The sequence below is a fragment of the Rothia sp. HMSC072E10 genome, assembly GCF_001813965.1.
GTDB classification, from domain to species: domain Bacteria; phylum Actinomycetota; class Actinomycetes; order Actinomycetales; family Micrococcaceae; genus Rothia; species Rothia mucilaginosa_A.
Genome location: NZ_KV814491.1, coordinates 439,961 through 497,631, shown reverse-complemented (window position 1 = coordinate 497,631; position 57,671 = coordinate 439,961). Strand labels below are relative to the sequence as shown.

45 protein-coding genes (2 of these 45 running past the window's edge) are annotated in these 57,671 nt (G+C 63.7%); 42 read left to right on the top strand and 3 right to left on the bottom strand.

The window, feature by feature from the left end; genetic code table 11:
- From rpsD to nusB, 12 genes are all read left to right on the top strand, one after another.
- A protein-coding gene (rpsD, locus tag HMPREF2944_RS07355) for a 30S ribosomal protein S4 (protein WP_070682016.1) crosses the window boundary here: on the top strand, window positions 1-330 show its 3' portion. The gene continues 303 nt to the left of window position 1, outside the view; the window shows 330 of its 633 coding nt (coding positions 304-633); the start codon falls outside the window, past its left edge; its stop codon occupies window positions 328-330.
- A 297-nt stretch (window positions 331-627) separates the two neighbouring features.
- The gene (locus HMPREF2944_RS07350; protein ID WP_049334273.1) at window positions 628-1,017 is read left to right on the top strand and encodes a DUF948 domain-containing protein; all 390 of its coding nucleotides are present in this window, start codon (window positions 628-630) and stop codon (window positions 1,015-1,017) included.
- Window positions 1,017-1,502, top strand: a complete 486-nt coding sequence (locus tag HMPREF2944_RS07345; protein ID WP_070682013.1) for a peptide chain release factor 4 — start codon at window positions 1,017-1,019, stop codon at window positions 1,500-1,502. The genes HMPREF2944_RS07350 and HMPREF2944_RS07345 overlap by 1 nt, the downstream gene beginning before the upstream one ends.
- A gap of 165 nt (window positions 1,503-1,667) precedes the next feature.
- Complete coding sequence (alaS, locus tag HMPREF2944_RS07340) at window positions 1,668-4,355, top strand: alanine--tRNA ligase (RefSeq protein ID WP_049334271.1); 2,688 nt, start codon at window positions 1,668-1,670, stop codon at window positions 4,353-4,355.
- A 2-nt stretch (window positions 4,356-4,357) separates the two neighbouring features.
- On the top strand, window positions 4,358-4,921 hold the full coding sequence (gene ruvX / locus HMPREF2944_RS07335) for a Holliday junction resolvase RuvX (protein ID WP_049334270.1): 564 nt from the start codon (window positions 4,358-4,360) through the stop codon (window positions 4,919-4,921).
- Window positions 4,918-6,123: an endolytic transglycosylase MltG gene (gene mltG / locus HMPREF2944_RS07330; protein ID WP_070682010.1), complete on the top strand. Its 1,206-nt coding sequence runs from the start codon at window positions 4,918-4,920 to the stop codon at window positions 6,121-6,123. Before ruvX ends, mltG begins: the two co-directional genes overlap by 4 nt.
- 132 nt (window positions 6,124-6,255) lie before the next feature.
- Window positions 6,256-7,191, top strand: coding sequence for a shikimate dehydrogenase (locus HMPREF2944_RS07325; RefSeq protein ID WP_070682007.1), 936 nt, complete (start codon window positions 6,256-6,258; stop codon window positions 7,189-7,191).
- Between the two features lie 119 nt (window positions 7,192-7,310).
- Window positions 7,311-8,528 (top strand): chorismate synthase, encoded by a 1,218-nt coding sequence (gene aroC / locus HMPREF2944_RS07320; protein WP_070682004.1) that lies wholly within the window; start codon window positions 7,311-7,313, stop codon window positions 8,526-8,528.
- The gene (locus HMPREF2944_RS07315) at window positions 8,528-9,982 is read left to right on the top strand and encodes a shikimate kinase (RefSeq protein WP_070682001.1); all 1,455 of its coding nucleotides are present in this window, start codon (window positions 8,528-8,530) and stop codon (window positions 9,980-9,982) included. Before aroC ends, HMPREF2944_RS07315 begins: the two co-directional genes overlap by 1 nt.
- A 38-nt stretch (window positions 9,983-10,020) precedes the next feature.
- The gene (aroB, locus tag HMPREF2944_RS07310) at window positions 10,021-11,145 is read left to right on the top strand and encodes a 3-dehydroquinate synthase (RefSeq protein WP_070681998.1); all 1,125 of its coding nucleotides are present in this window, start codon (window positions 10,021-10,023) and stop codon (window positions 11,143-11,145) included.
- A 243-nt stretch (window positions 11,146-11,388) separates the two neighbouring features.
- Window positions 11,389-11,952 carry an elongation factor P gene (gene efp, locus HMPREF2944_RS07305; protein ID WP_005505932.1) on the top strand — a complete coding sequence of 188 codons (564 nt, stop codon included), beginning with the start codon at window positions 11,389-11,391 and terminating at the stop codon, window positions 11,950-11,952.
- Window positions 11,952-12,362: a transcription antitermination factor NusB gene (gene nusB, locus HMPREF2944_RS07300; RefSeq protein ID WP_005505934.1), complete on the top strand. Its 411-nt coding sequence runs from the start codon at window positions 11,952-11,954 to the stop codon at window positions 12,360-12,362. Before efp ends, nusB begins: the two co-directional genes overlap by 1 nt.
- Window positions 12,363-12,701: 339 nt before the next feature.
- Here the strand turns inward: nusB and HMPREF2944_RS07295 are convergent, their stop codons facing one another.
- On the bottom strand, window positions 12,702-17,648 hold the full coding sequence (locus HMPREF2944_RS07295) for a DEAD/DEAH box helicase (protein ID WP_083313101.1): 4,947 nt from the start codon (window positions 17,646-17,648) through the stop codon (window positions 12,702-12,704).
- A gap of 275 nt (window positions 17,649-17,923) precedes the next feature.
- Here HMPREF2944_RS07295 and pyrR point away from each other — a divergent pair, with 275 nt between their 5' ends.
- The 22 genes from pyrR to hemW all read left to right on the top strand — a co-directional run bounded on the left by pyrR (window position 17,924) and on the right by hemW (window position 45,473).
- Entirely contained in the window at window positions 17,924-18,592 is a 669-nt protein-coding gene (gene pyrR, locus HMPREF2944_RS07290; RefSeq protein WP_070681995.1) for a bifunctional pyr operon transcriptional regulator/uracil phosphoribosyltransferase PyrR, read from the top strand.
- Window positions 18,589-19,590 carry an aspartate carbamoyltransferase catalytic subunit gene (locus tag HMPREF2944_RS07285; protein ID WP_070681992.1) on the top strand — a complete coding sequence of 334 codons (1,002 nt, stop codon included), beginning with the start codon at window positions 18,589-18,591 and terminating at the stop codon, window positions 19,588-19,590. Before pyrR ends, HMPREF2944_RS07285 begins: the two co-directional genes overlap by 4 nt.
- A 30-nt stretch (window positions 19,591-19,620) precedes the next feature.
- The gene (locus HMPREF2944_RS07280; protein WP_070681989.1) at window positions 19,621-20,922 is read left to right on the top strand and encodes a dihydroorotase; all 1,302 of its coding nucleotides are present in this window, start codon (window positions 19,621-19,623) and stop codon (window positions 20,920-20,922) included.
- Between the two features lie 161 nt (window positions 20,923-21,083).
- Window positions 21,084-21,641: a PH-like domain-containing protein gene (locus HMPREF2944_RS07275; RefSeq protein WP_070681986.1), complete on the top strand. Its 558-nt coding sequence runs from the start codon at window positions 21,084-21,086 to the stop codon at window positions 21,639-21,641.
- A gap of 195 nt (window positions 21,642-21,836) precedes the next feature.
- Window positions 21,837-23,024 carry a glutamine-hydrolyzing carbamoyl-phosphate synthase small subunit gene (carA, locus tag HMPREF2944_RS07270; protein ID WP_049346700.1) on the top strand — a complete coding sequence of 396 codons (1,188 nt, stop codon included), beginning with the start codon at window positions 21,837-21,839 and terminating at the stop codon, window positions 23,022-23,024.
- The gene (gene carB / locus HMPREF2944_RS07265) at window positions 23,025-26,351 is read left to right on the top strand and encodes a carbamoyl-phosphate synthase large subunit (protein ID WP_070681983.1); all 3,327 of its coding nucleotides are present in this window, start codon (window positions 23,025-23,027) and stop codon (window positions 26,349-26,351) included.
- Entirely contained in the window at window positions 26,351-27,208 is an 858-nt protein-coding gene (pyrF, locus tag HMPREF2944_RS07260; protein WP_070681980.1) for an orotidine-5'-phosphate decarboxylase, read from the top strand. The genes carB and pyrF overlap by 1 nt, the downstream gene beginning before the upstream one ends.
- Before the next feature lie 345 nt (window positions 27,209-27,553).
- Complete coding sequence (gene mihF / locus HMPREF2944_RS07255; protein WP_049334257.1) at window positions 27,554-27,934, top strand: integration host factor, actinobacterial type; 381 nt, start codon at window positions 27,554-27,556, stop codon at window positions 27,932-27,934.
- Between the two features lie 45 nt (window positions 27,935-27,979).
- A complete protein-coding gene (gene gmk, locus HMPREF2944_RS07250; RefSeq protein ID WP_049334256.1) occupies window positions 27,980-28,537 on the top strand; it encodes a guanylate kinase in 558 nt (185 codons plus the stop codon).
- A gap of 212 nt (window positions 28,538-28,749) precedes the next feature.
- Window positions 28,750-29,208: a DNA-directed RNA polymerase subunit omega gene (rpoZ, locus tag HMPREF2944_RS07245; protein WP_049343732.1), complete on the top strand. Its 459-nt coding sequence runs from the start codon at window positions 28,750-28,752 to the stop codon at window positions 29,206-29,208.
- Window positions 29,209-29,246: 38 nt separating this feature from the next.
- Complete coding sequence (locus HMPREF2944_RS07240; protein ID WP_070681977.1) at window positions 29,247-30,668, top strand: bifunctional phosphopantothenoylcysteine decarboxylase/phosphopantothenate synthase; 1,422 nt, start codon at window positions 29,247-29,249, stop codon at window positions 30,666-30,668.
- A gap of 286 nt (window positions 30,669-30,954) precedes the next feature.
- Entirely contained in the window at window positions 30,955-31,866 is a 912-nt protein-coding gene (gene rapZ / locus HMPREF2944_RS07235) for an RNase adapter RapZ (protein ID WP_049334253.1), read from the top strand.
- A 97-nt stretch (window positions 31,867-31,963) separates the two neighbouring features.
- Window positions 31,964-33,016: a gluconeogenesis factor YvcK family protein gene (gene yvcK, locus HMPREF2944_RS07230; RefSeq protein WP_049343726.1), complete on the top strand. Its 1,053-nt coding sequence runs from the start codon at window positions 31,964-31,966 to the stop codon at window positions 33,014-33,016.
- A 112-nt stretch (window positions 33,017-33,128) separates the two neighbouring features.
- Window positions 33,129-34,094: a DNA-binding protein WhiA gene (gene whiA, locus HMPREF2944_RS07225; protein ID WP_049334251.1), complete on the top strand. Its 966-nt coding sequence runs from the start codon at window positions 33,129-33,131 to the stop codon at window positions 34,092-34,094.
- A 416-nt stretch (window positions 34,095-34,510) separates the two neighbouring features.
- Entirely contained in the window at window positions 34,511-35,689 is a 1,179-nt protein-coding gene (locus tag HMPREF2944_RS07220; RefSeq protein ID WP_070681975.1) for a ComEA family DNA-binding protein, read from the top strand.
- A gap of 365 nt (window positions 35,690-36,054) precedes the next feature.
- Window positions 36,055-37,713, top strand: coding sequence for a ComEC/Rec2 family competence protein (locus HMPREF2944_RS07215; protein ID WP_246826284.1), 1,659 nt, complete (start codon window positions 36,055-36,057; stop codon window positions 37,711-37,713).
- A gap of 54 nt (window positions 37,714-37,767) precedes the next feature.
- Complete coding sequence (gene holA / locus HMPREF2944_RS07210) at window positions 37,768-38,796, top strand: DNA polymerase III subunit delta (protein WP_371440412.1); 1,029 nt, start codon at window positions 37,768-37,770, stop codon at window positions 38,794-38,796.
- A 15-nt stretch (window positions 38,797-38,811) separates the two neighbouring features.
- Window positions 38,812-39,447 carry a type II toxin-antitoxin system PemK/MazF family toxin gene (locus tag HMPREF2944_RS07205; RefSeq protein ID WP_070681966.1) on the top strand — a complete coding sequence of 212 codons (636 nt, stop codon included), beginning with the start codon at window positions 38,812-38,814 and terminating at the stop codon, window positions 39,445-39,447.
- A gap of 260 nt (window positions 39,448-39,707) precedes the next feature.
- The gene (gene rpsT / locus HMPREF2944_RS07200) at window positions 39,708-39,971 is read left to right on the top strand and encodes a 30S ribosomal protein S20 (protein ID WP_070681963.1); all 264 of its coding nucleotides are present in this window, start codon (window positions 39,708-39,710) and stop codon (window positions 39,969-39,971) included.
- A gap of 1,079 nt (window positions 39,972-41,050) precedes the next feature.
- A complete protein-coding gene (locus HMPREF2944_RS07195) occupies window positions 41,051-42,073 on the top strand; it encodes a PAC2 family protein (RefSeq protein ID WP_070681960.1) in 1,023 nt (340 codons plus the stop codon).
- 96 nt (window positions 42,074-42,169) lie between these two features.
- A complete protein-coding gene (gene lepA, locus HMPREF2944_RS07190; protein WP_371440420.1) occupies window positions 42,170-44,011 on the top strand; it encodes a translation elongation factor 4 in 1,842 nt (613 codons plus the stop codon).
- Between the two features lie 178 nt (window positions 44,012-44,189).
- On the top strand, window positions 44,190-45,473 hold the full coding sequence (gene hemW, locus HMPREF2944_RS07185) for a radical SAM family heme chaperone HemW (protein ID WP_070681954.1): 1,284 nt from the start codon (window positions 44,190-44,192) through the stop codon (window positions 45,471-45,473).
- A 737-nt stretch (window positions 45,474-46,210) separates the two neighbouring features.
- Here hemW and HMPREF2944_RS07180 read toward each other — a convergent pair.
- A complete protein-coding gene (locus HMPREF2944_RS07180; RefSeq protein ID WP_070681951.1) occupies window positions 46,211-46,609 on the bottom strand; it encodes a DUF4870 domain-containing protein in 399 nt (132 codons plus the stop codon).
- Between the two features lie 233 nt (window positions 46,610-46,842).
- On the bottom strand, window positions 46,843-47,712 hold the full coding sequence (locus HMPREF2944_RS07175; RefSeq protein WP_070681948.1) for a DUF3097 domain-containing protein: 870 nt from the start codon (window positions 47,710-47,712) through the stop codon (window positions 46,843-46,845).
- Window positions 47,713-47,971: 259 nt separating this feature from the next.
- On the opposite strand from HMPREF2944_RS07175, the gene dnaJ reads away from it, so the two are divergent.
- The 8 genes from dnaJ to leuA all read left to right on the top strand — a co-directional run.
- Window positions 47,972-49,108, top strand: a complete 1,137-nt coding sequence (gene dnaJ / locus HMPREF2944_RS07170; protein WP_070681945.1) for a molecular chaperone DnaJ — start codon at window positions 47,972-47,974, stop codon at window positions 49,106-49,108.
- A gap of 158 nt (window positions 49,109-49,266) precedes the next feature.
- Window positions 49,267-50,034, top strand: a complete 768-nt coding sequence (locus tag HMPREF2944_RS07165; protein WP_070681942.1) for a 16S rRNA (uracil(1498)-N(3))-methyltransferase — start codon at window positions 49,267-49,269, stop codon at window positions 50,032-50,034.
- Window positions 50,035-50,116: 82 nt separating this feature from the next.
- A complete protein-coding gene (locus tag HMPREF2944_RS07160; RefSeq protein ID WP_070681939.1) occupies window positions 50,117-51,253 on the top strand; it encodes a PhoH family protein in 1,137 nt (378 codons plus the stop codon).
- Between the two features lie 3 nt (window positions 51,254-51,256).
- Window positions 51,257-51,778 carry an rRNA maturation RNase YbeY gene (gene ybeY, locus HMPREF2944_RS07155; RefSeq protein ID WP_070681936.1) on the top strand — a complete coding sequence of 174 codons (522 nt, stop codon included), beginning with the start codon at window positions 51,257-51,259 and terminating at the stop codon, window positions 51,776-51,778.
- Between the two features lie 9 nt (window positions 51,779-51,787).
- The gene (locus tag HMPREF2944_RS07150) at window positions 51,788-53,242 is read left to right on the top strand and encodes a hemolysin family protein (protein ID WP_070681932.1); all 1,455 of its coding nucleotides are present in this window, start codon (window positions 51,788-51,790) and stop codon (window positions 53,240-53,242) included.
- A 126-nt stretch (window positions 53,243-53,368) separates the two neighbouring features.
- A complete protein-coding gene (locus HMPREF2944_RS07145; RefSeq protein ID WP_210398461.1) occupies window positions 53,369-54,493 on the top strand; it encodes a GTPase Era in 1,125 nt (374 codons plus the stop codon).
- Between the two features lie 148 nt (window positions 54,494-54,641).
- Window positions 54,642-56,072, top strand: a complete 1,431-nt coding sequence (locus HMPREF2944_RS07140) for an LCP family protein (protein WP_070681928.1) — start codon at window positions 54,642-54,644, stop codon at window positions 56,070-56,072.
- Between the two features lie 455 nt (window positions 56,073-56,527).
- Window positions 56,528-57,671, top strand: partial view of a 2-isopropylmalate synthase gene (gene leuA, locus HMPREF2944_RS07135; protein WP_070681925.1) — the 5' portion only. The gene runs 596 nt beyond the window's last position; only the first 1,144 of its 1,740 coding nucleotides appear in the window; its start codon is at window positions 56,528-56,530; its stop codon lies beyond the right edge, outside the window.

Below are 57,671 nucleotides of genomic sequence, written 5' to 3'. Positions count from 1 at the left end.
CTGCGTGCAGGTTTCGCCCGCACCATTGCACAGGCACGTCAGATGGTTGTTCACCGTCACATTCTGGTTGACGGTGTTCGCGTGGACCGCCCCTCGTTCCTCGTCAAGCCCGGCCAGCTGATTCACGTTCACCCCAAGGCTGAGAAGACTGCCCCCTTCCAGGCTGCGGCTGCTGGTGAGCACCAGGCAGTTCTGCCCGAGGTTCCCGCATACCTGAACGTTGAGATCGAGAAGCTGCACGCAAAGCTTGAGCGCAAGCCCAAGCGCGAAGAGATCCCCGTGATCTGCGACGAGCAGCTGGTCGTTGAGTACTACTCGCGTCTGGCATAATCTCGATTTTTCGAGAAGCAACCCGTTCCGTACCGTTTCGGTGGGGGACGGGTTGTTCCCGTTTAAGGGCCCGGCTTGGGGTTCTGCCCCTCGGATGCGGGCTTCGCATCGGCTTATTCGGGAACCTGTGAATTGTTCAATCCTGGGAGTTTCATGAGAGTTTGAGGGGCGCGAGAAGGAATTTTCGACTAGAATAAGGGATTGAACTGTGTAGGCAGTCCGACCGATGCGCCACGGCGGCGCGCCGGTGAGTACGACTATTGACAAGCACCATGCGTTACGCGAAATGAGGTACAGATGACTGGCGGAGATATTGCAGGCCTGATTGCGGCGGGAGTTTTCGCGATTCTCGTGGCGCTGTTGGCCCTTCCCATTATTCGCCTGACCAAGGTGTTTGATGAGTTGATTGTGACGATTCGTTCGCTCAACCAGAGCACCGCGCCGCTCATTGAAGAGGTAACCCGCACCGTGGTGACCACCAACGAGCAGCTCGAGAAGGTTGACGACATCACCTCGAACGTTTCGGACGCCTCCGCGAACGTTTCGGCCCTGTCCTCGCTGGTGACCTCGACCGTGGGTCAGCCGCTGATTAAGGTGGCCTCCTTCTCCTATGGCGTGCGCCAGGCCTTCCGCGGCGGCAACAAGTCCGGCCAGCAGGGTGGCACCTCCGCGGGCGGTGAGAACTAATGGGTCTGCTCCGTTCCGTTCTTCTGCTCGGTGCCGGTGCCGCGGCGGGCTACCTTGCCTCCCGACGCGCTTCCTCTTCGGAGCCCGCACAGCGTACCCCCGGTAGCGCCCTGCTCAAGCGTGAGCACGGCGAGCTGGCCCTCAACCCGGAGTCTCAGATGGCAAAATTCTTCGATTCGCCCCTCGGCAAGCCCCTGCAGCCCTACGCGCTAAAGGCCGTCGAGTTCGCCGCTCGCGTGCGCGAGGGTATGCAGGAGAAGGAGATGGAGCTCAACGCCAAGGTGGAGCGCCAGAAGCAGGACCTGCGTCCCGGTTCCCTTGACACCTGGGAGAGGGGCATGAGCACGACCGAGATTGAGGCCGCAAACCGCCGCATTGCCGAGCGTGAGCTCATTGAGGTGGAGTCGCAGATCGCCTCGCTGGAGAAGGCGCGCGAGCAGCGCATCGCCCGCGATCGCGAGCTCGGGGATGACTTCTTCAACTAACTAGACTTTGGCCGAAAGGCCGCCGTCTACCGAACCGACTTGCCCGTCGCGTGAGGGTGTTGGAGGGGCCCATAATGGCCCCTCGATTAGCCATTTTGCTCTCGGACAGGCACCATAGGTCAGTAGACTATTTAGAATTTCGCACAGATTATTCAAAGGAACGAGATGCTCTCACAGGAGATTTCCAAGCGCTGGATCGATTTCTTCGCTTCCCGCGGCCACACCGTGGTGCCTTCGGCATCGCTGATTTCGAACGAACCCGGCGCCATGTTCACCATCGCCGGCATGGTTCCGTTCATTCCCTACTTCCTGGGCCGTGAGACCCCTCCGTTCTCCCGCGCGACCAGCGTGCAGAAGTGCATCCGCACCCTGGACATCGAAGAGGTCGGTAAGACCGCACGTCACGGTACCTTCTTCCAGATGGCTGGTAACTTCTCCTTCGGTGATTACTTCAAGGAGCAGGCGATTCCTTTCGCTTACGAGCTGCTGACCACCCCGCAGGATCAGGGCGGCTTCGGTCTGGATCCGGAGCGCCTGTGGGTCACCATTTATGAGGGTGACGACGAGGCGTTCGATATTTGGCACAACAAGGTGGGCTTCCCGGCTGAGCGTATTCAGCGCATGGGCATGAAGGAGAACTACTGGTCCACCGGCCAGCCCGGCCCCGCAGGCCCCGACTCCGAGATTTTCTACGACCGCGGCCCCGCCTACGGTAAGGAAGGCGGCCCGGCGGCTGACGACGACCGCTACATCGAGATCTGGAACCTCGTGTTCATGCAGTACCAGCGTGGCGAGGGCATCGGCAAGGACGACTTCGAGATTCTGGGCGACCTGCCGAAGAAGAACATCGATACCGGTCTGGGCGTTGAGCGTCTGGCCATGCTGCTGCAGGGTGTCGAGAACTTCTACGAGACCGACCAGGTGCGCCCCGTGCTGGATGCTGCTTCTAAGCTGTCCGGCAAGAAGTACCACGGCTCCGAGTCCGCCGAGGACGAGGGCTACGAGGATGACGTGCGCATGCGCGTGGTGGCCGACCACATCCGTTCTTCGCTCATGCTGATTGCTGACGGCGTGACCCCCTCGAACGAGGGTCGCGGCTACATTCTGCGCCGCCTGATGCGCCGCGCGATCCGCGCTATGCGCCTGCTGGGCGTGACCGAGCCCTGCCTGCCCGTGCTGTTCCCGGCTTCGCGTGATGCGATGAAGGGTGCTTTCCCGTATGTGGCTGACGACTTCGAGCGTATTTCCCGCATTGCCTACGCCGAGGAGAAGGCGTTCCTGCACACCATCGAGACCGGTACCGAGCGCCTGGAAGAGGCCGTGGCCGCCGCTAAGAAGGACGGCTCGAACTCCGTTTCCGGCGCCGAGGCCTTCGCGCTGCACGACACCTACGGCTTCCCGATTGACCTGACCCTCGAGATGGCCGCCGAGGCCGGCGTGAAGGTTGACGAGAAGGCCTTCCGCGAGCTGATGGCCGAGCAGCGCCACCGCGCACAGGCTGACGCCAAGGCTAAGAAGGGTGCCTTCGCCGACCTCTCCGAGCTGCGTAAGCTCGTGGACGAGCGCGGCTCCATCTTCACCGGTTACACCGAGCTGCGCACCGAGACCAAGCTGCGCGCCATCCTGGTGGACGGCGTGTCCGTGCCCGCCGCCAAGGCCGGCGACAAGATTGAGGTCGTCCTGGACGAAACCCCGTTCTACGCCGAGGCCGGTGGCCAGGCAGCCGACACCGGTGTGATTACCGGTAACGGCTTCATCATTGACGTTCAGGACGTTCAGCAGCCCGTCAAGGGCCTGAGCGTTCACCGCGCCATCGTGCGCGAGGGCGAGGCTCACGTCGGTGCCGATGTTGTGGCACAGGTTGACGTGCAGCGCCGCCGCGACGGTGAGAAGGCACACTCCGGTACCCACATCATCCACGCTGCCCTGCACCAGGTGCTCGGCAACGAGGCTACCCAGCGTGGCTCTTTCAACAAGGAAGGCTACCTGCGCTTCGACTTCGCGTGGGGCGAGGGCCTGTCCGAGTCCGCTAAGCGCGAGGTGGAAGAGGTTGCTAACCTCGCCATCCGCGACAACCACGAGGTGATTACCCGCGTGATGCCGCTGGCCGAGGCGAAGGCTCTGGGTGCCATGAGCCTCTTCGGCGAGAAGTACGGCGACGTGGTGCGCGTGGTTGAGATTGGCGGCGACTTCTCCCGCGAGCTGTGCGGTGGTACCCACGTGGGCACCTCTGCCGAGATTGGTTCGCTGTCGCTGCTGACCGAGAGCTCCGTGGGCTCCGGCAACCGCCGCGTCGAGGCCCTGGTGGGTCTGGACTCCTTCAACCACCTGGCAGCTGAGCGCACCCTGGTGAACCAGCTGACCGGCCTGATGAAGGTTCAGTCCTCCGCAGACCTGCCCGAGAAGATCAACCAGACCCTGGCTAAGCTGAAGGCAGCCGAGAAGGAGCTGGCTCAGCTGCGTCGCGAGAAGCTGCAGGCCGAGGCCGGCAAGCTTCTGGAGAACGCACAGACCATCGGCTCCGTGCGCGTTCTGGCCCACAACGCCGGCGAGCTGGACGCCAACGGCGTGCGCGAGCTGGCCCTGGACCTGCGTTCCCGCTTCGGTTCCGAGGCCGCCGTGGTGGCCGTGGCCGGCGTATCTAACGGCCGTCCCGTGATCCTCGTGGCAACCACCGAGGGCGCTCGCTCCGCCGGCGTGAAGGCTGGCGCACTGGTTCGCGTTGCTGCCGGTGTTCTCGGCGGTGGCGGCGGCGGTAAGGACGACGTCGCCCAGGGCGGTGGCCAGGATGCATCCAAGATTGGTGCCGCTCTGGACGCCGTTCGCGACGCTATCGCACAGGCTCAGGCCTAAACATGGCAGAATTCCAGCGCGGAGTGCGGATGGGTGTTGACGTGGGTAAGGCCCGCGTCGGCACCGCCCTCAGCGACCCCGACGGCATCCTCGCCACCCCGCTCAAGACGCTGCGTCGCGACGAGAAGAAGAACTCCGATCGTCGCGTGCTACGCAAGCTGATTGAGGTGAACGAGGTGGTCGAGGTGTTCGTCGGGCTTCCGAAGACCATGCGCGGCGGGGAGTCCTCCTCGACCGAGATGGCTCGGGAATACGCTCAGGCTCTGCGCTCCGAGCTGGACGCCGAAAATAAGACACACATTAACATTTGGCTGGTGGATGAGCGACTCACCACCGTGAGCGCTCACCGTGCACTGCACGAGGCTGGGGTATCCAGCCGAGACTTCAAGACTATGGTTGACCAGGTGGCGGCTGTGAACATTTTGCAGTACAGCCTGGACGCCCTCAAGGCAGGGCAGTCCGTAGCCGGGTACAAGGTGAGCGATCCGGCCCACGAAGAGAACCGACCGCACGAGTTAGAAGGGGCTGCGGTTGGTGCCGTCAATGAAACGGAGAACCTTCAGTGACCGAAAAGAATAAACATTCCGAGGAACACCCCGAAGAGAGCGGTCTGGACCTTTTTCGGCCGACGAAAGCCGATGAGGAAAAAGGCATTACCGGCATTACCTTGGAGCACGAGATTGTCTCTGTAGCGACTCTGCGTGCTCGCAAGCGCCGTCGCCGCGCCATCATGCTGAGCGCCATGTCGCTCTTCGTGGCGGCCCTGGTGATTATTTCTGCCGCTTTCATCACGCGGTACGACCCGTTCAAGACGCGCGACTACTCCGGCGGCGGTAACGGCACGACCGTGACCTTCACGATCCGCTCGGGCCAGTCCACCGCGCAGGTGGCGAACGAGCTGGAGGCGGCCGGCGTGATTGCCGACGCCGATAAGTTCGTCGAGGTGTACAGCAAGGAAAGCAACGGCAAGTACTTGCAGCCGGGCACCTACGAGCTTCAGCAGCACATGAGCAGCTCGAGCGCAATCAACACGATTATCGAGGCGAACAGTAACGTGCTGTACTTGGCGATTCCGCAGGGTAAGCGCGTGACCGAGACCATCGACCTGATCGTTTCCGGTTCTGACGGCGCGTTCACCCGCAAGCAGGTGGAAGAGGCCGTGCAGAACTACACGCAGTACGGCGTGCCGAGCAACTTCCCCTCGATTGAGGGTTGGCTGCACCCGGGCGAGTACCGATTCCCGAAGGACACCGACATCAAGAAGGTCATTCAGACCATGGTCGATAAGACCAAGGCCGACCTGAAGGAAGCCGGCGTGAGCGGCGATCAGAAGACCTTCGAGGTGCTGACCATCGCCTCCATCGTGGAGCTTGAGGCTCAGCCGAAGGACTACGTGGCGGTTGCGGGCATCATTGAGAACCGTCTGAACAACCCGGATGGTGAGACCTCCGGCCTGATTCAGTCGGACGCAACCGTGACCTACGGTCTGGGTGTCCGCTCCTACCACCTGACGGAGGAGCAGAAGGCAGACAAGAGCAACAAGTACAACACGTACGCGAACAAGGGTCTGCCGAAGGGTCCGATTGGTTCCCCGCAGCTGGCGTCCATCAAGGCCGCCGCCGCTCCGGAGAAGAACCCGTACTACTACTGGGTGACCGTCGACCTGGATTCCGGCGAGACCAAGTACTCCCGCACTTACGCTGAGCACCAGCGTTACGTGGAAGAGTACAACCAGTGGTGCTCGAAGCACCCGGGCCGCTGTAACTAAGCTGCAGCTGATGTAGAGGGCGGGCACCGTTCCCACGAGAGTGGGACGGTGCCCGCCTTTGCTGTACCCGCTAAAATGGGAGGTGGCCCCCGCGGCCGTCCGTGACCCGGCATTGAGAGCGAAAGAGTATCGATGAAGACTGAACCGTACCGCGAAGCCCCGTATCTTCGCCGCGCCTACGTGCTGGGCCACCCGATTGCCCATTCGCTCTCGCCCGCGCTGCATCGGGCCGCGTACGCGTACCTGGGCGAGGCGAACCTCGAGTACGATCGTCGCGATACTCTGCCTGATGATTTGCCGGCGATTATGCGCGGCGTGCGTAACCCGGCTGGCACCGAGGAAGCCCCGTATATTGCGGGCCTGTCGGTGACGATGCCGTTGAAGACCGCCGTCATTCAGTACTGCGATGAGCTGAGTGAGACTGCCCACGTGACCGGTGCGGTGAACACGGTGTACCCGCGCGGCGAGAGGGTGCTGGGCGATAACACCGACGTGATCGGCATCGTGAACGCGCTGCTGCACGCGGGTCTGAAGCCGAACCACGAGCGCGACGAGCCCGCCGTGATTGGCGGGGGAGCGACCGCGATTTCCGCCCTGACCGCCCTGCATAAGCTGGGTTACCGCCGCGCGAGCGTGTACGCCCGTTCCCTGCATAAGCTCGGTAGCGTGCAGGAGGCGGCGGACCGCTTGGGCGTTCAGCTGGAGCAGGTTTCCCTGGCTGATTTGCCGCAGAATCTTGCGGAGCGCGGTCATCACCCGGTGATTTCTACGCTACCGGCCCGCGCGGCGGACGAGTGGGCGAGCCAGCTGAGCGGGCTGAAGGGCACCTCCGCAACGCACCAGCCGGTACTGCTCGATGTTGCGTATAACCCGTGGCCTTCGGTGCTGGCGAGCGCCTGGGAGGCGAACGGCGGCACGGTGGTTTCTGGCCTGGAGATGCTGCTGTATCAGGCGGTGGAGCAGGTGCTGCTGTTTACCGACCGCACCCTGTCTGAGGGTGAGCTACTGGATTTGGTGAATGCGATGTGCGCGGCGGTTGATCTTGCGCCTCGTGCTTCCGTTTCGTGAAAAAAGCGTGCTTTCACTCGCTCAGTAAACGGGCATTTTATACACTATTTATACACGTGAAGAATTATTATTCCTTCCACCTGCGCGCCGGTGCGGGTGACACGAAAAGAGGTTAACCTATGGCTCTTCGTTGGCTCACTGCCGGAGAATCCCACGGCGAGGCGCTCGTCGGCATCATTGAGGGCGTTCCCGCCGGTGTGGAACTCACCAGCGACATGGTGCGTGACGCCCTGGCTCGCCGCCGCCTGGGCTACGGCCGCGGTGCCCGCATGAAGTTCGAGGAGGACCGCGTGCGCATCCTCGGCGGTGTGCGTCACGGCCTGACTCAGGGCGGCCCGGTCGCTATTGAGATTGCTAACACCGAGTGGCCCAAGTGGACCGACGTGATGAGCTCCGATCCGGTTGACCCCAAGCTGATTGAGCACCGCGCGCGTAACGCGGCGCTGACTCGCCCGCGCCCCGGTCACGCCGACTTTACCGGCATGCAGAAGTACAACTTCTCTGAGGCTCGCCCGGTGCTGGAGCGTGCCTCCGCACGTGAGACCGCGACCCGCGTGGCGCTCGGCGTGGTCGCCGCTCAGATTCTGAAGGCTCTGGGTGTTGAGCTGGTCTCTCACACCGTGGCTGTGGGTGGCGTGCACGCTCCCGAGGGTGCCCCCGTGCCTTCGCCCCGCAACGTTGAGCAGCTGGACGCTGACCCGCTGCGCTGCTTCGACAAGGCAACCTCCGACGCGATGGTTCAGCGCGTGGACGAGGCGCACAAGGACGGAGAGACTCTCGGCGGCATGGTTGAGGTGCTCGCGTACGGTATGCCTCCCGGACTGGGTTCGTACGTGCACTGGGACCGCCGCCTGGACGCGCGCCTGGCCGCCGCCCTGATGGGTATTCAGGCTATTAAGGGCGTTGAGGTGGGCGACGGTTTCGCGACCGCCGACCGCCCGGGCACTGCCGCTCACGACGAGATTTCCATTGGCGAGCACGGCGTGACCCGCGATACCAACCGTGCAGGTGGCATTGAGGGCGGCATGAGCATCGGCGACCTGCTGCGCGTGCGTGCGGCCATGAAGCCGATTGCGACCGTGCCGAAGGCCCTGAAGACCATTGACACCTCCACCGGTGAGGAGGCTCGCGCCCACCACCAGCGTTCGGACGTGTGCGCCGTTCCCGCCGCCGGTGTGGTGGCGGAGGCTATGGTCGCCCTGGTGCTGGCCGAGGCCGCGCTGGAGAAGTTTGGCGGCGACTCGATTGGTGAGACTCGCCGCAACATGGATTCCTACCTGGACGCTATTCCGGCGTCTCTGGCGTGGGAGTCTAACGTGGCTGGTTGGGACGCGTAGTGCCCCTTCCGGCGGAGTCTGAGGGCCGCGGCACGAAGGGTCGCGGTTCCGGGGAGGTTTCTGTGGAGCAGGGTGTTCGCCCGGTCGCTTCGAGCCCCCTTGCGCGTATTGCTGCGGCAACGCAGCGTGCGCGAGGGGGCGCTTCGCCGCGCCCGGAAACCGGCGCAGAATCCGGTGTATCTGAACCCGGTGTACCTGCTGCGGCTGAGCAGAGTGTTGAGGCTGCGGGCGCTGGGGTTCGTGAGACTGCCGCATCTGTTTCTTCTGTGCGCCCGGCTTCTCGCGTGCCCACCCCCGCTGACCTGATGCGTTCTGGCACCCGCCCCCTGCCCGCCGCCGCTACTACGGCGAGCACGCAGGGTGTACGCCTGTACGCCTCCTCGGTGTCTGAGGACGCCGACCCGGCGCTCGGTCTGGACGAGGACCTGCGCCTGAAGCTGCTCAGCGCCCTGCAGGGCATGGCCGAGGAGGAGCCTCGCGAGGAGTCGGCACAGGCCGAAACTTCCGCAACCCCCGTACCCCCCGCACCCAAGCCCGCCGCCCCGAAGCCGGTAGCTCCCAAGCCGACCGCACCGAAGCAGGCTCAGCCCGCGGCGGGGGAGAGCGCAACCTCTGCCCCCGCACCCAAGCCCGCTGCACCCAAGCCCGCTGTGGCTAAGCCGCTACGTCCGACCCCGGCGCTATTCGGCAAGGTGCAGGTTTCTGCGGCCGAGTCTGCGGCTGAGGAAATCGCGGCGGTGGACTCCGCCGAGGCCGCGGCCGAGATTGAGGCGCGCGCCGCATCCGAGGCGGAGCTGAACGCCGAGCTCGAGCCCGGTAAACTTGAGCCTCTTGAACTTGAGCCCGGCGAGATCGAGGAGTCCGCCCGCATCCACCCCCAGCAGGTGCGCGAGATGCACGAGAACTTTGCCGAGCAGTCGCGCCCTATCGTGCTCATTGGCCCCATGGCGGCGGGTAAGACCTACATTGGTACGCACCTGGCGCGTTTCTACGGCTACGAGTTCCTCGACGCCGACCAGCTGATTGTGGAACGCTACGGTGAGGTCTCCGAAATTTTCGAGATTTTTGGTGAGGCGCACTTCCGCGAGCTGGAACGTAAGACCATCGAAGAGGTGCTGACCTCCCCGGTGTACCGCAACACGGTGTTTTCGCTCGGTGGCGGCGCGCCCATGACCGATTCGGTTGCGGAGCTCCTCAGGGACGAGTGCGTGGTGTACATTCTGGTTGACGCCGAGACCGTCACCCCGCGCATTACCGGCAATAAGACCCGTCCGTTGCTGCAGCCGAACCCGGTCGAGCGCTGGACCGATATTTTTGAGCGTCGCCGCAGCCGCTATGAGGAGCTGGCGCACTTCACCCTGGACGCTCGCGGCGGCCGCCCCATTACCGAGATGACCGCAGAGATTCAGGCGTACGTCACCGCCAGCCGCAAGGCACGGGCGAACAACTCCTGACCCCCTCCTACCCCCACTCTCCTGTGAAAGGACACACGATGAGCACTCAGCCCACCTTCGGCGCTTCCGGCGAAGCGGACATCACCCGTATTCCGGTGACCGGTAGCTCCCCGCGCGAGAACTACGAGGTGCTGATTGGCCACAACCTGCTCGGTAAAATCCCCGAAATTCTGGGCAACCGCACCAAGAAGGTGCTCGTGATTCACCCGCGTGCCCTGCGTTCCACCGGTGAGCTGGTCATGGAGGACCTGCGCGCGATGGGTTACGAGTCGTTCAGCGCCGAGATTCCCGACGCTGAGGAGGCAAAGCACTACCAGGTGGCGGCGTTCTGCTGGCAGGTGCTCGGTCAGAACGACTTCACCCGCACTGACGCTATTATTTCCGTGGGTGGCGGCGCTATTACCGACGTTGCCGGCTTCGTGGCGGCAACCTGGCTGCGCGGCGTGCGCGTCATCCACATTCCGACCACCCTGCTCGGCATGGTGGATGCGGCTGTGGGTGGTAAGACCGGCATCAACACCGCCGAGGGTAAGAACCTGGTCGGCGCGTTCTGGCCGCCCGCCGCGGTGCTCTGCGAGATTGGCACCCTGCGCACCCTGCCCGAGCACGAACTGCTGACCGGTATGGGTGAGGTCGTCAAGTGCGGCTTCATCGCCGACCCCGAAATCCTCGACCTGATCGAGGCGAACCCGCAGGCTGTGCGCGACTCGCAGTCCGCCGTCATGCGTGAACTCATTGAACGCAGCGTGCGCGTGAAGGCTGAGGTTGTCTCCGAGGACCTGCGCGAGTCCGGCCGCCGCGAAATCCTGAACTACGGCCACACCCTCGCCCACGCTATCGAACGCAACGAGCGTTACCAGTGGCGCCACGGCGCGGCAGTGTCCGTCGGCATGGTGTACGCCGCCGAACTGGCGCTGGCAACCGGCCACGCCGACGAAGAACTCGTGGCACGCACCCGCCGCATCCTCGAATCGCTGGGCCTGCCCACCTCCTACAAGGCAGACGCATGGCCCCAGCTGCTCGAAGCAATGCGCCGCGACAAGAAGGCACGCGGCAACCTGCTACGCTTCATCATTCTTGACGGTTTGGCTCGCCCGCGCGTCTACGAGGTGCCGGACGACTCGATCCTGTACATGACCTACCAGGAGATTATCTCCGAGTAGTTGTGAGTCCCGTATAGTCGCCGGGCGCGCCCGGCCACGTGGTTGACTTCACTTGGTCGCCTTCGTGTGATTGCTTCCGCGCGGTGGCCGAGCGGGGGAGCCACAGAAAAACTGTGGCGCCCCTGCTAGGCAAACTCGTGCGCATCCTGTAGAATGTACGGGACATATTTTTGCTCATTGAAAACTTAGCGCCTCGCCGGGTACCACTACGGCGTGAGCGTCGATGACACGAAGGAGAGCCCCATGGCATCCACTACCGATATTAAGAACGGCGCCGTCCTGAAGATTGACGGCAACCTCTGGTCCGTCGTTGAGTTCCAGCACGTGAAGCCCGGTAAGGGTGGCGCGTTCGTCCGCACCAAGCTGCGCAACGTTACCTCCGGCAAGGTCGTCGACCGCACCTTCAACGCTGGCGCTAAGATCGAAACCGCAACCGTTGACCGCTCCGACTACCAGTACCTGTACCAGGACGGCGACGACTACGTCTTCATGGACATGAAGACCTACGACCAGATCAACGTTCCCGCAACCGTTGTCGGCGACGCAGCAAACTACATGCTCGAATCCCAGACCGCAACCATCGCAATGCACGAGGGTAGCCCCCTGTACATCGAGCTGCCCGCATCCGTGGTCCTCGAAATCACCTACACCGAGCCCGGCCTGCAGGGTGACCGCTCCACCGGCGGCACCAAGCCCGCAACCGTTGAGACCGGCTACGAGATCCAGGTTCCCCTGTTCCTGGAGACCGGCACCAAGGTCAAGGTTGATACCCGCACCGGTGAGTACCTCGGTCGCGTGAACGACTAATGAATTCGCGTACGAAAGCCCGATTGCGCGCCCTCGAAGTGCTCTTCGAGGCGGATCAGCGCAACGAAGATTATATTGAGGTACTCCGCCGCCGCCGACTGTACACGGTGGCGCAGATCTCTGCTTACTCTGAGGAAATCATTCGTGGCGTTCGCGACCACGACGAAGAGATCCGCGAGTTTGTGGAGACTTACGCCCGTGACTGGTCCTTCGAGCGTATGCCCGCCGTGGACCGTGCCGTGCTGCGTATTGGCACTTGGGAGCTTCTGTACAATGACGAAGTTCCGGATGCTGTCGCAATTTCTGAGGCTGTCGGTCTGGCGCGTGTGCTGTCCACGAATGAATCTCCGAAGTTCGTGAACGGTCTGCTGGATAAGCTCCGTCAGGTGAAGCCGACCCTGCTCGCGTAAGACGTCCTGCCGCGGCTTGCCCGCCAGCCCGTAGCTGGTTGGTTTGTTGCCGTTGAGGATGCGCCCGCAGGGGAGCGTACGTGAAACCCCCGCCGTGCTGTAGTTCGCTACAGGACGGCGGGGGTTTTCTGTGTCTAGGCTGCGCCTGTTGCAGTCGAGGCTTCACCGGACAACGCGGGCGGGGGAGTGCCCCCTCTGCGGCGCTGAGCGCCTTGAGGACGGAGCCCCCGCCCCGCGTGCCCGGTATGCGCCTCGTTCAGTATCAGCTACTCGCCTTGGGCAGCTGCGAAGGCCCCGTGTGCACGGTGGGGCTCTCTTGACGCTAGGAACCTTGCCAGGCTAGGCGTTGTCCTCCAGAACCTCGAAGCGGGGGAGCGTACCCACCAGCTTCTGAGTCTCCAGCGAGACAGTCACCAGACGCTTAATCAGATCCACGATATACCGCGGGTTATTGACGGCGCGGCAGTAATCGTTCGGGTCATTCGTGATGAGCGACTTCTTATCGGTCTTCACCTGGTAACGGTCGATGACCCACTCCAGCGCGGAACGGTTACCCATCAGGATGTAGCTGTAGACCTCTTCTGGGATGCCCTTGAGGGTCAGGTGACCGTTGTACTTGATAAGGGTCCTATCCTTCTTGGGGCCGAACTTCATCTTCTGCACCCGGTAGAACTCGAAGCGCTCCTCGAGGCTCTCGGGAGTGGGGGAGGAGGCCACCTCATCGAGGGGGTAGGGTTCCACGCTCTCGTAACCCAGGTGGAGCTCCGCCAGGGCCCGACCGACTCGCGAGTACTCCCAGAAGCCCTTTGCCAACGGGATGCGCGGGAGCATCTTCTTCAGGTCTGCCGCGTACTTCTCGCGGTACTCGGGGTGGTGCAGCAGCGCGTAGATGTAGTAGAAGATATCCTCCTTCGCGATGCTCTCGTCACCGTAGGTGCCGCGGTACGCGGCCAGGGTGGCGTCGGTAATGTTCTCCTTGCGGGTGTAGCCGTCCACGACCTCGCCGCCGCCCAGGTTGAGGTTGAATCCTCCGTCATCCTCAACGACCGGCTCATAGGTGTAGAGGCTGAACACCTGCAAGGAAGTTGCACCACCAAGCGCAGGAATCATATCGGTGGCCAGCGCGTAGAACTCACCGGCAGAGCCCGGGCCGGGGAGCGTAATCGCGATGTTCTCGTGCGCCGGGGTCGGGAAAATCTTTTTCAGCTGGGATGTACGATTATTAAACTGATTTGTGATATCAAAGTACACAGACTGCTTACAGAACGGGCGGTACGAAGACAAACGAATCTTTCCGGAGTCAAAAATGCCTTTTTTGCCACGGACAATATCGTTCATATTGATGGCGTCCCAGCTGAATTTTGTTGGGTCAAGGTTAACAAAATCTCCGGCTTTGGCCTTTTTCACTGTATCGTCGGCCTGCTGGTAGCGGTCGACCTCGGAGTTGTAGAACTCAATCATGCGGCGCACGTTGTTCTCGACGGCGCGTGCCGAGAAGTTGTACACCCACGGGTCACGGTTAGTTTTCAAGCCGTTCGAGTAGAGCTGGAAGATGCCCGGGGTATTCGGCTTGCCTTTGGTTGCCTTATCGCCGATGGGCTGGTAGGTGTCATAGTTCTCGTCGCGCTGGTTAATCCAGTCGGCGGCCTCATTGGGAATGATGACCTCCCACTCGGTGTGCGCGATGGAACCCTCCCGGGCGATGATGTCGAGCTTCTCCTCGCGGCTCAGGTAGTCGCCAATATCGCGGTAGTGCAGCACGGCCTCGCCCGTGTGCGAGGGGTCCTTCACGAGCACGCAGATGGTCACCGGGGTACGGGAACCAGAGCCAAAAATCTTGCCACCCTCGCGACGCGACTGTTCGCCCGAGGTGCGCTGGTTACCGCGCAGGTTGTACACGTACAGCTTCGAGAACTCATCCACCAGGCACTTGCGCAGACCGTCCGCCGCGTTGCCGTCGATGAAGGAGCCGTTCGAGACGAAGGCAATCACGCCGCTATCCTTCACGCGGTCGGATGCCCAGCGAATCGCGCGAATATACGAGTCGTACATGCTGTTCTTCAGCGTGGCCGTAGAACGCGCAACGTAGGTATTCTCGATGCGCTCATCCAGCTTGGGGTACTTCTCGTTCTGGTTATTATCGTTAGCGCTATTCTGGCCCGAGGAGTACGGCGGGTTCATCACAATCACCCGAATATCCCGCTCAAGCTCACGCTCCGCGCGCTCGCTATTGGCGCGGAACGCCGGCAGGTTCAGGTGGTGCGAAGACTCAGAGAGCTGGAAGGTATCGGTCAGCACCATGCCGTTAAACGGCACGTACTCCGTACCCAGGCCGTGCTCCTTCGCCACCTCGCCGTACACCGTCTCGATGTTAATCGCCGCGATGTAGTAGGAGAGCAGCACAATTTCATTCGCGAACAGCTCGCGGGTGTACTTGCGCTCTAGGTCCTCGGGGCGAATCAGGCCCAGCTGCAGCAGGCGGGTAATGAACGTACCCGTGCCCACGAAGGGCTCAATAATGCTCACGCCCTCATCCGAGAGCGACATACCGAAGGACTCCCGCAGAGCCACATCAGCCGAGCGGAGGATGTAGTCCACCACCGGAACCGGGGTAAAGACAATACCCAGACGCTCTGCAATACGCGGGAAGGCGTTCTGGAAGAACTTATCGTAGAGATCCTTAATCACGTGCTGCTTTGCGGCAGCGTTATCAAGGTCCTTCACGCGGCGCTGAACCGACTCGTAGAACGCCGACAGCGACTCGCGCTCCTTCTCAAAGGCCGCGTTCGCGTTCAGATGGTCCACCACGTTCTGCATGGCCAGCGAAATCGGGTTCAGCTCGGTAAAGCGGTGCCCGGCGAACATCGCGTCAAAGACAGGCTGGGTAATGAGGTGCTGGGCCAGCATCTCGATGGCCTGGTCCTCGTCAATCGCGGGGTTCAGGGTCTGCTGCAGACCCTCCACAAACTGAGCGAAGACGGTGCGCAGTTCGCTTTCGAGGCTCGCTTCATCCAGCAGGTGACGAATCATCGTGATGTGGCGACCCGCAATGGTCGCAATATCCTTTGACCAGTCATCCCAGTACTCGCGAGTACCCACCTTGTCCACAATCTTGGCGTACACGCCGTCCTTCCACTCCTGCGCGGGGAAAGTCAGGGTCGTCTGCTCACCCGGAGTGATGGAATCCTCCGGCGCCTCGGTGTCATTTGCGCCGATGCTGTCCTTCTCCTTCTTCGGGGCCAGGTCAACGGTCTGCACAATAATCGACTCGGGGTCAGAGGCGTTCAGCTCAATCTGGTGAATGGTCGCGTCCATACGCTCATCGTGCGCGCGAAGCGCCTGGAGCACCTGCCACACCACCTTGTAGCGCTTGTTGTCGCTCAGCGCCTGAGCGGTTGACATGCCGTCGGGAATAGCAATCGGCAGAATAATGTAGCCGTACTTCTTACCCTCGGCGCGGCGCATCACGCGGCCCACGGCCTGAATGACGTCCACCATCGAATTGCGAGGGTTCAGGAAAAGCACCGCGTCAAGGTTCGGAACATCCACACCCTCGGTCAGACAGCGAGCGTTCGTCAGGATACGACAAATCGGGCCCTCCTCATTCGGCTCCTGCTTGAGCCAGTTCAGGAGCTCGGCACGGCTCTGCGCGTTAAAGCCGCCGTCAATGTGGCGAACCTGCACGCCCAGGTCATCAGTCGGGTCGTCGTTCTCACGGTTACGCAGGTTAATGCGCACGAGGTCCTCGAACTCGCGCTCAATCTTCTGGGAATCCTTAATCGAACGGTTGAACGCCACGGCGCGCTTCATAGGTGCGAGGTCATCGCCGAAGGACGCCTCCAGCTCACCGCTGCGGCGCTTGGCGAGGCCGTTCCAACAGCCCACCAGCTTCGCCACGTCATCAATGGCGAGCTCGTTGGACTCATCGGCCAGAAGGTTCTGGAAGGAGGTCGCAATCTGCGATTCGGAAACGCCCAGCACCAGCACCTTGTAATCGGTCAGCAGGCCCTTCTCCACGGCCTCGCCGAAACCGATACGGTAGAAGGGAACACCAAAGGTGTCTACGTCATCCATGGAACAGAGCACGGCGGCCTTCTCGCTCGCCTGGAACTTCGTGTCCTCATTAAAAATCTTGGGGGTAGCCGTCATGTAGACGCGCTTGCGGCCTGCAACCCAGTTATCGTCGTGAATCTTCACGAAGTTCGACTCCGACTCGTCCGCCAGGGTCACGCCGGTCGTGCGGTGCGCCTCATCGCAGATAATCAGGTCAAACTCGCCAATGCCGGCGGCCTGAGCCTCGGACACCGCGTCAATGGAGTGGTAGGTGGAGAAGACCACCTCGAGGCCCTCATCCAGCGGGTTGGCGTTCATCGCGGCGGCCAGCTCGGCACCGTCCGTCGTCGCGGGCAGCTGCAGATCCTCAACGCGCAGGTCGGCCAGGTCGGCGTTAGCGCCACCGCGCTTCTTCTCGCGGCCCACCTTGGAATCGGAGCACACCGCGTAAGCGTGGAACGGGCCCTCAATCTCGTTCGAGAACTCCGAAATGGACTGCGACATGAGCGCCAGGGAAGGCACCATGAAGAGCACGCGGGCATGGCCGCCATTCTGCTCGGCAAACTTCTCGGCCAGGCGAATCGCGGTGAAGGTCTTGCCGGTACCGCAGGCCATAATCAGCTGACCGCGGTCGTCCTTCTGCAGACCGTTCAGGGTATTCGTAATGGCTCGGTCCTGGTGTGGGCGGAGCTCCTTATGCGGCTTGTAACTGACCTGCTGCTCGCCCGGGTCATCCAGGGAATAGGTCGACCAGTCGATATTGGAATCACGGAAAGTCTGCAGGCCCATGCGCTGCACGGGAAAGCGCTGTTCCTCCAGCATCTTCTCCGCGTTCTTCGACCACTTATCGGTCGTGGACACGATGATGCGGTGCGTAAACGGCTTACGACCAGAAGCCGAGATGAAGGAATCGATATGTTCCTTAGCAATCGTGCTGTGCTCATCGTAGAACTTGCACTGAATGGCGGTCACGCCGCCGTCAACGTTCTCGGCCACCAGGTCGATGCCAATATCGCCGAAGTTCTCGCGGCCATCCCACTCATTCCACAGATACACGTCCTTATACAGACGGCTCTGGATGCTGTCCTGAGTCAGGAACAGCTTAGTCAGGCGCTCCAAACGGTCGCCCTGTTCGCGGGTATTACGAGCAGTATCTCGAAGCTGATGAATCAAGCCATCAAAGTCCATCGACGTCTTCGTCGAAACGTCGGCAGGGGTGCCGGAGGCGGTCATGAACTCTCCTAAATGGTGTGAGTTGATAGAGATGTAACCTCTTCATCTTATATTGCGGCGGGTCAGATAGCCGTCTCCAATGGTCATTGGGGGCTCTCCCAGGGGTCATGTGCGCTGAACCTACTGAGGGTATGCGCCGGTCAGGAAGTCTTTCTATGCGCTGCATGCAAGTGAGCGGTCTCTCGCTGAACCTGAACGTAGCCTGTGAACTGTGGTACCCTACTAGAAGCACAAAACCTTTAAATCCGTCCCGTGAGGCGGGGAAGGAGACGGCTATGCCTGGGTCAACTGTACCCACATCCGGCGCGAATCAGGGGCGAAATCTAACCGCAGCCCCCCATTCGGCAACCCCTCAAAGCACCTCCGAGGACGCGACCACCGTCGGCCGCACCATCCTCAGCGAGGACGAAATCCGCCGCGCCCTCACCCGCATCGCCTACGAAATCATCGAAACCAACAAAGGCGTAGAAAACCTCGTACTCATCGGCATCCGCTCCCGCGGCGTGCCCCTCGCCGTACGACTCGCCGCCCGCATCCAAGCCATCGAGCCGAACTTCAACGCAGAAACACGAATCGGCGCCCTGGACATCACCGCCTACCGCGACGACCAGCGAACCGGCGGCATCACCTCCCCAGACACCGCAGGGGAAAGCATCATGCCCACCATCGGCATTGAAGGCAAAACTGTAGTCCTCGTTGACGACGTCCTCTACTCCGGCCGCACCGTACGCGCCGCCCTCGACGCACTCAACGCCCACGGGCGACCCGCCCTCGTACGCCTGGCAGTCCTCGTAGACCGCGGACACCGGCAACTACCCATCCGCGCCGACCACGTGGGCAAAAACCTGCCCACCAGCGCCAGCGAAACCGTGCGCGTCGTACTGACTGAAACCGACAACGCAACAGACCGAGTTGACATTATCCAGCTGGGAGGGCTCTCATGAAGCATCTGCTCGACACCCGCGAACTAACCCGCGAAGAAGCCATCGAAATCCTCGACGTCGCCGACTACATGGCGCAGGTCAAAGCCGAAAACCGCACCCTGAACGTGCTGAACGGCAAGACCGTCGTCAACCTCTTCTTCGAGGACTCCACCCGCACCCGCCTCTCCTTCGAATCCGCCGAAAAGCGCCTGGGCGCCGCCGTCACGAGCTTCTCCGCCTCGGGCTCCTCCCTGTCTAAGGGTGAGTCGCTCAAGGACACCGCGCAGACCCTCAAGGCCATCGGCGCGGACGCCTTCGTGATTCGCCACTCCGCCTCGGGCGCACCGCAGCGCCTCGCTGAGGCCGGCTGGACCGACATCCCCGTGCTGAACGCGGGCGACGGCACCCACGCGCACCCCACCCAGGCCCTGCTCGACGCCGTGTCCCTGCGCCAGTACAAGGCGGAACGCGACGGCCTCGACAGCCCCCGCGGCACTGACCTGTCCGGCATGCGCGTGCTCATCGTCGGCGACATCCTGCACTCGCGCGTGGCACGCTCCAACCTCTGGCTGCTGCACACCCTCGGCGCGCAGGTCGTCTTCGTCGCACCGCCGACCCTGCTGCCGCTGAACACCGCCTCCTGGGTTGAAGAGGCCGGCCTGGAAATCTTCCACGACTTCGACGAAGCCATCGCCACCAAGCCCGACGCCGTCATGCTGCTGCGCATCCAGAAGGAACGCATGCGCGCCGCGTACTTCCCCTCCGCCGAGGAGTACACCGAGCTGTGGGGCCTGACCGCCGAACGCTTCGCAACCCTGCAGGCACAGCCGCAGCCGGTCGCAATCCTGCACCCGGGCCCCATGAACCGCGGCCTGGAAATCTGCACCGAAGCCGCCGACGCCGCCAACTCCTGGGTTCTGCGCCAGGTCAGCAACGGCGTGGCGCTGCGCATGGCGGTGCTCTACCTGCTTCTGACCGACGGCTCCAGCGCCAAGCTCTACGCCGGCGACGAATCCTAAACGACCTTCCTAACGAGAGGAACCAACACCATGAGCAAGTACCTGATTAAGGGCGCAAGCCTCTACGGCGAAAAGGTCGCCGATATCCTCATCGAGGACGGCGTGATTAGCCGCATCGCAGAGAATATTGACGCCGCGGATGCACAGGTCGTCGAGGCGGCAGGCCAGGTGGCGCTGCCCGGCCTGGTCGACATCCACACCCACCTGCGTCAGCCCGGCTACGAGGCATCCGAAACCGTCGAGACCGGCACCCGCGCTGCGGCCCTGGGCGGCTACACCGCGGTGTTCGCCATGGCGAACTCCCTGCCCGTGGCAGACACCGCCGCCGTGGTTGAGCAGGTTGACCGCCTCGGCAAGGAATCCGCATGGTGCCGCGTGCAGCCCATCGGTGCAGTGACCGTGGGCCTGAAGGGCGAGCGCCTCTCCGACATCGGCGGCATGGCGAACTCCACCGCGAATGTGCGCGTGTTCTCCGACGACGGCATGTGCGTGTACGACCCGGCAGTGATGCGCCGCGCCCTCGAATACGTCAAGACCTTCGACGGCGTGATTGCGCAGCACGCGCAGGAGCCGCGCCTGACCGAGGGCGCCCAGATGAACGAGGGCAAGGTCTCCGCAGACCTGGGTCTGGCCGGCTGGCCCGCCGTCGCTGAAGAGGCAATCATTGCCCGCGACGTGCTGCTGGCCGAGCACCTGGACTCCAAGCTGCACATCTGCCACCTGTCCACCAAGGGCTCCATTGAGGTTGTGCGCTGGGCTAAGTCCCGCGGCGTGAAGGTGACCGCGGAGGCAACCCCGCACCACCTGCTGCTCACCGACGAGACCGCACGCACCTACGACCCGGTGTTCAAGGTGAACCCGCCGCTGCGCACCGAAGAGGACGTCATGGCGCTGCGTCAGGCGGTCGCCGACGGCATCATCGACGTGATTGGTACCGACCACGCACCGCACCCGGCAGAGACCAAGGAATGTGAGTGGGCGTGCGCCGCGAACGGTATGACCGGCCTGGAGCAGGCGCTGTCCATCATCCAGATGACCCTGGTTGACACCGGCATGATTACCTGGCGCGATGTGGCACGCATCCTCTCCGAGCAGCCCGCGAAGATTGGTCGCCTGGACCACGAGCAGGGCCGCCCGCTGGCCGAGGGCGAACCGGCGAACATTGTGCTGGTCGACCCGAAGGCAACCCGCGTAATCAAGCCGGAGGAACAGGCAACCAAGGGTAAGAACAACCCCTACCGCGGCATGGAGGTTCCCGGCTCGATTCGCGCAACCTTCTACGCCGGCCACCCGACCGTGCTGAACGGCGAGCTGGCCACTCCGCGTCGCTAACCCGCGAGGCGAACGTACGTGGTGACCGTGCCCGGCGGTGGCGAGTTCAGGCCCGCCACCGCCTCGCCGGGAGGTTCAACCGCGCCGGGAGCACCGCCCCCAACCCCACCAACCCAGGCCGAGACAATCGACCGCGACACCAACCGAAAGAGAGAACCCACGTGGGAAAGCTCATCACCGCCATCGTCTGCCTGGCCCTCGTGGCCCTGTGCATCTACGGCATGTGGCACGGATGGCGCTCGCGCCTGGCCCGCCAGTCCAACATGTTCGGTTCCCTCAAGGAAGTTCCTGAACGCTACGAGGGTCTGGCCGCTGACGCCGCCTTCGAGGGTGAGTACATCAGCACCACGATCTTCGGTAACTGGCTGGACCGCGTGGGATTCGATTCGCTCGGCTTCAAGAGCAAGTCCACCCTGCTGATCTACCCCGACAGCATCATCTTCACCCGCGACGGGGCGAAGGACCTATGGATTCCGGCGAAGAAGCTCTCGGTCATCACCACCGACCGCGGCATGGCCGGCAAGGTCGTGGAGAAGGACGGCCTGGTCGTCATCGGCTGGACCCTCGACGGTCACCGAGTGCAGACCGGCTTCCGCACCCGCTACGCTGAGGATAAGCAGGCGGCCCTGGAGGAGCTGCGCCGCATCGCCCCGAACGCGGTGGATGCGCCCGAAAAGTGGGCGGCAGATCCCGCCGAGGGCACCGAGCAGGCCAAGTAGGCGGCGCAACGCACCCCGGCACTTCCGGCAACATACCCCGGCCCCGAAGCCGAACACGACACAGCACGACACCCTAGATTTAGCCCGGGCGGGCAGAACAGCCCGCCCCGGCAGCAAGAGACTATCCCCAACGCACCGAGCGGCACTCACCGCAAGGCCCGCGGGGGAGAGCACCACAGAAAAGGAAAAGAGAGCATGACTGACATGACACGATCCGGTGCCCTGCGTACGGACCGCGCGCTACTCGTCCTCGAGGACGGCACCGTCTACCGCGGCTACGGCTACGGCGCAACCGGCGCATCCCTGGGCGAGGTAGTATTCTCCACCGGCATGACCGGCTACCAGGAGACCCTCACCGACCCCTCCTACGCGGGTCAGATTGTGGTTCAGACCGCTCCGCACATCGGCAACACCGGCGTGAACACCACCGACGCCGAGTCCCGCAAGATTTGGGTTGCCGGCTACGTGGTGCGTGACGCCGCCCGCGTCGCCTCCAACTGGCGTTCCGAGCGCACCCTCGACGAGGAGCTCATCGAGCAGGGCATCGTCGGTATTCAGGGCATCGACACCCGCGCCCTGACCCGCCGCCTGCGCTCGAGCGGCTCCATGCGTGCGGGCGTGTTCTCCGGCGAGCACGCCGAGCGCCCCGAGGCCGAGCTGCTGGAGGAGGTGCGCGCCTCCGAGCCCATGGCCGGCCGCAAGCTCGCCGACATCGTCTCGGTCGACACCGCCTACACCGTCGAGCCGCACCAGCACAACTGGTTCGCACCCCCGGTCGCGACCATCGTCGCCCTGGACCTGGGCATCAAGTCGATGACCCCGCAGCGTTTCGCTGAGCGCGGCGTGCGCGTGCACGTGCTGCCCGCCAACGCAACCCTCGAGGACATCTACTCCTACAACCCCGACGGCGTGTTCTTCTCCAACGGCCCCGGTGACCCCGCAACCGCCGACGAGCAGGTTGAGCTGCTGCAGGGCGTGCTGCGCAAGGGCACCCCGTTCTTCGGCATCTGCTTCGGTAACCAGCTGCTCGGCCGCGCCCTGGGCTTCGGCACCTACAAGCTGCTCTTCGGTCACCGCGGCATCAACCAGCCGGTCATGGACAAGACCACCGGCAAGGTCGAAATCACCGCCCAGAACCACGGCTTCGCTGTGGACGCCCCCATCGGCGAGTACGTCACCGCACCGAACGCAGAGTTTGGCGAGGTCATGGTCTCCCACGTCGGCCTGAACGACAACGTGGTGGAGGGCCTGACCTGCAAGGACATCCCGGCCTTCTCGGTTCAGTACCACCCCGAAGCCGCCGCGGGTCCGCACGACTCCGCCTACCTCTTTGACCGTTTCATTGACCTGATGGTCGCAACCAAGACTGCAAAGGAAGCCTAAATGCCTCGTCGTACCGACCTTAACAGCGTCCTCGTCATCGGTTCCGGCCCGATCGTCATCGGTCAGGCAGCGGAATTCGACTACTCCGGCACCCAGGCACTGCGCGTGCTGAAGGAGGAGGGCGTGCGCGTCATCCTCGTGAACTCCAACCCGGCAACCATCATGACCGACCCCGAGTTCGCGGACGCCACCTACATTGAACCCATCACCCCCGAGGTGATCGAGAAGATTATCGCGAAGGAAAAGCCCGACGCTATCCTGCCGACCCTGGGCGGCCAGACCGCTCTGAACGCGGCCATCGAGCTGGGCGAGCGCGGCATCCTCGAGAAGTACAACGTCGAGCTGATTGGCGCGAACATTGACGCCATCAACCTCGGCGAGGACCGCGAGGCCTTCAAGGGCGTCGTGGAGCGTGCCGGCGGCGAGTCGGCCCGCTCGGTCATCGTCCACTCCATGCCGGAGGCCCTGGAGGCCGCCAAGGAGCTCGGCTACCCGATGGTGGTTCGCCCCTCCTTCACCATGGGTGGTCTCGGCTCGGGCATGGCGTACAACGAGGAAGACCTCTACCGCATCGCCGGCGCCGGTATTCAGTACTCGCCCACCAGCGAGGTCCTGCTCGAGGAGTCCATCCTCGGCTGGAAGGAATACGAGCTGGAGATGATGCGTGACACCAACGACAACGTCGTGGTCGTCTGCTCCATCGAGAACTTCGACCCCGTGGGCGTACACACCGGTGACTCCATCACCGTGGCCCCCGCACTGACCCTGACCGACCGTGAGTTCCAGAAGCTGCGCGACATCGCAATTAACGTGATTCGCGAGGTTGGCGTGGACACCGGTGGCTGCAACATCCAGTTCGCTATCGACCCGAAGACCGGCCGCGTCATCGTCATTGAGATGAACCCGCGCGTGTCCCGTTCCTCGGCGCTCGCATCGAAGGCTACCGGCTTCCCGATCGCGAAGATTGCGACCAAGCTGTCGCTGGGCTACACCCTGGATGAGATTCCGAACGACATCACCCAGAAGACCCCGGCCTCCTTCGAGCCGACCCTGGACTACGTGGTCGTGAAGGTTCCGCGCTTCGCGTTTGAGAAGTTCCCGGCTGCCGACCCGACCCTGACCACCACCATGAAGAGCGTGGGCGAGGCCATGGCCCTGGGCCGTAACTTCACCGAGGCTCTGCAGAAGGCCATGCGTTCGCTCGAGCAGAAGGGCGCCTCCTTCTCGTTCAAGCCGCTGACCCTCTCCGAGGTGGAGCTGGCCGAGCTGATTGAGAAGACCAAAGTTCCCACCACCCAGCGTATCTACCAGGTTCAGCAGGCCCTGCTGGCCGGCGCAACCGTGGAGCAGCTGCACGAGGCCACCAAGATTGACCCGTGGTTCCTGGATCAGCTGGTGCTGCTGAACGAGGTGGCCGGCGTGGTCTACGAGAAGCGTGACCACCTAGATCCGGAGACCCTGAAGCTGGCCAAGCGCCACGGCTTCTCGGACGCACAGATTGCCGAGATTATCGGCTCCTCCGAGGACGTTGTGCGCGGTGTGCGCCACGCCCTGGGTATCCGCCCGGTCTTCAAGACCGTGGACACCTGCGCCGCCGAGTTCGAGGCGTTCACCCCGTACCACTACTCCTCCTACGACCTGGAGGACGAGGTCGCTCACCACGAGAAGCCCTCGATCATGATTCTGGGTTCGGGCCCGAACCGCATCGGTCAGGGTATCGAGTTCGACTACTCGTGCGTGCACGCCTCTATGGTGCTGCGTTCGCTCGGTTACGAGACCGTCATGGTCAACTGCAACCCCGAGACCGTTTCGACCGACTACGATATCTCGACCCGCCTGTACTTCGAGCCGCTGACCCTTGAGGACGTGCTCGAGATCGTCGAGTCCGAGCGTCGTACCGGCGGCCTGAAGGGCGTGTTCGTGCAGCTCGGCGGCCAGACCCCGCTGAAGCTGGCTCGTGCCCTGAAGGATGCGGGCGTGCCGATTCTGGGCACCACCCCCGAGGCCATCGACCTGGCCGAGGACCGCGGCGAGTTCTCCCGCGTGCTGGAGGAGGGCGGCCTGATTTCGCCCAAGAACGGCACCGCGTTCACCTTCGAGGGTGCTAAGCGCATCGCCGACGAGATCGGTTACCCGGTTCTGGTTCGCCCCTCGTACGTGCTGGGCGGCCGCGGCATGGAAATCGTCTACGACGAGGCTAACCTGGCCCGCTACCTGGAGAACGCTACCGAGGTTTCGCCCTCGCAGCCGGCTCTGATTGACAAGTTCCTTGAGGACGCCATCGAGATTGACGTGGACGCCCTGTTCGACGGCGAGGAGCTGTACCTGGGCGGCGTCATGGAGCACATTGAGGAAGCCGGTATTCACTCCGGTGACTCCTCCTGTACTCTGCCCCCGATTACCCTCGGCCCGGACATCATCGCCAAGGTGAAGGACGCTACCGAGAAGATTGCTCGCGGCACCGGCGTGCGCGGCCTGATTAACATTCAGTTCGCCTACGTTTCCGAGAACCTGTACGTGATTGAGGCTAACCCGCGCGCATCCCGTACCGTTCCGTTCGTGTCGAAGGCTACCGGCGTGCAGCTGGCCAAGGCCGCCGTGCTGATTGGCCTGGGCAAGACCATTGCCGAGCTGAAGGCTGAGGGCTACCTGCCGCAGCACATGGACGGCGCATCCCTGCCGCAGGAGACCGCAATTGCTGTGAAGGCTGCGGTTCTGCCGTTCGCCCGCTTCCGCACCCCCGAGGGTGTGGTGGTCGATTCGCTGCTGAGCCCCGAGATGCGTTCGACCGGTGAGGTCATGGGCCTGGATCAGCACTTCGACACCGCGTTCGCGAAGGCTCAGGCCGGCGCCGGTTCGCCGATGCCGACCTCCGGTAAGGTCTTCATTTCGGTGGCCAACCACGACAAGCGTAACGTCATCATCTACGCGAAGATGCTGGAGTCGCTGGGCTTCGAGATCGTTTCGACCGGTGGTACCGCCGAGATTCTGCGCCGCAACGGCCTGAACTCGATTCTGGTGGCTTCGAAGTTTGCCGAGGCAAACGGCGACCACTCAATCGTGGACATGGTCCGCAACGGTGACATCGACCTGATTCTGAACACCCCCGCCGGTGGTGCCGCTCGTAGCGACGGCTACGAGATTCGTGCCGCCGCCGTGTCGGTCGGCTGCCCGGTGATGACCACCATCTCCGAGTTCGCCGCCGCCGTTCAGGCGATTACCGCTCTGCGCGAGCACAGCTGGGACATCATGAGCCTGCAGGAGCACGACGTCAAGCTGGCCGCCGCCGTGGACGCTCGCCTGGCTTCCGAGGGTGGCGAGGCGTAATGTCCGCTTCCTTTGGTGACCGCCTGGCGAAGGCGATGGCCGAGCGCGGCCCGCTGTGCGTGGGCATTGACCCGCACCCGAACCTGCTGGAGCAGTGGGGCTTGGAGGATTCCGCCGAGGGTCTGGCCGCCTTCACCGAGGCCGTGTACGAGGGCTGCGCACCCTTCGCGGCCGCGCTGAAGCCGCAGGTGGCGCTTTTCGAGCGTCACGGCTCTGCCGGCCTGGCCGTGCTGGAAGCGCTGTTCGCCCGCGCCGCCGCCGACGGCGTGCTGATTGTGGCTGACGCGAAGCGCGGCGACATCGGCTCGACCATGAAGGCCTACGCGGATGCGTGGCTCGGCTCCACCTCGCCGCTGGGTACCGATTCGGTGACGCTGAGCCCGTACCTGGGCTTCGAGTCGCTGCGTCCGGCGCTGGATTTGGCCGCCCAGAACGACCGCGGCACCTTCGTGCTGGCGCTGACCTCGAACCCCGAGGGTAAGAGCGTGCAGCACGTGGGCGCCTCGGAATCCGAGGGCGCCGTGGCCAAGCGCATTATTGCCGCGGCGGTAGCCGAGAACACCTCCCGTCAGTGGGAGCAGATGGGTCCGTGCGGCCTGGTGGTCGGCGCGACCGTCGGCCAGGCGCTGGTTGACCTGGGCATTGACCTGGGCTCCTTCAACGGCCCGATTCTGTCGCCCGGTTACGGCGCTCAGGGTGCTTCGGCCGCTGACCTGTACCGCGTGTTCGCGGGTGTGGAGTCGCAGGTGCTGGTGAACTCCAGCCGCGGTGTGCTCTCTGCGGGCCCGTCGGTTGAGGCTCTGGCGCAGGCTGCTCAGGCTGCCCGCGACGACCTGCTGGCGGCTCGCGGCGCGTAGTCCGCGCTCAGCGTATAGCTAAGCCTGGATGGGGCGCGCACCCCGGTCGGTTCCTTCGGGAGCTCGGCCGGGGTGCGTGCCCTTTTCTGTGTCCGCCGGGGTGGGGGAGGGGCCGCGCATCCGGCAGTGTGACCAAACAGTATCGGTCCCGCCCGTGCGTGGCTTTTGATCGGGCGATGACTCCGCTATGCTAGAAAGAGTGCTTCCGGAATTTACGTGCTGACGTGCGTAGACGCATTGTTGGTGCGTGGGGAGCACCGCGAATGGAGCGGGGCCTCCCGAGACATTCGTGATACATTAGTTGATAAGTAAAATTCAATACTCGCAGAAATGGGGGACCCAACCATGCCGCTGACTCCGCTAACCGAGGATGCGCGCGCCTCCGCCCGCGAGAAGGCAGTACTTGCCCGAGCACACCGCCAGGAAATTAAGCGTGCACTGAGTGAACGTGAGCTTTCCGTACGTCAGGTTCTCGATATGGTCGATTCCGACCCTGCACTGGCTAAAATGCCGGTGGGGCAGATGCTGCGCGCACTTCCGGGCATTGGTGCCGTTCGAGCAGAACGCATCATTGAAGAACTTCATATTGCGCCGACCCGCCGTCTGGGTGGTCTTGGCGTTCACCAGCGTCGCAAGATGGTGGAGTACTTCAACCGTAATTCGCGGTATCTCAACCGCGCACGTCGCAGGACTGCTGCTCAGTCTTCTGAATCTTCTCAGTCCTAAAGTGTTTGCGCCCCGCGCGTGCGGCGGCGCATCTGGAAGGAAGCTATGTCTCAGCCGACTTTGACCGTTCTGGCCGGCCCCACCGCCGTTGGTAAGGGTACGGTGTGCCAGTACATTCGCGAGAACTATCCGAAGGTGTGGTTCTCGGTGTCCGCAACCACTCGCGATCCTCGCCCCGGTGAGGTCGACGGCGTTCACTACTACTTCGTCTCTATGGACGAGTTTGATCAGATGATTGCCGACGGCCAGATGCTGGAGTACGCGGTGGTGCACGGAAAGAACAAGTACGGCACCCCGCGCGCTAAGGTGCAGGAGGCTCTGGACGCCGGTCACCCGGTGATTCTGGAGATTGACCTGCAGGGCGCTCGCCAGATTCGTGAGACCATGCCTGACGCTCGCCTGATTTTCCTGGCCCCGCCGAGCTGGGATGAGCTGGTGTCGCGTCTGAAGGGCCGCGGTACCGAGAGCGAGCAGGAGCAGGCTCGCCGTCTGGAAACCGCGAAGGTTGAGCTGGCCGCCGAGAAGGAATTTGACGTGACGGTGGTGAACGACAGCGTGGAGCGTGCGGCTCGGGAAATTGCCGAGCTGATTGGCGCCGCGTAGGTCTCCCGCCGTGAGGGGCGGGTCACGCAAAAATAGCGTGACCCGCCCCTTTGCGTCTTCTCCACCATCCGGTACGTGCTTTTTAGCCGCCGAGAGGGTAGAATAGTTCTTTAGTTTTGACCGAGCCCTTCCCGCGCCCGCCCGAATCCGAGCGTGGGCACCCCGCGAAGGGCGTTCGGTACGTACATCCATCAAGATCTTTGGAGTTTTTAGTGGCAAACGAAATCAAGGAACACGAGGACTACAACTTCGTTGACGGCGTTACTCCCGAGGGCATCGTGCGCCCCAGCGCAGACTCGCTGATCGAGAAGGCAGAGTCCAAGTACGGCCTGGTGATTTTCGGTGCCCGCCGCGCCCGCCAGATCAACGCGTACTACGCTAACCTGCAGGATTCCAAGAACCCTCACATCGGCCCGCTGGTCGACGCTGACTCGACTGAGAAGTCTCTGTCGGTTGCTATGCGCGAAATCATTACCGACCGCGTTGAGGCTGAGCACAAGCCCGGCACCAAGTTCAACGAGGACGGTTACCCGATCGCTGAAGAGCCGAACGCTCTGATTGACTTCAGCGTCACCGAGTACCCCGACGCTATCGAGGAAGAGTACATTCCCGCCGGTAGCGACGAGGTCATCGCGATTGAAGAGGTCATCCTCGACGACCACGCCGAGTAACGAGCCGACCGGCTAGTTTAAGGATTATCTGACGTACCATGCGCATTATCGTTGGTATGGGAGGGGGCATCGCCGCGTACAAGGCGGCGATGCTCCTTCGCCTTTTTGCGAAGAATGGTGACGAGGTTATCGCCATGCCCACCCCGAACGCGACCAAGTTCGTGGGGGTGCCCACCCTGGAGGCGCTGAGCGGCAACCCCGTTTCGACCGACGTGTTCGAGCGCGTGCCCGAGGTGAACCACGTGCGCCAGGCCGAGCAGGCCGACGCCGTGGTGATTGCCCCGGCCACCGCTGACCTGCTGGCCCGCCTGGCTGCCGGCCGCGCGGATGATTTGCTGTCGGCGACCGTGCTGACCACGCACGCGCCCGTGATTCTGGCCCCGGCCATGCACACGCAGATGTGGGAGAACCCGGCGACCCGCGCGAACGTGCAGACCCTGCGTTCGTGGGGCTACCACGTGATTGAGCCGGCGATTGGCCGTCTGACGGGCCCGGACTCCGGCCCCGGCCGCATGCCCGAACCCGAGAACATCTTCCGCCTGGCGCAGGAGGTCATCGCGCGGTACCCGAAGCGTTCCACGCACCCGGTGTACACGCCCGGCTACGCCCCGACCCAACCCCTGTACGCCGATACGGAGCAGGAGCGCGCGGCCGCCGCACGCCTGGCGACCCTGGGCTCGGTGAGCATCGACGGTCATGGCGGCCCCGAGGCCGTCGAGAGCGCGGCCCGGGAGGTGCCCGCCGCATCCGGTCCGCTGGCCGGACGCACCGTGGTGATTACCGCCGGCGGCACCCGCGAGCCCCTCGACCCCGTGCGCTACCTGGGTAACCGCTCGACCGGCAAGCAGGGCGTGGCCCTGGCCGAGGCGGCCCGCGACCTGGGCGCGCACGTGCACCTGATTGCCGCGAACATCGAGGTGCCCGCCCCCGAGGGCGTGCGGGTGACCCGCGTTGAGCGCGCCCTAGAGCTGCGCGAGGTCGTCCTGGAGGCGAGCGCATCCGCGGACGTTCTGGTGATGTCCGCGGCGGTGGCCGATTTCAGGCCCGCCGAGTTCGCCGAGTTCAAGATTAAGAAGAGCGCCGATTCCGAGGATGCGCCGGTCATCAACCTGGTGCGCAACCCCGATATCCTGCGTGAGGTTGTGGTGCGTCGCGCTCAGGCTCGGGAGGCCGGTCAGACCTGCATGGGCCCGCAGATTATTGTGGGTTTCGCCGCGGAGACCGGCTCGGCAGAAAAGACCCCGCTGGAGCTGGGCCGCGAGAAGATGCAGCGCAAGGGCGCCGACTTCCTGGCCGTGAACACGGTGGGTGTGAACCTGGGCTTCGGCACGGACGAGAACACGATTACCCTGCTCTCTGCGCTGACCGATGAGGAGCCGGTGCTGATCGGCTCGAAGAAGGACGTTTCGGTGCGCCTGCTGGAGTACGTGAGCGGCTTTTTCGGCCCGGACTGCTCCTAGCCCGCGGCCGTTCCCGCGGCCGTTCCCGCGGCAGACGCATCCGAGCAGATTCGTGGCGCTCTCCCCAACGTTTTCATAACATTTTTACGGCGCTTTTCACGAGCGGAACATTCGACCCGTCGCATTCTTTGCGGCGGGTCGTTTCGCGTTAACGCTCGGGGGAGATGGGGGGGGGGGGACTCTTTTTTGTCATGTCCTGAAATATGTGAGCACGGGCCCGGACCGTCTAATCAAGGTCTTGTATCATGGCTTATAGAGTAGTTCGCGTCAAAGGGGAAGAGACACCATGGCAGACAATCAGCACCATGCCGCCGCACATTCCGTCCAGAGCGATGAGCGCCCGCAGATTCTGGTGATTACCGGCATCTCCGGTGCGGGCCGTAGCACCGTCGCTAACGTGCTCGAGGACGAGGGCTGGTACGTTATCGATAACATCCCTCCGCAGATGCTCGGTTCCCTGGCCGAGCTGGTGACCCGCGACGGCGCTCGCGTGCCGAAGGTGGCTCTCGGTATTGACGTGCGCGCCCGCGCGCTGTTCTCTGATTTGCCGGCCGCCATCGAGACGCTGCGCAAGTCCGATATTGACTTCTCCATGCTCTTCCTGGATGCCAAGGACGAGACCATCATCGCCCGTTACGAGGCTCAGCGCCGCCCGCACCCGCTGCAGGGTGAGGGCCGCGTGCTCGACGGCATCCGCGCCGAGCGCACCCTCTTCGAGGGCCTGCGCCTGGCCTCGGACCGCACGATTGATACGACCGGCATGAACGTTCACGAGCTGGCCCGCACCGTGCGCGAGATGTTCGCCGAGGGTGCGGACAAGAAGCTGAACCTGACCGTCATGAGCTTCGGCTTCAAGTACGGTGCGCCTTCGGACGCCAACTACATGGCCGACATGCGCTTTATTCCGAACCCGCACTGGGTGCCCGAACTGCGCCCGCTGACCGGCCAGGACGCCCCCGTGCGCGACTACGTGCTGGAGCACGCCGGCACCGAGGAGTTCATCAGCAACTACCTGGCCGCCCTGCGTCCCGTGCTGGAGGGCTACCGCCGCGAGGGTAAGTACTACGCCACCATCGCGATTGGTTGCACCGGTGGTAAGCACCGCTCGGTGGCCGTGACCGAGGAGCTGGCCCGCCGCCTCTCCGCCTTCCCCGATGTCAACGTGAACGTGCAGCACCGCGACAAGGGCCGCGAATAGCCCCGCAGTACTGACCGGCAACCCATAATCAGCTACCGGTCGCCCTTCGCACACCGAGCGGAGGGCCGGCCGCTTCCGGGTATGTGAGATACAGACTATGAACACTCATTCAACCAGTTATGACACTCAGGGGATTCCCCGCCTACCCGCGCTTCCAACCCAGGCTCTGCGTCTGCTGAAGACCACGCACCGTTCACCGAAGGTGACGGCCATGGGCGGCGGGCACGGCCTGTACGGATCGCTTTCGGCTCTGCGCCACGTGACCCCCGACCTGACGGCCGTGGTAACCGTGGCGGACGACGGCGGCTCCTCGGGTCGCCTGCGTGAGGAGATGGGTATTCTTCCTCCCGGAGATTTGCGCATGGCGCTCTCGGCGCTCTGCGACGACACCGATTGGGGCCGCACCTGGCGCGACGTCATGCAGCACCGTTTCGCCGCGCCCGAAGGCTACGAGGGGGAGTTTCCCCTGGACTACCACGCGCTCGGCAACCTGCTCATCGCGACGCTCTGGCAGCTGCTGGACGACCCGGTGGCCGGCCTGGACTGGGCGGGCGCCCTGCTGAACGCCCGCGGCCGCGTGCTCCCCATGGCCCTGGACCCCATGGTGATTTACGGTACCGTGTTGCGCGAGCACTCCGGTGGCGGAATCGAGCGGGTCAAGGTCGTGGGGCAGGTGAACCTCTCCAAGGAGGAGCGCGTGCACGATATTGGCCTGTCCCCGGAGCACGCGCGTCCCTGCCCGGAGGCGCTCTCCGCTATTGAGGAATCCGACTGGATTGTGCTCGGCCCCGGCTCGTGGCGCACCTCGGTTCTGCCGCACCTGCTGCTGGACGCCCAGCGCGAGGCGATTATTCGCACGGAGGCGCGCCGATGCGTGGTCATGAACCTCTCCGACGACAAGGAGACCGTGGGGTTTACCCCGGCAACCCACCTGGAGCTTCTGCGCCAGTACGCATCCAAGCTGCACCTGGACGCCGTGATTGCCGACGCCGACATGCAGGCCGACCACCGCGCGGGACTCGAGCGCGAGGCCGCCTCGATGGGTGCGAAGGTCGTGTGGGCGCACCTGCGTTCGAGCACCCGGCCGGATGTGCACGATCCGCTGAAGCTCGCCTCCGCGTACAACGAAACCTTCGAGCTGAGCGCTTAGAGGTTTTCTTCGCCCGCTCAGGAAGCGGCGCACCGAATTTTAGCCCGAACTTTACCAGACTGAACTTTTCCGGCCACCCGTGCCGACTACCCGCCCAGAAGGACACCAACCTATGGCATTGACCACCCTCGTCAAAGACGAACTCGCCAGCTATGACGCGCCGAAAATCTCTGCCCGCAAGGCCGAGATTTCAACGATTCTGCGCTTCACCGGCGGTCTGCACATTGTCTCGGGGCGAATCGTGGTGGAATCTGAGGTAGATCACGAGCCCACCGCCCACCGCATGCGCCGCATCATCTCTGAGATTTACGGTCACGACTCCGAGCTCACCAGCGTCACCGGTGGCGGCCTGCGCCGCGGTGGCCGCTACGTGGTGCGCGTGGATCAGGGCGGCGAGGCCCTGGCCCGTCAGACCGGTCTGCTGGATGTGCGCGGTCGCCCCGTGCGCGGCCTGCCGCCGGCCGTGGTCAACGGTTCCCTGCAGGATGCGGAGGCCGTCATGCGCGGCGCATTCCTGGCGCACGGCTCCCTGACCGAGCCGGGCCGTTCCTCCGCACTGGAGTTTACCTGCCCCGGCCCCGAGGCCGCCCTGGCTCTCGTGGGTGCCGCCCGTCGCCTCGACATCATTGCGAAGGCCCGCGAGGTGCGCGGTACCGACCGCGTGGTGGTGCGCGACGGCGAGACCATTGCGCAACTGCTCGAGCGCATGGGCGCGACCGGCACCCTCACCACCTGGCGTGAGGCCCGCACCCGCAAGGAGGTGCGCGCGACCGCCAACCGACTGGCCAACTTTGATGACGCTAACCTGCGCCGTAGCGCCCAGGCCGCCGTGGCGGCCAGCGCCCGCGTGGAGCGCGCCCTCGAAATTCTGGGCGATCAGGCCCCCGAACACCTGCGTTACGCGGGGGAGCTACGCGTGGTGAACAAGCACGCCTCTCTGGACGAGTTGGGTCGCCTGGCCGAGCCGCCCATGACGAAGGACGCGATTGCGGGCCGTATTCGCCGCCTGCTGGTCATGGCCGATAAGCGCGCCGCCGAGCTAGGTATTCCCGGTACCGAGCTGCCGCGCGAGGACTAGGGAGTGGCTGGCTAAGGCCGCGAGCGGGTAGAGCCGCCGGACGATTTCACGGGTGTTGAACTTGTGGGTGCCGGGGCCAGCGTGGATGCCGGGTAATTGCCTGACCGGGTAATTGCCTGGGAGCGCCGTAACGGAAACCGTGCTCTCACGGGGGCTCCCGTGGATATCCAGGAGCTCGTGTGGGCTCCGAACTATTTTGTGGGTGCGGAAGGTTTTAAGAACGCCGAAAACCCGCGACTTAGCCGTTATGTTTTGACCCCCGTGTTACGTGTGCACGCCGTGCATATTTGAATAAAAGGGTAGATTTTTTCAAAAAGAAGCCTGTGGATAGCGCCTTTTCCCGCCGGGGAAGGAGCGTTATCCACAGGCTTTTCTGCGCTCCGGAATAGCCGCGCGCGCAAGCCTAGTGTGGAGGTATGACGAGCATGACCCCCAACCACCGCACTTCCTTTCAGAATCTCCCGCCGCGGGAAGATTCCTCGGCCGAGCGGGCTTTCAACGAGTTCGCCGACGAAGACGTCCCCGCCGAATACGGGTACCACGTGGCAGATTCACCGGGCGTCACCACGCCGACCGGGGTGCCGCCGCGCACAGCGCGCGAACTCATGAACGGCCTGTACCGCACGCCCGGGCGCGCCCCGGAACCCGCGAACCCCGCGGCCCCCGAAAGCGGTGGGCCCGTCGGGTCCAATCCTTCGGGGCGCGCCGAGGCAATTCCGGACTGCGACCGGGAAGACACCGTGCGCCTGGGCAGCGCATCCCGCGCCGAAGATAGCCCGGAGGCCCCCGACGAATCGGGCGCTCTGGAAGAGCCAGAGGCCCTGGAAGAGTGGGACGATTGGGAGGACTGGGAAGAGGCCGATGCGCCCGGCACCACCCGCAGAACGCGCTGGGGCATCTCGCCGCGCGCCCTGGTACTCGTGGCGCTCATCGTCCTGGCGGTCGTCATCTGGGGAGTCTCGCAGTTCTCGGCGGTGCCCCGTAGTGAGCCGGTAGCCCAGGTGCCGGCACCGGCTTCGGGCACCGCACAGGGGAGCGGGCAGGGGGCGGAGAGCGCGCATCCGACGCCCCAGCCCAGTCAGGCGGCCGAGGTGCGGGTGCACGTGGCCGGGGCCGTCAACAACCCCGGCGTGTACACCCTCCCAGCGAACGGCCGCGCCGTGGATGCCATCGCTGCCGCATCCGGTGCCGCCGCTGATGCCGACCTGGACCGAGTGAACCTCGCGGGCGAGCTGACCGACGGCATGCAGCTCTACGTTCCGCGCCGAGGGGAAACCGCCGCTCCGGCGCCCATTCAACCCAACACCGCGCAGGGAGGGGCTCAGGGTACATCTCGGGGAGGAGGCTCACAGCCTCAGCGCACCCTCACCCCCTCCGGCGGCACGGGTACTCCCGCCGCCTCAGCCCCGGTCAACATCAACACCGCGACCGCCGAGCAGCTGCAGAGCCTGCCGCGCATCGGCCCGGCCATGGCCCAGCGCATCATCGCCTGGCGTGAGGCCCACGGCGGCTTCCGCAGCGTGGATGAGCTGGATGCGGTGCCCGGCATCGGCCCGACCCTGCTCGAGACCCTGCGTCCGCTGGTGACGGTCTGATGGCTCGTACTTTGCGCACCCCGGCCCGCGGGGGCAATCGACTGCGTGGCCTTTACGGCAGTCTTCGGCACGGCTGGGCGGTGCAGGCCGAGCGGTGGGCAGAACGCCGAGGTAGCGAGGAGCTGAGGGCCCAGGGGAGCCTCATCCACCTGGACCTGCGTCTCATCCCGGCCACGCTTACCCTCTGGGGGTTCACCGCGTTGGCCCTAAACCGTGGAACATGGTCGGTACTCCACCCGGCGGCGTGCGTTCTGATTGGGGTGCTGGGGTGCCTGGCTATAGCCTTGCTGGCGCCGAGAGGTGGGGCGGATTCGCGCCTCGCGAAGGCACGGGGGCCCTTCCTCTTCCGCCTTGCGGGCCAGGGGGTGCTGGTTGCCTGCGTCATCGTCGCGCAGGCGGTGCTGCTCTGCGCCACGGGGGTGGATGCCTCCCGCGCCACCCTGCACCAGGCTCAGGGCCGGTCCATTCGCCTGAGCGGCGTCGTGGAACAGGTGCGTCCTATCGATCCGCGCACCACCCTGACGGTCATCAGGCTGGAGGAGGTACAGGGCCGTGCCGTGCGGGCCGCGGTCAACGAGCGGGTGCGGGTGTACGCGCGCACGACCTCCGGCAAGACTCGCCGAGACGCGAAGGGAGGCTCGGGGAATCGGCAGCTGCGGCCCGGAACGAGAGTCACGGCCATCGGCACCGTGGAGTTCGGCGAGGGCCCGTTCACCGCGACAGCTCGCCTGCGCGGAACGCTCTTCGCACAGAACAACAGCTCAACGAGCGGTAACCCCGGTGGCGCAGACCCCCGAGGCATACTGACCGGCCTTAAGGAGCGGCTACGAGCCCACGGCCGGGAGGTTCTCGGGGCAGACTCGGCAGCGATCGTTCTGGGCACGGCTTACGGTGACGACTCCCTCATGAGCGCCACAATCCGTGAAGAGTACAAGCTCAGCGGGCTCAGCCACCTGACGGCGGTTTCCGGGGCGAACATCGCCCTCATGTTTGCTGTCGCCTACCGCCTGATGCTACACGTGCGGCCCTACCGCATCGCCACCGGCTACCTGCACTACCGCTCCTGGGTCGAGCGGCTGAGGAGGCTGGGAGAGTTGCGGCACGGTATCGCCGGGCGGGGTGGTGCACGCACCCGTCCGAGGAGGCACGACGGCGCTAGGCACGCGACGGTCACCTCCACCGACCCGGCACCGAGCGCCACCCTTCCTCCGCTCGTACGCAGGCTGAGCCTCTTGAGCGTCCCGCGCCGGGTCGTGGTGCTCTGCGGCATCGCGGCGGTGCTCGCCTACGCCACACTCCTGGAGAACGAGGGATCGGTCGTACGTTCCCTCGCCATGGGCCTGCTCGGCGCCTACGCCCTGCTGCGCGGCTCGGGTCGCCAATCGCTGGCCGCGCTGCAGGTTACCGTGCTGGCCTGCCTGCTCTTGGCACCTCATCGCGCCCTGGACGCCGGATTCGCCCTCTCAGTCACGGCCACCGCCGCGCTCATCTTGCTGGGCCCGCCCCTGGCGCGCCTTTTCATGCGCGCCCTGCCGGGATTCTGGGCGCACGCGCTCGCAACCCCCATCGTGGCCTCCCTGTGGTGCACCCCGCTCATCCTGGCGATGAGCGGTAAGGTGCCGCTCTACGCGGTCCCGGCCAACCTCGCGGCGGCACCCCTCGCCCCGGTGAGCATGCTCGCCGGGCTGGCCGCCCTGGGATTCCTCGCGACGGGCATGACGCCCCTGGCCGACCTCTGCCTGCGCGTCGGGGGTCTCGCGGCTGCGGGCATCGAACGCATCGCCGTCACCGCGGCCCAAGCCCCCGGAAACCCCTGGGAGCCGGGGAACGACCTCCCTGCGGTGCTCCTGAGCATCGCGGTCGTTGCGGGGCTCAGCGCACTGCTCTGGTGGGCGGATGCGCGCCGCTACCGCACCGTAACCCACCGCCGCTACCTGCGGGTCGTCGCGCGGAGCACCGGCACGCGAGGTACCGACGAAAATATCACCGGCAGAAAGGAGGCAACCGGCGCGGAGAGGCTATGATGGATACTCAGCGGAACCCCGCGAGACAAACCCAACAGAAGGCGAGTGATGAGCGTGGCAGGTCAGCGTACACCCCAGCGTGGCCGAGGAGGATACAGCCGCCGCGGCGGCCCGGCCCTCGACACCGCCTGGCGTACCGTCACGCCCGCGCCGGCCGTCATGCTCTACGGCCCCGAGGAGTACTTCGCCTCCCGCGCCGCGGCACGCCTGCGCGAGCTCTTCCGCGAGGCGCACCCCGAGGTGGACCGCGTGCAGATGAACGCCGCAACTTACACGGCGGGGGAGCTGACCCTGCAGGCGTCCCCCTCACTCTTCGGTTCGGCCAAAATCATTGAGGTGGAGAACGTCGCCTCCATGAGCGAGGACTTCCTCACCGACACCCTGGCCTACCTGAAGGCTCCTGAGCCGGACATCATGTTGATCCTGAACCACTCGGGCGGCAACCGAGGCAAGAAGCTCATCGACCTGGTGCGCTCCCAGTTTGTGCTCGTCAATTGCAAGGCGCTCAAAACCGACCGTGAGAAGGGCGAGTTCCTGGCCAGCGAGTTCTCGGCCGCCCGCCGACCCATCACCGGGGGAGCGTTGGCCCTGCTGACCGCCGCTGCATCGGACACCGCCGAGCTGGCCGCCGCCTGCCAGCAGCTGCTCGCCGATATCCCTGGCGAAATCACCGAGGAATCCGTGAACCTCTACTACGGCGGCCGCACCGAGGTCACCGCGTTCCGCGTGAGTGACGCCGCCATCTCGGGTAACGCCTCCGAAGCCTTGCGCCTGCTCCGCCACGCGTTGGCCACCGGCACGGAGCCGATTCCGATGCTCGGCGCGCTCGCCATGCGCATCCGCAATATTGCGCGCGTGCACCACGTGCGTATGAGCGCTAACGAGCTGGCGCGCGAGGTAGGCATGGCGCCGTGGCAGGTAGAACAGGCTCAGCGAGACGGCCGCCGCTTCACCGGCGCCCAGCTGGCGCATATCGTGCAGCTTCTGGCCGATGCCGACGCCCAGCTCAAGGGAGAATCGCAGGATGCGGTGTACGCCGTGGAGCGCGCGGTGTTGGCGATTGCACTGCCCGCCCGCGACTAGTGCATAATGGTGCGCATGCTTGAATTCCTGAAGAAAATTTTCTTTGCCCTGCTGCCCCACCTGCAGAAGGCGGCGGAGGACATGCTCAACGAGGCGGCCTCCTCTAAGGGCTCCGACGGCTCGCACGAATCGAAGGGCGAGGAACGCCGCGCGTCCTCGCAGTCTTCGCCCAAGCCGAGCGCCCCGAAGCCTTCCTCGGCAAAGTCCTCGGCACCTAAGCCTTCCGCACCGGCTTCGACCGTCGCATCCGACGGTTCGGATTACCCGGGCGATTACCGCGACATGATCAACTTTGAGTACTCGCCCTCCCTGGATGGCGACGCTGACCCGGGTGAAATCGTGTGGACGTGGGTTCCTTTCGAGGAGGACCACTCGCAGGGTAAGGACCGCCCGGTGCTTCTGGTGGGTCGTGACGGTGAGTACCTGCTGGCGCTGATGATGACCAGCAAGGATCACAATAACCGTGAGCACGCCGATTCGAACTACCTTGATATTGGTTCGGGTCCGTGGGATCCGCAGGGCCGTGCCTCTGAGGTGAAGCTGAACCGTGTGATTCGTGTTCGCCCGGATTCGATGCGCCGTGAGGGTGCGATTATGCCGGAGGATACGTTCCGCCTGATTGAGCGTGCGTGGACTCGCCATAACGGCTAACGCCCTGTGCCGGTAGTTTCACCGGCGACTGGTGCCGGTAATCTGCCCGGATATGGAGGCTGCGTGTAGTGGTTTTCACAGTATTTTTCTCTCCGCGAGGGTCTGTCGTGGAGGCTGTTCATCTGGTATTATGTGTGGTTGAGTGTCCGATGGTCATCGGGCACTGCTGGCCGGTTGCCATAGGCATCCCCACGCCGCTCAGTCGATGATCGGCCAGCGTCGCCCTCACCGACCAATAAGACAAAACAGAAAGTTTAATTGTGGCTAACATTAAGTCTCAGAAGAAGCGTATCCTCACCAACGAGAAGGCTCGCCTGCGTAACAACGCTGTAAAGTCCGAGCTGAAGACCGCGACCCGCAAGGTCAAGGCCGCTGTTGAGGCACAGAACAAGGAAGCTGCTGTTGAGGCTCTGCATTTTGTGAACCGTAAGCTGGACAAGGCTGTTTCCAAGGGTGTTCTGCACAAGAAGACCGCTGCAAACAAGAAGTCCGGTCTTGCTGCGCTGGTAAACAAGGCTTTCTAAAACTTGCGGGGTACGTGAGTACCTCTCTGGTTTAAGGGCAGAGACCCCCTGTGTTCCCCCTCCTCTAAGGGGAACGCAGGGGGTCTCTTTTTCGTGTATACTTGGGCTCAAGGAGTTAGACGATTCCCCTGCAACCCTGAGCCTCACCTATTGGTGTGGCAATAATGCTTGGGCGGCCGCGGCTTTATGCTTCGGTCTAGAGGACCGTTCGGGGGCGTCACCGGCTAACTCCTCATAACTTTTGTGAAAGGCATCCTGCTAAGTGGCGGGGTGCCTTTTGCTATGCCCGAAAGGAACCCTAAAGATGCAGTGCATGTGTACCATGCCAACAGAGCTCAGTAAGAAGCTAGACTAGAATACTCACATGGAACCTGAAAAAATCCCTCCGACGCTGAGCGACCCTATCACCTTCTGCGTAACTAAGATTACGCCGCCGGCACCAGCTAATAAGGCTGAAGCCATGAAACGCCAATGGGTTCTTGAGGAGCGCTTTAAGCGGGGGTCGCATGTTCCAATGCGTACTATCGCACGCGAGTATGACGAGCGTACCGCAGCTGGTGAGGTTCTTATCCCAGAGAGAATTCCACCGTTTCCCCCAATAAACGGAGCTTGATCAGGATAATCACATATTCTGATGTCCTATGAAACCGGCCAGCATCATGTGTCCGTATCTGGAAGATGTGAAATTACTTGGGGCAAACCTATTTGCAGGCTACGTTAGGTCCCATGTGAAAGGCATCCTGCTAAGCGGCGGGGTGCCTTTTGCTATGCCCGCACGCTGTGGTTTTATGACGCCCGGATTCCTTGCCCAATTCTTGGCACGGATTCCCTGCCCAGATTCTTTGGAGGCGCCCGCCCGGTGACGAAACCGCTTGCGGGTCGCGGAAGAGCCCGTATAGTGGGAACTATCAGCGGTACCGCACACCGCCCGCGCCTGCATGTAGCGCCTTAAACGGCACTATGAACGGCACCGAGGGAGTGAGCACCGCCGATACACACCACACAACCACCGACGGTTGACCGGCAACTTTCCATACGCCCCATACACCCGGTGAACCGACCACGAGCTAAGGACAACGATGAGCCAGCCGAACTTCCCGCCCGCCCGACTCTTTGACGCTTTCGCCAAGCCCGCCTCCACAGAACAGCCCGCGAAGAAGGGACTGCTCGGCAAGCTGGGCCTGGGCGAATCCTCAGAGGAAGACAACTACACGACCGTCATGCTGGTCGGTTTCAACTCCGCGAAGGAACCCCCGGGCAACGGCGAGGACGCCCTCGACGTGATTCACCGCGCGTTCGACCCGTGCGATGAGAGCCCCGGCTTCGACATGGACGACTTCTACGACTATGCTTCCGTCGCCCCGCAGCTGCAGAACAGCGACGACTCCGAATCCACGGTTCTGGTGTGGCCCAAGATGTTCTACAACATGGTCACCATCCCGGAGCGCCGACTGCGCCTGCTCGTGGTGACCGGCCCCGCCCCGAGCCTGTGCATGCGGCGGTTCATGAACCGCTTCTTCAAGTACGTGAAGAAGCTCCACGTGGACCACGCAATCTTCGTTGAGACCTTTGAAGATCAGGTGGCGCACACCCGCCCGTACCCGTACACCCTGACCACTCACGACGAGAAGCTGGCGGCCATCCCCGGTATTCTGCACGAGGACTACACCGGTTCTACCTCGGTGACGATGGCGATGTCTGCGCTCGCCGCCGAGCACGGCCTGCCCTCATCGGTCATGCTACGTATGAGCATCCCGGGGTATCTGAGCTTTGACCAGCAGAACCCGCGCGCGGTTGTGAGCCTGATCGAGGCGCTGGAAGTCATCCTCGGCATTAAGGTTGAGTCTGAGGAGTACGACCGCCTGCGCACCCACGCTGATGAGTGGGAGGCGGAGCTCGCCGAAGAAATGGCGAAGGACTACGAGAAGGTCGAGCTGGTGCGTGAGATTGAGCAGAAGATGGATTCGACTCTGCGCACTGTCTCCGGCGAGGTGATTGCCGAGGATATTGAGGGCTACCTGGATTCCCTCAGCGGCGCATCCGAGGCCGAAAACCCGGCAGACGGTGGTGCGGGAGTCGCGGAGGATTCTTCGGAACGCTAGGTCTGTTCGCGCATCGGCCGCGGGTATGGGAAAATGATAGGTAACTATGCCCATACCCGCGCCCAGCATCTCGAAAGGATGATGTGATTGGCACCCATGTCGAAGAACCCGCCCGTTCCGGCGGCGACCGACCCCGCGATTATTCGCAACTTCTGCATTATCGCTCACATTGACCACGGTAAGTCCACCCTCGCGGACCGCATGCTGCAGGCCACCGGCGTGGTTGCCCCGCGCGATATGAAGGCGCAGTACCTGGACCGCATGGACATTGAGCGTGAGCGCGGCATCACCATTAAGTCTCAGGCTGTGCGCATGCCCTGGGATGTTGACGGCACCTCCTATGCGCTGAACATGATTGACACCCCCGGCCACGTGGACTTCACCTACGAGGTTTCTCGCTCCCTGGCCGCGTGTGAGGGTGCGCTTCTGCTCGTGGACGCCGCCCAGGGTATTGAGGCTCAGACTCTGGCTAACCTGTACCTGGCGATGGAGAACGACCTGACCATCATCCCGGTGCTGAACAAGATTGACCTTCCCGCAGCTCAGCCGGATAAGTACGCTGAGGAGCTGGCGAACCTGATTGGTTGCGAGCCGGACGAGGTTCTGCGCGTATCGGGTAAGACCGGTGAGGGCGTTGAGGCTCTGCTGGACCGCATTGTGGAGGCGATTCCCGCTCCGCAGGGTGACGCATCCGCCCCGGCGCGTGCCATGATTTTTGACTCGGTGTACGACTCCTACCGCGGCGTGGTCACCTACGTACGTGTTGTGGACGGCAGCCTGCAGCCGCGTCAGAAGATTAAGATGATGTCCACCGGCGCTGAGCATGACCTGCTCGAAATCGGCGTGATTTCCCCTGAGCCCGTCCCGTCGAAGGGCCTGGGCGTGGGCGAGGTGGGTTACCTCATTACCGGTGTGAAGGACGTCCGTCAGTCCCGTGTGGGTGATACCGTCACCTCCGCCGCGAAGCCTGCGCAGGAGTCCCTGGGCGGTTACGAGGACCCCAAGCCGATGGTGTTCTCTGGCCTGTTCCCGATTGACGGTTCGGACTACCCGGCGCTGCGTGATGCTCTGGATAAGCTGAAGCTCAACGACGCCGCGCTGATTTACGAGCCGGAGACCTCTGCCGCGCTGGGCTTCGGTTTCCGCTGTGGCTTCCTGGGTCTGCTGCACCTGGAGATTGTGCGTGAGCGCCTGGAACGCGAGTTCAACCTGGACCTGATTTCGACCGCACCGAACGTTATTTACGACGTGGTAGATGAGGCCGGCAACGCTAAGCGCGTGACCAACCCGAGCGAATTCCCCGAGGGTAAGGTCGCGACGATTCGCGAGCCCATGGTGGCGTGTACGATTATTGCCCCGAGCGAGTACATTGGCGCGATCATGGAGCTGTGCCAGTCTCGCCGCGGCCAGATGGGCGGCATGGATTACCTCTCCAAGGACCGTGTGGAGATGCGTTACCGCCTGCCCCTGGCAGAGATTGTGTTCGACTTCTTCGATCAGCTGAAGTCTCGCACCCGCGGTTACGCGTCGCTGGACTGGAAGTTCGACGGTGAGGAAGAGGCCGACCTGGTGAAGGTCGACATCCTGCTGCAGGGTGAGAAGGTGGATGCGTTCAGCGCCATTACTCACCGCGATAAGGCGTACTCGTACGGCCTGATGATGACCTCGAAGCTGCGTGAGCTGATTCCTCGCCAGCAGTTTGAGGTGCCGATTCAGGCGGCTATCGGTTCGCGCATTATTGCCCGCGAGAATATTCGTGCGATGCGTAAGGACGTTCTGTCGAAGTGTTACGGCGGCGATATTTCGCGTAAGCGTAAGCTGCTGGAGAAGCAGAAGGAAGGCAAGAAGCGCATGAAGATGGTCGGTCGTGTGGAGGTCCCGCAGGAGGCCTTCATTGCGGCACTGTCTTCGGGCGAGGAGAAGGACAAGAAGAAGTAGCCTTCGCTGCTTCCGTAGCTTTTCCGGCTGTGTGCCGACCTGTTTGTGTGGAGAACCCGGCTGGTGCCCCGTGTACCGCCGGGTTCTCTGCACGCTGTCTGCTGACGCTACCCGCGTAGCCTCACGCGCGGTACCCATACTTGATTCACTACTCGTACACCTAGTTCCAGGAGGCAGAATGCCCGCCCAGCCCACCGGCGACCCCGCACCCCGCGACGGGCGCATCCCCGCCACCAGCGCCGCAGGATGCGAAAACCGCGACTTCAGCCTCTACGTACACATCCCCTTCTGCTCCGTACGCTGCGGCTACTGCGACTTCAACACCTACGCCACCGAAGACTTCGGCGACGGCATCGGCCTCGGCACCTACGCCAACGACGCCATCGCAGAAATCCTCTTCGCCGCCCGCACCCTCGAAACCTCCGGCGTCGCAAAACGCCCCATGCACACCGTCTTCTTCGGAGGCGGCACCCCCACCAAACTGCCCGCCCGCGACCTCGTACGCATCCTGCAGGCAGCCATCGACGTCTTCGGCCTCGTCGAGGGTGCAGAAGTCACCACCGAAGCGAATCCCGACTCCGTGACCCGCGAAGACCTGCAGACCCTCAAGGACGGCGGCTTCACCCGCGTCTCCTTCGGCATGCAGTCCGTCGTACCCGAGGTGCTGAAGGTGCTCGACCGCACCCACACCCCCTCGAACGTGCCGAAGGTCGTCGCCTGGGCTAAGGAGGTCGGCCTGCAGGTGTCCGTGGACCTGATTTACGGTTCGCCGGGGGAGACCCTGCGCCAGTGGGAGCAAAGCGTTCGCGCCGCAATCTCCTACGAGCCCGACCACATTTCGGCGTACTCGCTGATCGTGGAGGACGGCACCAAGCTTGCCGCGCAGATCCGCCGCGGCGAATACACCATGCCCGATGAAGACCTCATGGCGGACATGTACCTGCTCGCCGAGGAGCTACTCACCGAGGCCGGCTACAACTGGTATGAGGTCTCCAACTATTCGCGCAGCGAGGATACCCGCAGCGACCACAACCTCGCCTACTGGCGCAACCAGGACTGGTGGGGCATCGGTCCCGGCGCGCACTCGCACGTGAACGGTACCCGCTGGTGGAACGTGAAGCACCCGGTACCGTACGCGCAGAAGGTGCGTGCGGGGGAGTCCCCGGCGGCGGCACGTGAGGTGCTGGACACTGCCACTCGTGCTTTTGAGACGATTATGCTCATGATCCGTGTGCGCGAGGGCCTGGCGATGCGCGAGCTACTCGCCGTGCACGACGAGGCGCAGCTGGGCGCCTCCCTGCGCTGGCTCGTCTCCCAGGGGCTCATCGAACCGGATGCGCTCACCGCCTCCGCCGAGCCCGACCCGGAGGCGCACGTGCGCCTCACCCTCAAGGGTCGCCTGCTCGGCGATGCCGTGACGCGCGAGCTGCTGCCGGAGGTCTCGGAGGCCGCCGAAGACTAAACGCTCGGGGAAGGAGGCGCCCGCCCCTCTGACACCTACCCCGGACGCCGGGGGAGGCGGCCTCGTTTCGCCGAACCCAGCCGGGCCGCGCGAATGTTGCGAGAAAAAATTTAAAAATTTTTTTCTGAGGGATTTTTGGCCGCGTATCGGTGGGCTTTGGTGTGGAATCTTTGGGTTTGATTCAGAAATTTTCGCTGGACTAGCTCAAAGGTATGTGGGTTTTTAGTGGGTTTTCGTGAGGTGCCGATCACCGGGTTTTGGAAGCCGCCGCCAAGGCCTAAAAACTTTCTCCAAAGAGCGTTTCTCAAGTTGTGGTTGAAGGTTAGGCTGTGCCATAATAGTTCATGGCAGGACGGTATATGTCTAACAGCGTGTTCTCGTCTTTGCTGAAGTTGAGTGAATACGGTTGTGGGCTCCTGGCAACAGGGGCCCACGATCGTTTAACGACGATTTCCAGCGGGGTCGTTTGGTGCCGTTACGTGCCTCTCCCGCATCCGCGATAGCCTCCGCCGGTTCGCGGGCGGCACGAAACTGACTTAATGGCCCAACGTGCAGACTCGATGGGGGAGCAGACTCGAGAGGCGAGCCGACGGGCACCGAAGACGCAGACTTAACCGATAGGGGCCCGCACCGAGTGGTGCGGGCCCCTTAAGTATTCAAATTAAGTATTCAAAATGCGGTGCAGCGTTCGTGAACGCAACCGGTTCGGCGTTAGTCGCCAGACCTGGCGCTCTAACCTAGTTGCTCTTCACCACGCGGTCGAGCAGGCGCGGGTTCATGCGGTAGCTGTACGGCTCACCGCGGTTGACCTCAATGCCGGCGCGTACCGAAGCAATCGCCATGAACAGCCACACGAGCATCCCCAGCACCAGGGCAATGTTACCCAGGCCGGGCACAAAGCCCAGGATGAAGCAGACAACAATCAGCAGAGAGGGCACGAGGGTGAAGTTCATGGCCTCGAAAGCTTCCTGCTCAGCGAAGGGTGCGTTACGGCGGCTCACGTAGAACACCGCGGCGGAGGGAAGAATGCCGAGAATCCCCCCGAAATGCGCGAGAGTCGCGCGGTTACGGTCCTGAATCACGCTAATCTTGCGGGTTTTCTGAGGCCCGGTGGTCGGGCGTGCGTCGTTAGTCACGAAAATCCTGGTTCAATCGAAGTATCTTGTGGTGGTCACCGTCGAACGGCGAATCCGCCCGAGCGGGGCGAACCGTGCGGGTGGTGACGGCCTTGAGTGTAGTGAAGCACCGCCGCGGCTCAATGGAGCGGCCGCATCGGTGCTCCACCATTGTACCGCCTCAAGCCAGCCCCGCCGGCGGTTAATGCGCTGGATTGCAAGGTTCTGAGCAAACTCACATCCGCACAGCGCGGTTACGCGCCGGGCTCGGTCAGAAAGTCGATGAGCGACTCCACCGGCCCCAGCAGGGTCGGGTCCAAATCGGCGTAGGAATCCACTCGCGAAAGGATGTGCTTCCAGGCCTGCGCCACATCCGCCTGCGTCTCGTGCGGCTGGCCCAGGCGGCGCAGCGTGCCCTTCTTGAAGTCCTCGCCGCGCGGCACCTGCGGCCAGGCCTTCAGGCCCAGAACCGAGGGCTTGACCGCCTGCCAAATATCGATGAACGGGTGGCCCACAATCTTCACGTGCCCCGCCGCACCCGGAACGGCCAGCGCCTCCGCGACGATGCGCTGTTCCTTCGTGCCCTCAATGAGGTGATCCACCAGGATGCCCAGGCGGCGGCCCGGGCCCGGGGCGAACTCGCGCACCGCGCCGGCCAGGTCGTCCACACCGTGCAGCGGCTCCACCACGATGCCCTCAACGCGCAGGTCGTGGCCCCAAACCTTCTCCACCAGCTCGGCATCGTGCAGACCCTCAACCCAGATGCGGGAGGCGCGCGCAACCCGCGCGGGGGCGTTCTTCACGGCGATGGAACCCGAACGAGAAATCGTGCGCTTGGGCGCCTTCGCCGGTGCCGGAGCGATGATTTCAACGGGCTCGCCCTCAATCAGGTAGCCGGTGCCGAGCGGGTAATTCTTCACGCGACCCTTGGCGTCCTCCAGACCGAAGAAGATGGCGCCGCCGATGCGTTCGGCGCGCACCACCTCACCTACCCAACCGTCCACGCTCTCGATGAGCAAGCCTCGCTTCAGGGGAACCTTGCGCGCGGGCGGGGCCTTGCGGCTCAGGCGGTCTGCGTTCAGATCCTGTGCGCCCCAGCCGTAGGGGGAGTGGTGGGTACTCAAGGTATTCTCCTTCGGATGGTGCGGACACGACCGGTTAGATGGGCGGGAAGACGGCGCCGGATGCGCAGTAAACGCCGCGCCCAATAACCGCCGCCGGGCCGCAGGCGCGCCGGGGATTAAGCGGATAGCGGGAGCGGCCCCTTTCAGCCTAGCCATTGTATCGGCTCGCGTACACTATCCCATAGAATTGATACGACTGTGTTGGCAGCGCACTCATCGAGCGCCGTCACCATCTTGAGAGGAACAGGAACACAGACACATGAGCCACTACGATACTCTCGGCGTATCGAACGACGCCAGCCCCGAAGAAATCAAGAAGGCCTACCGCAAGAAGGCACGCCAGCTGCACCCCGACGTGAACCCCTCCGAGGATGCTGCCGAAGAATTCAAGCGAGTCACCCTCGCCTACGAGGTGCTCTCCGACCCCGAAAAGCGCCGCAACTATGACACCACCGGCGACGAACAGGGCCGCGCGGGCTACCCCGGAGGCGGCGGCTACCCGGGCGGCGGATTCAGCGGCTTCGGCGGTTTCGAGGACCTGCTGAACATGTTCACCGGCGGCGCCGCGGGCGCACGCGGCCCCGCATCCCGCGTGCGTCAGGGCCAGGACGACCTGATTACCGTCTCCATCAGCCTTCAGGACGCCGTGTTCGGCGTCGAGAAGACCATCGAGCGCCGCTCCGCCGTGACCTGCAAGTCCTGCAACGGCGAAGGCACCGCAGAGGGCACCCAGCCCGAAACCTGCACCACCTGCGCCGGCCACGGCTACATGCAGCGCCGCGTACAGTCCATCCTCGGCACCGTCATGCAGCAGGTCGAATGTCCCGACTGCCACGGCTACGGCACCGTCATCAAAACCCCCTGCCCCGAATGTCACGGCCAGGGCCGCGTGCGCGAAGACGTGCCGCTGACCTTCACGATCCCCGCCGGCGTGCACGACCAGGCACGCATCCGCCTGCGCGGCAAGGGCGAGGCCGGCCTGCACGGTGGCCCCAACGGCGACCTGTACGTCGACCTGAACGTCAAGCGCGACAAGTACTTCAGCCGCGAGGGCGACAACCTGGTCACCACCGTGAACATCCCCATGGCCGCGGCGGCACTGGGCACCGTCATTCCGCTGAAGACCTTCGACGGCGACCAGGAAGTCAGCATCCCCGCCGGCACCCAGAGCGGCGACACGATTACCCTCAACGGCCTGGGCGCGACCGTGCTCGGCACCGAACGCCGTGGCGACCTGCTCGTGCGCGTTCAGGTGACGACCCCGACCGACCTGACCGAGGAACAGCGCGAGCTGCTGCGCCAGTTCGCGGCCCTGCGCAACGAGCCGCTGAACGAAGGCTCGCAGGTCAAGCAGCGCGGTGGCTTGTTCTCCCGCCTGAAGGACCAGTTCAAGTAAATCTCTGTAGCGGATGCGGTACCCGCCGGGCCTTTCCGGTGGGCGCCGCATCCGCCGCGTTTACGCGGGGACGACCCCGAGACGGCGACCGCGCCTCGTAGCCGTGTTGAACCGCACCTCCCGCACGAAGCACCGCCCATAAGAACCCAAGGAGCACTATGAGCGCCCCCATCTTCTACATCAGCGCCGAAGAGTACGAGACCCTCACCCCCGGCGCATCCTTCGAGCTGGACGGCCCCGAGGGCAAGCACGCCCTCGTCAAGCGCATGGAAGTGGGGGAGAGCATCGACCTGGGTGACGGCACCGGCCGCCGAGCCGTGGGCACCGTGCACTCCCTGACCGACCGCGGTGTCATCGTGCGCGTGGAGCAGCTCCGCGAGGAACACACCAGCCCGCGCATCTACCTGGTGCAGGCGCTCGCGAAGGACGGTCGCGACCTGCTCGCCATTGAGACGGCGACCGAGCTGGGCGTGTACGGTGTGCTGCCGTGGAGCGCGGACCGTTCGATTGTGCGCTGGAAGGGTGAGCGCGCCACCAAGGCACACACCAAGTGGCAGAACACGGTGACCGCCGCCGCGAAGCAGTCCCGCCGCGCACTCATTCCCGAGGTGTACGACCTGTACAGCACCACCGACCTGGTGGAGCTCATCAAGGAGGTCACCGGGCAGGGTTCTGCTGTGTTCATCCTGCACGAACAGGCCACCGAACGCCTGAGCGCTCAGGCCGCTAAGCTTGCGGGCGGGGAGAACCTGCCCGAAGAAATCTACCTGCTCGTCGGCCCCGAGGGCGGCATCAGCGACCGCGAGGTGCAGCTCTTCACCGAGGCCGGCGCGCACCTGGCGCTGCTGGGCGACGAGGTGTTGCGTTCCTCCACCGCCGGGTCCGCCGCCATGTGCACCCTAAACGTGGTGCTGGGCCGCTGGTAGAGCGCCGCCGCTAAACCCGGCCGGGGCGTGACGCATCACGCACATCTATACTTGTAAATACATCACTAGCCAAGGAGCCCATATGACTACCTCCCGACCGCTGTCGACCGCACGCACCGTATCCTTCAAAAGCGCCGCAGAGATGATTGCCGTGCTCGGCCCGCAGGACGCGCACCTGAGCATCATCGAGGACTACTTCGAGCAGATTAGCCTGCGCCCCAAGGACCTGGACGTGCTCATCACCGGCCCCTCCGAGGCCGTCAACACCGCCGCAAAGCTGCTGAACGAGCTGCGCGTGCTCTCCAGCCACGACACGCAGATTACCGTTCAGGTCATTCACCGCCTCATGGGCATGCTCGGCGACGAACTGAGCAACCCGGCGCACTCGCTGTCCACCAGCATCCTCTCCACCCGCGGTACCACGATTCGCCCCAAGACCATTAACCAGAAGAAGTACGTGGACGCTATCGACGCGAACACCGTGATCTTCGGTATCGGCCCGGCGGGTACCGGTAAGACCTACCTGGCCATGGCGAAGGCAGTGCAGGCGCTGCAGAGCCACGAGGTGAACCGCATTATCCTCACCCGCCCCGCCGTGGAGGCCGGCGAGCGTCTGGGCTTCCTGCCCGGCACCCTCAACGAGAAGATTGACCCGTACCTGCGCCCGCTCTACGACGCGCTGCACGACATGCTCGAGCCCGAAACCATCCCCAAGCTCATGGAGGCGGGCACCATCGAGGTCGCCCCGCTGGCGTACATGCGCGGCCGCACCCTCAACGACGCATTCATCATCCTCGACGAGGCGCAGAACACCACCGCCGAGCAGATGAAAATGTTCCTGACCCGCTTGGGCTTCGGCTCGAAGATGGTCATTACCGGTGACATCACCCAGATTGACCTGCCCGGTGGCGCCGCCTCCGGCCTGAAGCAGGTGCGCAACATTCTGCAGGGCGTGGAGGATATTCACTTCAGCATCCTGGAATCCTCCGACGTGGTTCGCCACACCCTGGTGTCGAATATCGTCTCCGCCTACGATCAGTGGGGCGAGGACCAGAAGGCCATGGAACGCAAGCGCAACCGCAAGGTCAAGCGCGCCACCATCGAGGCTGCGGCCGAGAAGCTGTTGGACCGCGCCGGCATTAACGGCGGCTCCGAAAAGAACGCCGAGAAGGGCCAAGCCAACGCCGATAACGCACAGACCACCCCGGAAGGACGCTAAACGGTGGCAGAGATCGAATTCGACTGCGAAGAACCCGCAACCGGTGCAGGCGAGGTGACCGACGCGTTCGTCCGCGAATCCTTCGAGGCGGTAGACACCGAGGTGCTCACCCGCCTCGTCGAGCACGCTTTCAAGCGCATGCACCTTGCCGATGACACCTACCTGTCCATCGCCATCGTGAATGAAGACGAGATGGAGCGCGTGCACATCGAGTGGATGGACCTGCCCGGCCCCACCGACGTGATGAGCTTCCCCATGGACGAGCTGGAACCGGGAACCCCCGAAAACCCCTCCAGTGGCATGCTCGGCGACATCATCCTCTGCCCGCCCGTTGCCGCACGTCAGGGCGCGGATGCGGGCCACAGCACCCTGGATGAGCTGTGCCTGCTCACCACCCACGGTATTCTGCACTGCCTCGGCTACGACCACGGAACCGCCGAAGAGGAAGCCGAAATGTTCGGTATTCAGCGTTCGATTCTCGAAGAGTTCCTGGGCCGACCCGCACCGGTCGAGACTCGACACTAGGGGAGCGGCATGGGTATTTTCATCTCGATTCTGCTGGCTGTCGTGGCGCTCGGCTTCACGGTGGTGGCCGCAATTGCCGAAACCGCGTTCACGTACCTGCCACACAACGAGGCGGAAGAAGCCGTGGAGGCGCATCCCGGCACGCTCGGCGCACACGTTCTGCAGCGCCCCCTCGACGGTGACTCCGAGGTGTACACGCACCCGCTGCGCCTGACCCGCCTCATCGCGGCGGCGGCCGCGGTGCTCGCCACCATGACCTGCCTGCTGAACCTGGTCGAGGTGCACGCGCTCGCCGTCGTGCTGACCCTCGTGCTGGTTGCCTTCGTCGGCTACCCGGTGCTACACGTGCTGGCGCGCTCCGCGGGGCGCAACCGCCCGGTTTCGTCGATTCGCGTGCTGGCCCGCCCGGTGCATTACCTGTCGAAGCTGCTGACCCCCGTGACCGGCCTGCTCGATCACCTCTCGACGCGCATCGCCCCGGCCCGCGAGGCAGAGGCCCCCGCTGGCGTGTTCGAGGAAGAGGAGCTGCGCGAGTTCTTGGAGCGAGCCTCCGACGCCGAGACCATCGAGGACGACGAGGCGCAGATGGTGCAGTCCGTGTTCGAGATGGACGACCTGCGCATCCGCTCGCTCATGGTGCCCCGCACCGATATGCTCACCGTGGGTCGCGACGTACCGCTGCGCGAGGCCCTGAGCCTGTTCCTGCGTTCGGGCTACTCCCGCATGCCGGTGATTGGTGATTCGAGCGATGAGATTCTGGGCGTGCTCTACCTCAAGGATTCGATGCGCGCCTACATTCTGCACTCCGAGGCCCCCGAGGGTACCCCCATGCCGACCCTGGTGGAGGTCATGCGCCCGGCCCGATTCGAACCCGAGACGAAGCGCGCCATGGACCTGTTGCGCGATATGCAGCGCGAGTCCACGCACGTGGCGATTGTGGTTGATGAGTACGGCGGAACCGCCGGTCTGGTTACTCTGGAGGACCTGATTGAGGAGCTGGTCGGCGATATCTCTGACGAGTACGACCACGAGCGCCCCGAGTACACGCTGAACGATGACGGCACGTTCCGTCTGTCGGCTCGTCTGGGTATTGATGAGCTCGGCGAGATTTTCGGTATCGACCTGGAGGATGAGGACGTCGACACGGTCGGCGGCCTGCTCGCCAAGCACCTGGGTATGGTACCGATTGTTGGTTCTGAGATTGAGATTGACGGCATTCATATTCGTGCGATTGGTTCGTCGGGCCGCCGCCACCAGGTGGATATGCTGCAGGCCTGGTACGAGCCGCCTCGTGATGAGCAGGAGAACGCTGAGGGTTCCTCAGAGGCTCATTCTGCTGAGGTTGCTGACCTTCTCACCGTGGATACCGAGCCGCCCGCTGTGGCTGAGCCGCATGCGCATCCGGATCTTCCGGGAGATATTGCAGAGGCTGAACCGGCAACCGATCAGCACGGCAACCGCTAGATATCGAACATAGACGCCGCAATTTCCCTAACACACTTTGAGCCAGCCCGCCGCCGCCCCGAAGGCGCAGGCAGATGAGGCTGACACCCCACACACCCCGCACGGGGTTTGATAAGGAGAAACACAATGGACCAGGAGTACACCCCGCTCGATTTGAGCACTCTGGACTTGAGCACCCCGCTGCCGACCTACCCGAAGGATTTCCGTTCGGGTTTCGCGTCGCTGGTGGGCCGCCCGAATGCGGGTAAGTCTACTCTGACGAACGCTATGGTCGGTCAGAAGGTGGCTATCCCCTCGAACCGTCCGCAGACGACCCGCCACACGATTCGCGGTATTGTGCACAAGGACGAGTACCAGCTGATTCTGGTGGACACCCCGGGTATTCACCGCCCCCGCACTCTGCTGGGTGAGCGCCTGAACGACCTGGTGGCCGGCACCCTCTCGCAGGTGGATGTGCTGGGCTTCTGCATTCCGGCAAACGAGAAGATCGGCCCGGGTGACCGCTACATCGCCTCGCAGCTGGTGGCTTCGAGCAACAAGCCGGTCGTCGCGATTGTGACCAAGGCCGATACCGTGAACTCCGACGAGCTGCGCGAGCAGCTGCTGGCCGTCGAGGCCCTCGGCGAGGAGATCATGAGCGCCGAGCGTGCACAGCGCGCCCAGAAGAAGGGCGGCAAGGGCGGTAAGAACGCCTCGATCCCCTTCGCGAAGGGTTCCGGCCCGGCAGCACAGCGCCGCGCCGGCGAAATCTCCGAGCCGATGCCCGTAGACGGCAAGGGCGGCTGGGCGGCCATCATCCCGGTGTCCGCGATTCAGCATTTCCAGGTGGATGCGGTCGCCGACCTGCTCTCGCAGTACGTTCCGCTCTCCCCGCCGCTGTACCCGGAGGGTGAGCTGACCGATGAGCCCGAGGCAACCCTCATCACCGAACTGGTGCGCGAGGCCGCCCTGGAGGGTGCCCGCGAGGAGCTGCCCCACTCGATTGCCGTGACCGTTGAGGAGATGGAATTCCGTGAGGGCCGCCCGGCGGATAACCCGCTGCTGGACGTGCACGTGAACCTGTACGTGGAGCGTGAGTCGCAGAAGTACATCATCATCGGTAAGGGCGGCTCGAACCTGCGCAAGATTGGTACGAAGGCCCGCGAGCAGATTGAGGCAATGCTCGGCACCCGCGTGTACTTGAACATCCACGTGAAGGTTGCTAAGGAGTGGCAGTCTGACCCCCGCGCCCTGAACCGTCTGGGCTTCTAGGCCAGCCGCCCGAGAGGGGGTCGGTCACCCGGAGAACGCCGCCTAGTCCGCGTCTTTCGGGTGACGTGCGCCCCTTTTCTTTTCGGCGCTCATAGCGAAGAATGTTACTCTGAGAAAATACTTGCTCACCGGCAGAAAGAGAATAGGTATGCCCCAGGCACCTCGCCTACGAAGCACCGGGCGCCATATGCGCACCTCGGTGATGACCTCGAAACGTAATCGCTGGATTGCCCTGCTGACGGCCTGCATGCTCGTCATCGTTGTTGGTTTCGGCGGCGTATTCGCCCTGCGTATGCGCAATAACCTGCACACGCAGGAGCTGAACATCAGTAACTATAAGGACGGCCTGGAGAACGGCGCGCTGGACATCCTCATCATCGGCTCCGACACCCGCAAAGGCAATAACGGCGCCTACGGTGACGAGGAGGACCGCAATTCTGAGGCTCGCGCGGACGTCATGATGCTCCTGCAGATCAGCAAGGACCGCAAGAACGTGAGCGTGCTGTCCTTCCCCCGCGACCTGATGGTTTCGGTACCGCAGTGCACCGACCCGGATAACGGCACCGTCTACCCGGCCGAGGATAACGTTCAGATTAACGAGTCGCTCTCTCGCGGCGGTGCGGGCTGCACCGTGGCGACCATCAGCAAGCTGACCGGTGTGAACATCGACCACTTTATGCTGGTCGACTTCAACGCCGTGAAGGAGTTGTCGAAGGTTGTTGGCGGCGTTCAGGTTTGTGTGGACGCTCCGATTGATGACGAGTACAGCGGCTTGAAGCTTCCCGCGGGTACTTCCACCGTTGAGGGTGAGCAGGCTCTTGCGTTCCTGCGTAGCCGTCACGGCTTCTCGGATGGTTCCGATATCGGCCGTATTCAGGCTCAGCAGGGCTTTATGGCCTCGCTGCTGCGCAAGGTCAAGAGCGAAGGAACCCTGTCGAACCCGGGCCGCCTGGCAAGTATCGCCGAGGCGATTACCCAGAACGTGACCGTTGACAAGGGCCTGGGCAATATCGGCACCCTGATTGGTGTGGGCGCAACCCTCGGTGGCGTGGACCTGTCGAACGTGGTGTTCGCGACCGTGCCGACCGAGCCGTGGACCCAGGACTCGAACCGACTGCAGGTTTCCGAAGCGGCCAATAATGTCTTCCAGCGTCTGCGCGATGACAAGTCGCTGAAGGAAGAGGAAAAGCCCGCAGAAGCAGCCCCGGCGGTTCAGCTGAATCGTGAGACCCCGGTGAGCGTGTACAACGCGACCGGCCTGGAGGGCCGTTCCGCCACGATCGCCTCGGTGATTGAGGGCTTGGGCTACACGAATGTTACTCCGGGTACTTCGGCTACTCCGACGAACTTCACCACGGTGTTCTACTCGACCGGTTACGAGGCTGAGGCTCAGGAGATTGCCGGCAAGCTGAACGTCACCCGCGTGGTGGCAACCGAAGAGGTTCAGGGCGTGTCGGTGACTATCGGTACTGACTTCCCCTCGGGCGAGGCTATGGAGAAGCAGGAGGCGGCCATCGCGGGTAACGCGAGCGGCCAGACCGCCGACCAGAACAAGTGCCAGACCGCCTTCGCCTTCTAGACACCCTACGGGGTTGTCTCCGGTGAGTGAAAGGGGGGCGCATCCGCCAATGCGGTGGGTGCGCCCCCCTTTCGTATGCCCGGGCGTATGACCGCGCGCGTGGCCGGGTGTATGACCGCGTGCAGGCGTAGTCGTCGACCTCGTGTTCTTCCAGATGATGGACGGGCCCGACCGCGCCGGCGGTAATCTTTCGCGGGCTGTGATAGCGTGGAGGCATGACCACTTACGGTGAGAGCATGAGCGGCGCGCACCGCACCGCAGTAAACCTGCTGCTTATTCGCCGGAACGGGGCACGCTAGAACCTGCCGCGACCGTTCCGGCTTTTTGACGCGGCATCTCACCAGCATCGATACGATGCACCGCCTTGATGACGACGGCTCGGGAACCGATACCCGGGCACAGCACAGGCCCCGAAGCGGGCTGCACGAGACGGACCAACCCACAGGAAATTCATCATGAAAAACCACCAGAAGCCCAGCCCCATGCCGGTACACAAGTACCGTCCCTTCCACGAGCAGATTGTTGTCGACCTTCCCGACCGCACCTGGCCGGACAAGGTCATGGAGAAGGCACCGCGCTGGTGCGCCGTGGACCTGCGCGACGGCAACCAGGCGCTGATTGACCCCATGGACACCGACCGCAAGCTGGCCATGTTCAAGCTGCTGGTCAAGATGGGCTACAAGGAGATTGAGGTGGGCTTCCCCTCCGCCTCGCAGACCGACTTCGACTTCGTGCGCACCCTCATCGAGGACGGCCACATTCCTTCGGACGTGACCATTCAGGTTCTGGTGCAGGCCCGCGAGCACCTGATTGCCCGCACCTTCGAGGCCATCGAGGGCGCACCGCAGGCCATCGTACACTTCTACAACTCAACCTCCGTGCTGCAGCGCCGCGTGGTGTTCCACCAGGATCAGGAGGGCGTGCTCGACATCGCCCTGCAGGGTGCGCGCCTGTGCCGCAAGTACGAAGAGCAGATGATTTCCGATACGAAGATTATCTACGAGTACTCGCCCGAGTCCTTCACCGGCACCGAGCTGGAGTACGCGGCCCGCGTGGTCAACGCCGTGGCCGACGAGCTGGAGATTGGCCAGAACGGCCGCGAGCTGATCGTGAACCTGCCCGCAACCGTCGAGATGGCCACCCCGAACGTGTACGCCGACTCGGTGGAGTGGATGGACCGCAACCTGAACCACCGCGAGCACATCGTTCTCTCGCTGCACCCGCACAACGACCGCGGCACCGGCGTGGCCGCCGCCGAGCTGGGCTACCTGGCTGGCGCGGACCGCATCGAGGGCTGCCTGTTCGGTAACGGCGAGCGCACCGGTAACGTCGACCTGGTGACCCTGGGCCTGAACCTGTACACCCAGGGCATTGACCCGCAGATTGATTTCTCGGACATTGACGGTATCCGCAAGACCGTTGAGTACTGCAACCAGCTGAAGGTGCACGAGCGTTCCCCGTACGGCGGCGACCTGGTCTTCACCGCGTTCTCGGGTTCGCACCAGGACGCCATCAAGAAGGGCTTCGAGGCCCTGGAGCGCAGCGCCGCCGAGGCCGGCAAGAGCGTGGATGAGGTTTACTGGGAGGTCCCGTACCTGC

What these genes read in the sequence shown, in the direction of transcription:
- efp (WP_005505932.1), top strand. Translation starts at nt 11,389, where the DNA reads ATGGCATCCACTACCGATATTAAGAACGGCGCCGTCCTGAAGATTGAC.
- HMPREF2944_RS07345 (WP_070682013.1), top strand. Translation starts at nt 1,017, where the DNA reads ATGGGTCTGCTCCGTTCCGTTCTTCTGCTCGGTGCCGGTGCCGCGGCG.
- nusB (WP_005505934.1), top strand. Translation starts at nt 11,952, where the DNA reads ATGAATTCGCGTACGAAAGCCCGATTGCGCGCCCTCGAAGTGCTCTTC.
- gmk (WP_049334256.1), top strand. Translation starts at nt 27,980, where the DNA reads ATGTCTCAGCCGACTTTGACCGTTCTGGCCGGCCCCACCGCCGTTGGT.
- mihF (WP_049334257.1), top strand. Translation starts at nt 27,554, where the DNA reads ATGCCGCTGACTCCGCTAACCGAGGATGCGCGCGCCTCCGCCCGCGAG.
- carA (WP_049346700.1), top strand. Translation starts at nt 21,837, where the DNA reads ATGACTGACATGACACGATCCGGTGCCCTGCGTACGGACCGCGCGCTA.
- HMPREF2944_RS07165 (WP_070681942.1), top strand. Translation starts at nt 49,267, where the DNA reads ATGAGCGCCCCCATCTTCTACATCAGCGCCGAAGAGTACGAGACCCTC.
- HMPREF2944_RS07150 (WP_070681932.1), top strand. Translation starts at nt 51,788, where the DNA reads ATGGGTATTTTCATCTCGATTCTGCTGGCTGTCGTGGCGCTCGGCTTC.
- HMPREF2944_RS07220 (WP_070681975.1), top strand. Translation starts at nt 34,511, where the DNA reads ATGACGAGCATGACCCCCAACCACCGCACTTCCTTTCAGAATCTCCCG.
- dnaJ (WP_070681945.1), top strand. Translation starts at nt 47,972, where the DNA reads ATGAGCCACTACGATACTCTCGGCGTATCGAACGACGCCAGCCCCGAA.
- whiA (WP_049334251.1), top strand. Translation starts at nt 33,129, where the DNA reads ATGGCATTGACCACCCTCGTCAAAGACGAACTCGCCAGCTATGACGCG.
- hemW (WP_070681954.1), top strand. Translation starts at nt 44,190, where the DNA reads ATGCCCGCCCAGCCCACCGGCGACCCCGCACCCCGCGACGGGCGCATC.
- pyrR (WP_070681995.1), top strand. Translation starts at nt 17,924, where the DNA reads ATGCCTGGGTCAACTGTACCCACATCCGGCGCGAATCAGGGGCGAAAT.
- carB (WP_070681983.1), top strand. Translation starts at nt 23,025, where the DNA reads ATGCCTCGTCGTACCGACCTTAACAGCGTCCTCGTCATCGGTTCCGGC.
- HMPREF2944_RS07195 (WP_070681960.1), top strand. Translation starts at nt 41,051, where the DNA reads ATGAGCCAGCCGAACTTCCCGCCCGCCCGACTCTTTGACGCTTTCGCC.
- HMPREF2944_RS07240 (WP_070681977.1), top strand. Translation starts at nt 29,247, where the DNA reads ATGCGCATTATCGTTGGTATGGGAGGGGGCATCGCCGCGTACAAGGCG.
- pyrF (WP_070681980.1), top strand. Translation starts at nt 26,351, where the DNA reads ATGTCCGCTTCCTTTGGTGACCGCCTGGCGAAGGCGATGGCCGAGCGC.
- rapZ (WP_049334253.1), top strand. Translation starts at nt 30,955, where the DNA reads ATGGCAGACAATCAGCACCATGCCGCCGCACATTCCGTCCAGAGCGAT.
- HMPREF2944_RS07145 (WP_210398461.1), top strand. Translation starts at nt 53,369, where the DNA reads ATGGACCAGGAGTACACCCCGCTCGATTTGAGCACTCTGGACTTGAGC.
- aroC (WP_070682004.1), top strand. Translation starts at nt 7,311, where the DNA reads ATGGCTCTTCGTTGGCTCACTGCCGGAGAATCCCACGGCGAGGCGCTC.
- HMPREF2944_RS07285 (WP_070681992.1), top strand. Translation starts at nt 18,589, where the DNA reads ATGAAGCATCTGCTCGACACCCGCGAACTAACCCGCGAAGAAGCCATC.
- HMPREF2944_RS07280 (WP_070681989.1), top strand. Translation starts at nt 19,621, where the DNA reads ATGAGCAAGTACCTGATTAAGGGCGCAAGCCTCTACGGCGAAAAGGTC.
- HMPREF2944_RS07325 (WP_070682007.1), top strand. Translation starts at nt 6,256, where the DNA reads ATGAAGACTGAACCGTACCGCGAAGCCCCGTATCTTCGCCGCGCCTAC.
- HMPREF2944_RS07350 (WP_049334273.1), top strand. Translation starts at nt 628, where the DNA reads ATGACTGGCGGAGATATTGCAGGCCTGATTGCGGCGGGAGTTTTCGCG.
- HMPREF2944_RS07160 (WP_070681939.1), top strand. Translation starts at nt 50,117, where the DNA reads ATGACTACCTCCCGACCGCTGTCGACCGCACGCACCGTATCCTTCAAA.
- HMPREF2944_RS07205 (WP_070681966.1), top strand. Translation starts at nt 38,812, where the DNA reads ATGCTTGAATTCCTGAAGAAAATTTTCTTTGCCCTGCTGCCCCACCTG.
- lepA (WP_371440420.1), top strand. Translation starts at nt 42,170, where the DNA reads ATGTCGAAGAACCCGCCCGTTCCGGCGGCGACCGACCCCGCGATTATT.
- alaS (WP_049334271.1), top strand. Translation starts at nt 1,668, where the DNA reads ATGCTCTCACAGGAGATTTCCAAGCGCTGGATCGATTTCTTCGCTTCC.
- HMPREF2944_RS07295 (WP_083313101.1), bottom strand. Translation starts at nt 17,648, where the DNA reads ATGACCGCCTCCGGCACCCCTGCCGACGTTTCGACGAAGACGTCGATG.
- aroB (WP_070681998.1), top strand. Translation starts at nt 10,021, where the DNA reads ATGAGCACTCAGCCCACCTTCGGCGCTTCCGGCGAAGCGGACATCACC.
- ruvX (WP_049334270.1), top strand. Translation starts at nt 4,358, where the DNA reads ATGGCAGAATTCCAGCGCGGAGTGCGGATGGGTGTTGACGTGGGTAAG.
- yvcK (WP_049343726.1), top strand. Translation starts at nt 31,964, where the DNA reads ATGAACACTCATTCAACCAGTTATGACACTCAGGGGATTCCCCGCCTA.
- HMPREF2944_RS07140 (WP_070681928.1), top strand. Translation starts at nt 54,642, where the DNA reads ATGCCCCAGGCACCTCGCCTACGAAGCACCGGGCGCCATATGCGCACC.